Here is a 46,090-nt window from a genome sequence, read left to right as displayed (position 1 = left end):
CTGTGCGCCGCGCGCCGCGCGGGCCCGTCTCAGGCGCGCCACCGGGCCGCCGAGGTTCAGCCCTGCGGCGGCTGCCGTACGACGTCGTTGTCCCGCCGGGGCTCGTCCTGGAGCTGGACCCGGGCCTCGGTGCGGTGGCCGCGTGCGATGTAGTCCCGTACGACGGCCTCCACGGCGTCCTGGGGAGAACCCACTCCGGCGAGGACCATCACCTCCACCACGAGCTCGGCGTCGAGGCTGATGCTGATCTTGGCTCGGCCTGTCACGGGACCCCCTCCATCCGTCGTGGGAGGGACTCTAGCGGGGCCGGCCGGACCCCGTCCCGGCTTGCCTCGGGCCGTCACACGACGGAGGGCGCGCCCTCGAACACCGGGGGCGCGCCCTCACGCGGCGGGGCATCCCGTCGGTGTCACGCGTTGGGGCGCAGCGTCCAGACGACGGTCCTTTGGGTCCTGGGATCTTGCTCCGCAGGTCGTGACCTGCGACTTCCCCTCTGACCTGCGAACTTCCGTCCCTGAGTGGCCCGATGCGTCCCTGGGTTTCCCGCCCGCATGTGACCAGGTGGTGCTCAGAGCGCAGGGGGGCGAACCCATGCCGCCGTGATGAGGCCACGGCGGCCCTTGCACATGCGAAAAGCCCCCACGCTTGCGACAGCGTGAGGGCCTTCCATGAGGCGGGGTTCCGCTGGACCGAAGTCCAGTCCGTGACCGGTTAGGAGCGCCAACTCCGCCCCGGTCGAGTCCTTTCGAACCAAGGACCCCGGTACCCCCGAATGCCTCAGCAGCTTCAGGGGCCCGCCGCCGAGAGGTACCCCAACCGTCCCGGCGCGAACGCCCCAAGTATTGCAGGTCCCACCGACACCCCGCAGTGCGGGAGGGACGCCCAACGACTTCTTTCGGCCAACCTCACGGCACCCGCATACCTCCCGCAGCCCCGGATTCCCGGCGACACCTGCGGGGACGCCCCGGGACGCTCAGGGACGCATCGTGACGCAAACGACGTACCTCCGGCGCGTCGCCAGGCTGACGCCGAGTTCGCCCAGGCCGACGCCCGCGAGCACTCCCGCGCCCGCTACCTCGTGCAGCGCGGCCGGGTCCTGCTCCGCCCCGAACTCGCCGACTGTGAGGACGCCGTCCGCCTGGCGGCCGACACCGGCGAGCACCGCGCGGCCGTTGAGCACGTCTACGCCACCGCCCGCGCCGACGGCCTCGCTGCCCGCCGTGCCGTCTTCATGGCCCTGTACGGGCTTGCCCACATCGACGGATGCGTACTGCGGGCCACTCACGCCCAGATCGCCGAGCGCGCCGCGATGATCGCCGCGCGATCCATCTCGCCGGCCTCGGTGGAGAAGTACCTCCGCGAGTTCCGCGCGAAGAACCTGCTGCTCACCCTCGAAGGCGGACTCTCCCCCGAGGCGAACGCCAAACTCGGCGGTGAAGGTCCCCGGGTACCGCTGTACGCCCTCGTGGTCCCCGTCGCCCTGGACGATGCCCTCCCTGCGCGGACCCCGCTTCAGAAGGGCCGCGACGCCCGCGCCCGTGAGGCCGCTCTCGGTCGCCGGGTCCGTAAGGCTCTGGGCATCCCGGAGCCTGTGGAGGAACTTTCCGACCTCACCCGACCTGCGGTTTTCCCCGGAAATGACTCCTCGTCGGCCTCCGTCGAGAACTGCATGCCTGTGGATGAACTTTCCGACCCAAACCACTCCCGTAGGGAGTTGGTTGTATTCCCCCGTCCGCGTTCGCGTCGTGGCGCTGCGGGCCCTGGTCGTACGCCGCGTTCGCGGCGAGGGGAGACCAGTCCCACCAGGAAGACCTCCCCCGCCCACCTGGTCGCCGAGAAGCTGACCGGCCACGTGGTGCTCCGCAAGATCAGCAGCGAGCGCCGGGTCCGGCTGGTCCGCCCCTTCGCCAACGCCGGATGGTCCGCCGCCGACGTCCTGTTCGCCCTGGAGCAGCAGCCCGACGGAACCCGCCACATCAGCACCCAGGCCGTACGCCACCCCCTCAGCTGGGCCGCCTACCGGCTCGGGCTGTGGCTGGACGAGGCAGGCATCCCGGTGCCGTCGCGGTTCCAACAGCTCGCCCAGGCTGCGGGCCGCCCCGACGCACCCCGGCCCGTCGCCGACCCCACCGAGCCGACGTGGGACAACGAGCGCGCCCAGCAACTGGAGCCCGAGCCCGCCAACAACCGCTTCAAGTCCGCCCGCGCCGCCCTGGCCCAGGCCCAGGAGATCCGCCGCGCCCTCAAGGCCGCGCAGGAGACCCAGGCCCGCCGCGCCACCGAGGCGCAGCAGGCCCGCATGCCGCTGCTGGACCGGATCGACGCCGCGTTCGAAGCCCGCCGCGCCAGCGACGACCACCAGGCCGTGGACGCCTACGTCCACCGCCACGTACGACAGGAGCGCCGACCGTGACCGGAACGACGAAGACCCTCGCCGCGGTGACCCCGGAGCCGTGCGCGAGCGATGCGTGCGCGGAGGCCGACCCGCTGAGCCCGTGTGTGTGCCGCTGTGGCGGCTGGGGTCATGCCTCGAAGGTGCAGCCCGGCCTGTTCAACCGCGAGGCAGTCCGCGGGGACATAGCGAAGCCCCGGCCTCCGCCGAACCGGTAGCCGGGGCCGGGGGAGAACTTTTGCTACTCGGTGGCCGGCTGCGGCGGTTCGCCCAAGCGGGATTCCTCGCCGAGGGCGCGGCAGGCGCGTTCATACCACTCCACGTCCACCACCACGGCCTGCGCCTGCTTGTAGCGCATCACCCGGATGTGCTCGCCGCCGTACGCGACACGGGCGCCCAAGACCTGGACGATCTCCGCCCGGAAGTCGGCCGCGCTCATGCGCTGGGTCTCGGGCAACTCGCTGCTCTCGCTCGACATGCGGACATCGTACGGGAGTACCTTCTTGCGCAAAATAGCAATGTTGCGCAAGACTCGTTCCAACGTCCCGCCGCCTAGCGGGAGTTGGAAAACACGCAAAGCGCCCGGAAACGGCTCACAAGGTCGCGAAAGGAAGCGTTCGTTCCTTGAGAACTCAACATCGTCTGTATCGCCACGTCCCACCGCCCCGAGAAGGAGGTGAGGGGTATCGACCCCGCGCAGAGATGCAGCGGCCGGGACGGTTGGCGCGCGTAGGAACTACTCGCTCATCGCTTGGATCTTCTTGGCCCGGTTGTATCCATTGCTGCTTTCTCGGCTGCACGCTCGGCATCCGCGGCGACCACGCTTCAACGGAGCCGTGTTCGCCTCGTCGTACAGGTGCCCCTGCGGGCAGTGCGTCACGAGGGCATGCTTCGCAGCCGGTGAGACTCCGCGCAGAACGTTGATCTGGCGAGTCACCGCCTCCAGGTGCTCCGGGTTGAAGCAAGCCCTCCGGCGGCACAGGTGATCAAGCTCCAGCCCCTCCGGAACCGGGCCCCTCACCAGCTCGTACATGACGCGGTGGACTTTGGCATTCCTGCCGTTCCGGGAGACGACCCCATACCCGTGCCCGTCAGATCCCCACGGCCAGATCATGCACTTCGTCATGTACCAGGGCGGCGGAGCCGTGAGGTTCATATTCACGGTCGGCCCGATCTGAAAGCTCATGAACTGATCTTCATCCGGCCGAGCTTGCGCTGCCAGCAGCCGGCCGGGTGACGCACCGCGCACCACAACGAAGAACGCCCCCGGCCGCTGCGCTAACAGCGGGATCGGGGGCTCCGACAGACACCCCTGCCACACAGGAGCACGTCGTGAAGAGGAACCTACAGCCCCCCGTACCCCCGATCGACCGACGGGACCCCCGCACCCGCGCCGCCGCCGAGCGCATCGTGCGGGGGTGGACCCGATGAGCCGCCGGTCCCGTGTCCGCGGCGTGATCGGTCAGCTGGAGATCGGCCTGGAGCACATTCCGCAGGCCCTCCCGCGCGACATCACCCCGGCCCAGAAGCAGCACACCGCGCAGCTCAAGGAAGCGCGAGAGCGGCAGCGCGCCGCCGGGCGGCTGCACCACGACATCACCGTCCAGTTCTTCCGGGGGGAGTCGTGAACCCCGACGACAAGGCCGGCTGCGGCTCGGTCCTCGTAAATCTCGCCGTCGTCCTCTTCGTGGTCTGGCTGGCCCTGCACGTTGGGACCGGCTCGTGAACGACCACCAGCGCCTCACCGACGCCATCCGCCTGACGGTCATCCGGCGCCGAATCCAGCAGCTCCGCCAGCACCACCAGATCCACGGCCGCCTACGACTTGGCGGCCCCAGCACCACCGAAAGGAAGGTCCGGTGACGGTCCGTCCAGAAATGACGAGGGCCCAACAGGTTCTCGTGGGCGTCGTCGCCGTCGGCGCCGTCGCCATCGCCGGTATCGGCTTCGCGGGCTCGTACGGGGCAGTCCGCGCACTCGCGGTGAAGAAGGGCTTCGGGACCTTCGCGCTGTTCTTCCCGATCGGGATCGACGCGGGGATCGTCGTCCTCCTGGCGCTCGATTTGCTGTTGGCCTGGATTCGAATCCCGTTCCCGCTGCTCCGTCAGGCAGCGTGGATGCTGACCGCGGCCACAATCGCGTTCAACGGGGCCGCGGCCTGGCCCGACCCGCTCGGTGTCGGCATGCACGCGGTGATCCCGCTCCTCTTCGTGGTCACCGTCGAAGCAGCCCGGCACGCCATAGGCCGGATCGCCGATGTCACCGAGGGCAAGGACATCGACAGCGTGCGCATTACACGCTGGCTGCTGTCCCCGGTCCCCACATTCAAGCTGTGGCGCCGGATGAAGCTGTGGGAGCTTCGGCGCTACGAACAGGCCCTCGGCATGGAACAGGACCGCTTGATCTACCAGGCCCGCCTACAGGCCCGTTACGGGCGTTCCTGGCGGCGTAAGGCCCCGGTGGAAGCTCTGCTGCCCCTGCGGCTGGCCAAGCTCGGTGTCGCGCTGACCCCGGAGGCTGCTGTCGCCGGCCTCGCCGCTGCGGGAATCGAAATCGAGTGGCGGCCGGTCCATGCGCCGTCGGTAGCAAGTAACAGCGCCCATCGGCCCGTACCCCTTACCGCTTTCACGGCGAAGGAAGCCCCGCCGAAGCCGGTCGAAGTCACCCTGCGAGTCCCGCAGCTGCCCGAGGAGGGATTGGAGGAGTGCGAGGACGAGCCGGGAAACCTGCGCGAGAACCTGCACGACGGGGCCGGCGCCCAATTGGGTGAGTCTGCCGATGAATCGACAATTCCCGAGGAAAACCCGCAGGTCGCTTCGGCCCCTCCCGGCCCCGCACAGCAGCCCCGCGAGGACAACCGCACCACGACCCCGCTGACCTTCGGCAACGACCGGCGGTCCGCCTACGCCGAACACGGGCGCCGCGAACTGGCTTCGGCCTGGCGGCAGTCCCGGGCGGTGCTGCCGAAGGTGACGGAAACGGCGTTCGCGGCGCAACACGGCTCAACCGTGGCCAAGGTACGAAAAGCCGCAAAGGAGTTCCCCGCCCCGTCCACCACGACCACCTGACCGACGCTCATGGTCCCGCTCGATACGGCAACGCCACCCACCGGGAAGCGCACCGGATCGAGCGGGAGCCACGGGCCGCCGGCCCGGATCCAAAAAGGATCGGCCGGACTCGGTAAATCGCTTCGCAGGCATCCGAGTCCGGCCGCAGTACCTCCCGAGGGAGACACGACCATGATGTCCGATATACGGCGCCGCGGCGTACGCATCACCGCAACGGGCTACCTGCTGGCCCTACTGCCCGCGTGCTTCGTTGACGCGCCGCAGGCCCCGGAACCGGTCGCCGGTCCGGTCCACACCGCCGTCCCCGACCACGAAGAACTTGCTGTGCGTTCCGCCCTGCTGCGCCTGGGCGTGGCCCCGTGAGCGACAAGACCGTCCCCGCCGCAGAGGGCCCTACGGACACCAGGAAGGCGCGGGGGGAGAAGAAGCGTCGCATCCTCTGGTACAGCCTCGCCAAGAACGACGACCAGGCGGACGAGTCCCCCGAGATCCCCGCGAAGACCGACACGGAGCAGATGCTCGACGTCTTGACCCGGATCGCTGAACAGACCGCCCCTGCACCGCCCCCGGTGACGAAGAAGAAGCTCCCCCACTCGCGGGAGGACGTCTACGAGTGGTGGGCGAAGCTCCCGAGGAAGACGAAGTTCCTGTTGTGGCACGGGTCCGCTGCTGCCCTTGGTGCCTGGTCGTACGGCCTGCTCGAAGGCGATTTCTCGGTCGGGCTGCCGCAGACGTTCGGGGCGTGGATGCAGGCCGCCGCAGCTTCCTCCACCAGCCCCTACACCGGTCTCGCCCTGGGCGGCTTCGTCGTCCTGGGCGTCGCGGTCATCGGCGGCCGGGTGATGGGCATTGCGGCCCGCTGGCTGGCGTTCTCGCCGGTCCTGCTAGGGGCCGCGCGGTACGTGCTGGCCGTCCCCATGTCCTCGGCAGTCTTCGCCGTCCTGATCCACACCACGACCACGACGGTCTAGGGGGAGTCATGCACAACGCAACAACGCTGGCCGGGGCTGAGACCGCGCTGGGCAGTGTCGGCGCGGGCGGTATGGCCGCGATCTTCCTGACGGTGCTGATCCTCGGCATCAAGGGCAAGGGGAAGAAGCGGCTGGCCGCCGTGCCCGCCGTGGTGGTCGGGATCTTCGCCGGGGTGGAATTCGACCGGGCCGGCGACCCCTGGAACACGATCTCCCAGTCCCTGCGCGACATGGTGACCGAGGTCAGCAGCACGGGGGAGCTGGGCGCCATGGGCCCCGGCTTCGCCGCCCTGTTCCTCCTCGCGCTGTTCTTCTATCTCAAGCTCTCACCGGCGATCGGCGCGATCCTCGGCCTGCTCATGGCGTCCGCCTGGGCCGCCGCCCCCGATTCGCTGTGGCGGGTCCCGCTCAAGCTGGTGGGGACGGCCCTCGGCATCGTGGGGGGCTGACGTGTCCGACGTGAAGATCCCGACCCCGCGCGAGTTCGGACGGGCCGTGTGGTGGCTGGTCCGCTACGGCTGCCACGTCGTCTTCGTCGAAGGCGGCGAAGTGAAGAGCGCCAAGGGCAAGGTGATCGAGGAAGGGACCCGCTCAACCAGGGTGGGCGTCGCCGCCTTCATCGTCTTCCTCGTGGTCATCTTCGGAAAGCGGTACCCGGATCTGTGGTGGTACGCCGCGGGAGCGCTGACCCTCGCGTGCTTCGGCCTCGCCGCCACCGGCGACTTCACCGACGAGGAGGAAGGGCCCGAAGACGAAGACGATGCGGGGGAGGAGGAAACCACGCCGCCACCGGCGCCGGCCGAGACGAAGCCGGTGGGGGAGAAGGACCTCTCCCCCGAAGAGGCCCAGATCCTCCTCTACGACCGGCTCCGCGAGGCCATCGGAACCGGCAACGGAATCCACCTGGAGGCACTCCTCCCCCGGGCCAAGAAGGAGGGGTGGGCAGGGGAGGACTGGGACACCACCCTCCTGCGCTCCCACCTCCTGGCCCGCGGTGTGGAGGTCAAGAACCAGCTGAAGGTGAGGGGGGTCAACCTGCCCGGAGTGCCCCACTCCACCATCCCCGCCGACCACACCCCGCTCCCCTCCCCCGGAACCTCCCATGTACGTCTACTCAGGAAGGTAGAAGGAGGGTAGAAAGCCTCTGACCTGCGGAAATGTAAATCGCGGGTAGAGGTCCGGTAGAGGCCTGAACACCCCTTCCGGCCGGTAGCGTGAGCACTCAACACGACCACGACGAGGGGGAGTTCGATGGCCTGGCGCTACCGCTGCGGCACCTGTGACACCACCTGGGGGTGGATGGGGAAGGCCAACGCATCCGCCCTCAGAACCCGGCACCGCGACCAGTGCCACGGCGGAGGAGTCCCCGGCGGCGAAGTCCTGGAGAACGATCACCAGAGCGCCACCGACGACCCGACAGCCCTCCTCGTATTCGGCGCTCTCCTCGCCTTCGGCGCCGTCGCGTGGCTCTGGCAACAGATCACCGGCACCTGACCCGGCACCACCCCGCAGGGCCCCGTCTTCCACTCCGGAGGGCGGGGCCCTTCCACATCCCCGACCCGACCGGAGACGCCCATGCCTGTGCTCATAGCTCCCGCCGCCCAGCGGGCCCTGGACAAGATCCGACGTCGCGACCCGCCCGCCGCCCAGACCCTCCACCGCATGATCAACGCGCTCGCCGAAGACCCCCACCCCCGAGGCGCCAAACGCATGGGAGGGGGGTCCCGCGCCTGCCGTCTCGCCGCCGGAGACCTCCGGGTGGTCTATCTCCCCGAGCCCCGCACCGTCGTAGCCGTCGGCTGGCGTCGCGACGTGTACGGCCGCTGCCACTCCAACTAGCCCGAACGGATTAACCACATGCCCACGGAGAAATCCCCCGCCGAACTGGCCGGCGCCGCCGCCGAGGCGGTACGCCAGCTCAACCGGCTGACCCTGAACACCAAGACGTTGTCCGCCCCCGAGATCAGCAACGCGGTGCAGTCCCTCCTCCAGCTCGTGGACCGTCTCCCCCAGGCCCTGGACCAGCTCGGCGACCACCTCGTACGGGAACAACGCGCGGGCCGGGTGCGGATGGAAGACGGCCGCGACTCCTCGATGCCCGCCCTGAAGGCGGAGAGCCACCTGTCCGACGCGGGCTCCGAGCTGGACGACGTCCACGGCCACCTCCGCAAAGCCGGGGCACTCCTCGCCGCCATGGGCACCCCGCTGCCCACCGACAACAAGGAGACGACCGAATGACCGACATCGACACCACCCGGACCACGCCGGCCCCGGCGACACCCGACCTTGACGACCTGCTGTGCGAGACCTGCGGCTGGACCCTGCGCATGCTTTGTCCTGAGTGCTCGAAGGGCTGCGGCTGCTCCACCGGGTGCTCCGGCTGGCGCCACGGCGAGTACCGGCAGGACGAGGACGACGAGCCCGGCGACTGCGGCAACGACGAGTGCGAGGGCTGCGAAGACTGCTCGCCCTATGGCCTGGCGTACGGAGAGAAGGGCTGGTGAGTCTCCGCCCCCGCCCCGGAGTGATCCGGACCCGACGGGGGCTTCGTCGTTCCGGGACCAGCGGCCAGCCCTCCGCATACGACCCGGAACCGTGTCCTCCACCCGGCCGCCCTGCTTAGCCTGTCTCCTCGGGTGCGCGGAACAGAGGAGGTACGTGTGGGAACGCCAGAGGAAATCATCAGCCAAGGTGTGGCAGGCGCGGCACAGGGCGTGGCCGAGGGATTCGTCGCTCCCGCGGGGGACCGCATCCGCGCACGCGGTGCGGAGAAAGACCGTCGCAGGGCCGATGCCTACGACCGGCAGATGAAGGACCACGACGAGCGACGCCGGGAGATCGCTGAACGCCGGGAAGCGTTCAACGCAGTCATCCGAGCCGCCCGCGGCGCGTACTCCCTGTGGTGCGAACGCGACACCCGGGAGAGCCAGGTCGACACCGACCCGTTCTTCGTTCCGGAAGAGATCATGTTCGACCCGGAGGAGCAGTCGATCCAGAATGCTCGTTACGCCTACGGCGAGTACCGGGGTGCACTGAAGAAGCTGGATGAAGCCCTCGACGCCCTGGTGAACTGGTACACCGTGCTCTCTCACCCCGCCGAGCCGACACGTCAGGATCTGGAGACGCTGATCCGCAGCACGGAGCAGGTCCGGGACCAGGGCTGATCCCCCAGCACGTAGCCCCCGCCCCCCGGCAGCAGTCCGGACCAGGCGGGGGCTTCGTCGTTTCGGAGAGCGCCCCCAGACCCTGGCTGGTTCGAACCCTTGACGCTCCCGCAGCTCTCGACCAACCTCACCCGCAAATACGCGCAATCCACTGGACAAGGGAGATCGCCATGCCCCTACGGTTCGTCGGGATAGACCCCAGCACCGGCGATGACGAGAGCCCGATGGTGTGGGTGGACGACGAAGAGAAGGAGCTGGTGGTCCAGGGCTGGAAGCCCGGCGAGGCGCTGCTGACGAAGATCGGCAGCACCGAGTGGGTCCCCGGCCACACCGTCGGCATCCCCAACCACGAGAACGTGACCCGTATCCCGCTCCGGATGGCGGGAATCATCAGGAAGGCGCTAGACGATGCAGAACGTGCCGGGCTTCTCTGAACTGCTGGCCGGTGCTCAGCACTCCGCGGTACACCTGGAGATGCGCGACTCCTACGGAGTCGACAAGGAGAAAGGCCCCTTCGCGGCGTGGCGGGACGGTGTCCGGCTCGACCCCGACGACCGTGCGACGTGGTGGCGGCCCTGGCTCGACCTCATCTCTCAAGCCGTCGCCCGGGGTGTGGTGATCCGCCGCGCGCGCATCGTCTCCGAACCGGTCACCGAGTACATCCGCTTCGAGCACTCGGGCACGTTCACCAACATCGCGGCAGGCGAACAGGTCCGCTGGCTGCCCCGCCGTCAAGCGTCGGACATCGCGCTCCCCGGAAACGACTTCTGGCTGTTCGACGGCAAGATCGTCCGCTTCAACCACTTCACCGGTGACGGTGCGTCCGCCGGGCCGGAGATGCGCGAGGAGCCGGCCGTGGCCAAGTTGTGCGCGGACGCGTTCGAAGCTGTCTGGGAGCGCGGCATCCCGCACAAGCAGTACATCGTCTGATCCACACGCTCCGTGCCCGCCTCCCCGTCCTCCAGCGCCCAGACAGCCCGTCTCGCGGTCGCCGCACGCCTGCGCGAAATCATGCTGGACGCCGGCCTCCAAGGGCAGGAGCTGGCGGCCTTGTGCGGGTGGAACGGCGCCAAGACCTCCCGCATCATCAACGCCAAGACCGCGCCGTCCGACAAGGACATCCGGGCGTGGTGCACCGCGTGCGGCGCGGACGGCCAGGCCGAGGACCTGATCGCCGCAAGCCGCGCGGTCGACTCCATGTACGTCGAGTGGCGCAGGCTCACCCGTACGGGCCTGCGCCGACTGCAAGAGTCCGCGGTCCCCCTCTACGAGCGCACCCGCCATTTCAGGGCCTACTCCTCCCGCGTCGTACCCGGCGTCTTGCAGACCGAGGCGTACGCAACCGCCTTGCTCGCCACCGTCGCCGACTTCCGCCGCACGCCCGACGACGTCGCCGAAGCCGTGACGGCCCGCCTGGCCCGCTCCCGCATCATCCGCACCGGGAACCACCGTTTCGCGATCCTGGTGGAGGAGGGGGTCCTGTACTACCGCCTCGGCAGCGCCGAAACGATGGCCGAGCAGCTGACACACCTTCTCTCGGCCATGTCGCTACCCGCCGTCTCCCTCGGCGTCATCCCGTTCACCGCCGAGCGCAGCATGTGGCCGACCGAGACGTTCAACGTCTTCGATGACGTGCAGGCAAACGTGGAACTCCTGTCTGCTCAGGTGACCGTCACGTCGCCCAGCGAACTCGCCCTGTACGTGCAGGCATTCGACAGGTTCAAGGATCTGGCGGTGCACGGAGCACGGGCGCGGGCCCTGATCTCCAGGGCAATCGACTCCCTGAGCTGAAATTCTGCAATCGCGTGCAAACGCGTTGTTGGCGCTTGGCGCTGCTCCCTACCGTGAGACCACGCCGCCCCCGCAGGGCGGCCCCCCCTGGCCCCGCCGCTGTCGACCCCGTTCGTGGCGGGGCCGGGCACCACCTCATCAAAGGAGCACACCGAGATGAGCACCATGCCCACCCCCGCACAGGCCGCCGACCGCGCGAAGGAGATCCTGGCCGCGATCGTGGCCGACGAGGAGTTCGGCGCATTCGAGGCCGCGACGCTGGAGTACAGCAGCGACTGGCAGTGCTTCACGGGCTTCCCCGTCATCGAGCGGTGGAACCTCGACTCCGACAAGGCCCCGCTGTTCACCGAGGGGCTGCGCGCCCTCGCTCTGAAGGCCGCGGTCTTCGGGCTGACCGGTGACGAGCTGCTCGCGGAGATCCCGGTCGCTGTTCCGGTGGACGAGATGACGCACGCGATGATCGCCCAGCCGCAGCTGCTGGCCCGCATCGCGGGCCGTACGGGCTTCCACCTGATCCACCAGACCGACCAGGAGCACACCGACTACGACGGCGGGGACTTCACGCACCTCGCCTACCGCCTCGCCTGGGGCGAGCCCCCGGCCCGGTACTGGCTGGCGAAGGGCGAGGTGGACCGGCGGGTGCAGATCCTCACGGCGCGGTACGCCTCCATCGGCATGGACCGCGCCGGCCGCGAGCACGACATCGAGTTCACCGCCGCCTGAACCAGCGCCGCCTAGGTTCCGGCTCCGGTGCGAGTCGAGATTCCAAGGGCTCCGGCGGCGGGGCGATGTGCTCCGGGGTCAGACCGATCTTCCCCGGGTGGACACACACCGGAGTTCCGTCCGGCATGTACCGGTAGCCGTCAGCCCCGTTGAACGGCCAGCACCGCGACGGCCGGTCGGCAACGGCGAAACCTGCCCGAGGAAATCTCAGGGCCGGACAGACCGCGCACACCGGCCGGTCGTCGTCATCTTCCGTCGCATACGGGGCGCTCATGGCTCCGCACCCTACCCACCCCTCCGCCGACAGGAGCGTGCCATGACCCAGCCCCTCCCTCGCCGTTCGCCCGCCCGACAGATAGAGGGACATCCCGAGTGCGCCCCCAGGGGCGGCGCCTTCGAGCTCGAGCTCGAAGCCTCCCCCGACCCGTCCCCCGCCCTCCGGGAACGCGCCGAGTCCGGCCTGGAGAAGTTCTTCGACAGCCTGGCCGGCGAACAGGACGGGACGCCCGGATGAGCACGATGTGGATGCAGGTGCGGACCATCGACCCGGACACCGGGGAGACGATCACCGAGATCGCAAAGGTGATCGTCGAGGTGGCACCCGGCACGGACCTGGAGCCCGCACCCCTGAAGCTCTCATCGTGCAAATGCCCCCGCTGTACGTAGCCCACAGACCCCCGGCCCCGCCGATCTCGCAGGCGTCGGCGTCGCCGGTGCACCACCGACATGCACCACTCGAACGATCGAGAGGAGCACCACCCATGACCATCACCACCGAGCGCGAGACCATCACCACCACCAGGTCCCGCGACCCGCGAGAACTACTCAACGCGGTCGAGCCGCACATTCAGCACCTCACCATCAACATCCTGGACTCCGGGATGACGATCTGGGACCGCGAGGTCGCGCTGCTGCTGCGGGACGAGGTCGACACCCGCGAGACCGCGGAACGCATCCTCGGCAACGCGGTGATGTACATGCTCGCGTCGATCGAACACCCCGACGTCCACATCGGCGTCGGCAAGATCGTCGACAAGGGCGTCCACCAGATCTACCTGGACACCCCCGTCGCGTTCGCGTTCTTCAAGCTCTACAACAACGGCGTCTACAAGCACCACGCGCCGTTCATCCAGCGCCGCAACGACGGCATCGTCCTCGACACCGCCGAGTTCATCGCATCCATCGGCTTCGCCCCGGACACCGAGCTGTGGGCCAAGGACGGCGCCGACTGCTCGCCCTGCGACAGCAAGGTCCCCGACTCCCACTAGCAGGTGAGCCGCTGCCCGATACGGCCGCCGGACTGCCCGCCCAGCCCTAAAATCTGGGGCCTCGCCAGGACCAACGGCGGGGCCCCACCCGCATTCCCCGGAGGGACAACGCCATGACCGCCGCCCCGCACAACTACGAACACGAGACCGCGCTGTGGGACGCCTTCGCGACCAGCGCGGGGAAGGACGCCTCCAACGGCGACCCCGTGTTCCGCTGGACCCAGTACACCGACCACCCCGCCGCCCCCGGCCCCGAGCTGCTTGGCGACGCGGCGACCGCGCTGGAGATCGGCTTCGGTACCGGCCGCGCGCTCGCCCACCTCGCCTCCCAGGGCGTGAAGATGACCGGCGTCGACCTGTCCCCCGTCGCGGTTGAGCAGGCCAACGAACGGTTCGGTCACCTGGGCGCCGAGTTCGTGTGCGCGGAGATCCTCGCCCACCTCTCCGGAGGGGAATCCACATTCGACGCCGTGTACTCGATCTTCGGCGCCGCCTGGTTCACCGCGCCGGAGAAGCTCTTCCCGCTCGTGGCCGGCTCCCTCAACCCCGGCGGGCGCTTCGTCTTCTCGCAACCGCCCGCCATCCCCGGCGCCTACGGCCCCCAGGGCATGTACAAGGGCGGGTTCGCGGGCCCGGCGATGTTCACCTATCGCTACAGCTACACGCCCGAGACGTGGGGGCACTTCCTCCGCGAGGCGGGGTTCGAACAGGTGCAGGCCCTCGAACTCGATGCACCGCAGCCCGGCCACATCGGGACCCTCATCGTGCAGGGCACCCGGCCATGACCTTCTGCCACGGCCACTGGCACCGCGGCACCCTGCCGTCCCTCGCCTGATCACCGCTCCAGCACACCCGGGCCCCGCCCCATCAGCATCGGGAGCGGGGCGCGGTGCAGCCTGGTTTCGGTAGGGTGCTGACCCTGTTCCTGGGAGGTACGACGTGGAAGACGAACCGCTCGACCGGTGGGCCGCACGACGCCAAGGCCGCCTGCGCAAGCCCGGTGAGAAGAAAGCCATCACTCTCGGGGCCGGCCCCCAGCGAGCCGCCCATCTTGATCCGGACGCCCCGCGTCTGATCTTGGAGTGGGACGGCTTCGCCTGGCAGGCGCTGACGATGGTGGAGAACTACGCGGCGGCCTGCCGCGCCCTCAACCCGTCCCCCGAAGCCGCTCCCGCCGACCAGACCGAGACCACCGGCCCCATCACCGGACGCAACCCGCTGGCACCGGGTACCGGGCGCCACCGCAAGCCCCGAGCGTGACCAGCACTGACCCGCGCCTCCGGCTCATCACAGACACTTGCGGCCTCGGCCCCTTCCGTAACGACCTCGCAGAAACCTACTGGCGTTGGGAGCAGGACCCCGCCGGGGCATCAGGTGACATACGCGCCGTCTGACCAGGACCTGAGCGCAAGAACGCGCAGCTGGCCGGCGCCTCAGCGCTGGCGCCAACGGCCGCGCGGTACCAGCGACGCATCAGCCCTCAGTTGCTTGACGAGAACCTTGTCCGCCTCGTCCGCAACGCTCTTCGCCTGCTCCAGCTTCTCCCACGCGGCTGCCTTTGCGGCTGCCTGCTCCGCGGCCTGCTCCGGCGTCGGAGGGGCAGTGGGCAGGGTGTCGCCGATATCTGCAATCGCCCAGTGCCACACCGCCCTGACCCATTCGCCATACGTCTTGACGGAGGCGTCATTGGCGGCAAGCAGTTCAGGCGACGCGTACAGCGCGAGTTTCGTCGACAGCAGGCGCGCCTGATCTTCCTGAACGGCGGTGTCCCGGACCGCCGAACGCTTCCCCGTACTGGACAGCTCCTGCCGGTCCCGCTGTCGCGCCAGCGTGACACGATGTGTCTCCTCCAGCGCATCGGCCCTGCGCTCCCAGACCTTGTGGTCACGCTCTCGGGACCGTGTGGCCTTCTGGGTGACCCATTGACCGCCGATCGTGGCCAGGGCACCAAGAGTCATGCCGAGCAGCGTGGCTATCGGCGGTGTGATCATCATGGCGACACAGCGTAGAGGTAAGGCCCTGCCAGCGGAGGTCCGCGACGCTTTGTGAGGCCGATCCCGTTACCGGGGTCGGGTAGCACGTGCGCAAGATGCATACCTGCGACGACCCGGTGAGCCAGCCCGGCGAGATCCCAAGGTAACGGCCTAGGCGGGCGCGGTCGTGCCCTCCAGGACACTGCTGGGGCTGCTCTCGCCCGCCGTCGACACCGCGCGGACGGTGAGCTTGTACGGGCTGCTGGGCTGGTAGCCGCCTACCGTCGCCGACGTCGCAGGGGCCTGCACCGCCATCTTGAACGTGCCCGACTCGTACAGCCGGAACTCCCGGACCGGCGGTGACACCGGGGAATCCATGTTCCAGGTGACGGGCACCGAGTTGGCCGTCACCGAGGAGGAGAGGCGAAGGCTGGTCGGCTGCGCGGGCGCCGACGTCCGCGGCAGCACGGTCATCAGCGAGGCGAACGCCGAGTAGGAGTTCCCGCCCAGCTGCTCCGGCCGCACCGCCCGCACCTTCAACTCGACACGGTCGCCCGCCCGGAACGGCGAATCGAACGACACCCTCACCGGGGCCTGCGAGTCCACGGCGGCCGGTTGTGGCGCAGTTCCGAGCAGCTGATCCCCTTCGAGTAGGCCGGGCGTTGCCGACATGCCCGGCCGGGGATTTGCGTTGCCGTAAATCTGATACGAGGCAGCTCCGTGCGTCGCGTTGAACTCCAGGTGCCACGTACCCGGGTTGCCCGACGCCGGGTTCGGGGTGGGGCGCCCCTGCTGGAACGAGAGTGGCCCCGGCGTCGACAGCGGCGCGAGCTGCCTGTACGCGGCCGACGGCAGGACGCTCGGGGTCTGGATCTGGAGGACAGCGGACTTGAGCCCCACCGTGCCGTCCAGGTTGATCGGCTCCACAACAATCGCGTACGCCGTCGACGGCTTGATCGACGTCCAGATATCCTGCGGGGCCCGCGGGGTGGGCGGCGGGGGCGGCGGAGCCGGTACGTAGTAGCCGCCGATCACGGTTTCCATGTCGGGCGTGGTCAGGGTCAGGGACGGGATGGCCGGCGGGACGGGAACCGGTACAGGCTGCCCTTCCGCGGGCATGGGCAGTGCTCCGATGTAGATGTTCCAGCCGCGGACGCGGGGCAGCTCGACGCCCTTCGATCCCATCCCGCCCGGGGTCGGCGTCACCGCGAGCGCACCCGCCAGCAGCTGCCAACACAGCTGGATCTCCTTGCCCTTCACGAAGCCACCCGCAACCGGATCGCCCTTAAGGATCTTGCGCTTCGGCGCAAGGGTGTCGGCTCCGTCCGCTGATGCCTTGTACCAAACCGGCGGGGTGGGAGCGTAAGGGGGAGTGGGAGGAGACGGCGGGGTCTCGTCCTTGACTACCGGTTCGCCGAGTGTCGCGCGCGTCATGTTGTGCTCCTTCTGTTGGGTGATGTTCGGGGTTAGCTGTACGACCAGGGAGCCCAGCTGCATTCGGCCTCGGGCAGCTCCTCCTCGTTGGTCCGCTTCGGTGGCGCGGTCCGATTCCACGGGAGGACCCAGCCGCGGGCGGCCCGCTGTGCCGCCGTCTGGCGATTCGCCAGGGAGTTCAAAACCGTGATCCGGCGCTCGCCCACGTCCTGCACGATCGCGTCCCACTCACGGACACCCGAGGACTCCACGGGGGCTCCGGTGGTCCAGCCCAGTTGAACGCCCTGCCCGTCATAGACCGGCTCGGGTCCGCGTACGACCGGCGGCGGGGCAATACGCGGGCCCGCCCACGGCCACCTCCACCGGGCCATCAGTCGATCACGTCCGGCGCCCACCAGGGAGGCGTCCTGGGGGCAGGTGCAGGAGCGCGTACGACCGCATACGCGGGCGGAGGATCACCACTCCCGCGGTACCGGACAACCGGGGCCGGCGGGGGCGCAGGGGGGAAGCTCACCGAGGGCCGCATCGCCTGGAACTGGGCCTCCTTATCGGCGAGGGCCTGCCGGTACGCCTCCCTCTCCTCGGCCTCCACGAGCGAAATGGGCTGCTCGTGTTCGGGCTCATGACGCCGGAACCATTTACGGAAGATGTTCATGTGCGCCTCCGCGCGAACGGGCCGTCATCGAGGCCGTAGCTGCCGACGGCTTCGATGCGCTGCTCGTAGGTCTGTTGGACGTCCCGCCAGTCGACGGGCGGGACCGGATCGGGTGCCGCGGTCCGGGGGACGGCCCTGGGGGCCCCGGGGTCCGGCGGTGCCACTCCCGGCACCATCGGCTCGTAGTCGTCCTCCAGGTCCGCGGGCAGGGGCGTGGGAGGGCGTCCTACCCGGCGCGGCCCGGACTGCTCCGGCTGGGCCGGCGGTGGTTCCGTGAGGATGCCCAAGGCCTCGGCGAGGGCGGTGATGGCGTGCGGCATGCGCCGTCCGAGTTCGGCGCCGTAGATGGTGGCCGTGGGCACGCCGGAGGCCTGGGACAGACTGCGGACGCTCAGTCCCTTGGCCAGGCGGGCCGATCGCAGCTTCTTGCCCCGGGGTAGACCGCCCGACGCGTTCAAGGCGCACCTGCCGCGTTTGCACAACGGCCGCAGAGGATTCGCGCAACACCCTTTTCGCGGCCCCGACTACGTGCAACACCTGCACCCCACCGACCACGCCGGACCGCAGCGAGGGAGCCACTACACGACCTCGCGCAAACCATGCCGCGGAAGGAATATCGCGGCATGGTTTGCACGCACCCAGCCCCCTTTGCGGACCGCAGCAACTCACGAACAAACTCACTGGTCATGGGATACCCCCGGCGGCTCCCATTCCGCACCGTCGCCCTCGTCCGCGACTCCCGCCACGATGTATTCCCACCCCGGAACAGCGGACCCACCGGGGATGGCCTGCCACGGTGCACGGCCATACCGCCGCAGGATGTAGGGGCGCCATCCAGGCCCCGCGGACTCGACGGCCCCGGCAATACCAGCGCCGGAAATCCACACATTCGCCACATAGCGCCAGGAGCCATAGAGCGTGTGGTCCACGATCAGAAGATCGGCGAACGTGCACGTGGAGATCCGTTTGCCGTTGTGGCGGTCGGCGACGAGGTGGTAGTCGATGATGACGGGCCCTACCGCGGGCGTCCAGAATTCTTCACCGCCCGCCCAATGACAGCCCTTCTGCGGCTGGGGGTGGATGCGCTGGAAGGGCTTTTCCTGCGCGCCCCGGAGTCCTCCGCGAACAGGTGGCTCGTACTCGTATTCGTCACCCTCTACGGCAGCAGCAGCCCTTGCGAGAGGAGTAGCGGAAAGCGTCGCATCCTCATCAGCCCACCGCTCAAGCAGACGCCGGCGCCGCTGCTCGGCGGTGGCTCCGGGATTCCGCGGGATACGCACCGATACCATTCCCCGCCCCTTAAACCACGTCAGAATATGCGCGCATGGGACGGTCCGCGGGGTCGAGGCTGTCGAAAAGTCCCTGCCCGTGACCGCTACGGCCCATTCCGGCAAGCATTCCGGCGGGGTCGGTGATGCGATCCTTGGCGAAGTACGACGCGACGGCACGGCCGAAGGTGGCCTCCCGGGAGGCGGCGACGTTGAAGCCGCCGCCAATCGCCTCATCACTGAAGCGGCGGACGCGGATGGTCTCCGTGTCCCGCGGCTCGCCACGGAGGGCGGAGCTGACGGTGCCGTGCTGGGATTCGTACATGGTGCGCTCCAAAAGGTCGAGATCAGATGCCCGCCATTCTGCGCGGTGAATTTATGCAACAGGTATTGGGGGCGGATACTGAGGCTACGCAGTCCGAAAACGCAAGGGAGAAACAAATGCGCTGGAGACTAGACACAAAAATTGGCGCGCAGAAGGAGACGCGGCGGGTAGAAGCCGAGGAACCCCGCCACACGGTGAATCTCGACTATTTCCACACAGGGGAACTCCACGAGATCCCGGGACACCGCCCCGGCCAGTTCTTCAGCGACCCTCAGATCAACCCCGCCCTCCAGCGGGTACCCCGCGAGCTGAGCGGACGGCCCCACAACGAGGAGGACCAGTTCGAGCACGGATACGAGCAGACCCTGCGTCCCGCGGGAACGTTCAGCCCCAGCAGCCGCCACAGTGAGGCGAGCCTCCAGGATTCCCAGGGCATGCCGGCGGGTTACGGGGACTACTACCGCTAGCCCCTCGGGACAAAAGGCAGGGCGCCCGTTGGCCAACGAAGCCGGGCGCCCTTACGTACGGCGTAGACAGGAACGGCATGCCGCACGTTGCTTTTGGTGGCGGCTATACGGCCGCGGGGATGCGAGGCCGATGGACTTCCACATACCAGACCGGGCCGCAGCCGGTCACTTTATGGTACAGCCCCTTTTGTGATCCCGAGCACAGGAGGCAACCCCTCCCCGCTTTGCCTCGTCTTTACCGCCGCTCCCCCCACCAAAGGAACACATCATGCGCAAAACCCTTGCGACCACCCTGGTAGCTGCGGCCGCTACTCTCGGGCTCACCGCGTGCGGCGAAGAGCCTGTGAAGGTGAGTGCGGCCAATCAGGCCCATTTCATATCGGCACTCCATGACCACACCGGCGAGCTCGGCAAATGGTCGCGCACACAGGGTGACTCGGAACTCATCTATTTGGGCGAGGTCGCCCGCGACGGCGTGAACCTTCGCGCCGACAGTCGTCAGCGCGATTACCTGCGCGCGGTGAAGCTCCTGAAGGAGAATGCCAAGAGCGCCAATGTCACCGTGCTCACGGACGACATGAACGCCCGCTACTTCATGACCATGGTCAGGAGCTTCCTTACTTCAGGGGCCCAGGGGGAGTCGAGAGGGTAACCGCCTTCAGGTCGGCCACGAACGCCCCGGATGCGCCCCCTCCGCAGTAGTTAGAGGCTGGCTCCATGGATCCACGCATCGTCATCCACCAACCTGACGCCGACGGCGGCCGTCGCGTGCACGTCGACTCCACCATCCTCGGCCTGGCGTACAGCGAGATGGACCTGCGGGAGTTCCTGCGCCGGGCCGGCCTGCCCGACTGGGACAGTATCGATGTCACCGATACGGGGATGTTCCGGTGGGAGGGCGGCGGCCCGGAAACTTGGCCGGGCTAAAAATTCGGCGGGGCCGGAGGCGCCTGGATCACAACCACAGTATTGGATGGGGCGAACAGGGAGTAGATCAGGAGTAGCCGGTCGAAGAGGACCGGGGGTATCACTCCGAGGAGCATGAGCCCTAAGAGGATCGAAACGAGTAGCAGCTGAATTAACTGTGTTTTAGACAAAGCTGTCCCTTAGTAGGTAACGGGCATTTAAGGGGAGCGCGTCCGCAGTAAGCCTCCTCGCAGCAACAGGCCGCTGGACGCTTCCTGACCCTACCTGGGCTGGTGGTGATTGAAACCCCTAGATCACAAAGACCGCAGGGCCGTGATCTGCACCGCGCACTCCCTCACGCCAAGGAAATACCCACCCATCAAACTCGGGAAGCGGCCGGTTGTAAGGTCGAACTGTTCAATACCTGTCAGGGCTCGCGCGACTTGCCGTTCGGGACCACACCCGCTAGGTAGACACGCTCTACAGCGGGCAGGGCGTGGAGCTCCAGGGCAACATCCAGTAGTGATGAGCGGAGGCTCTAGCAGGTAGGGGCAGCGCCGGTCGATTCTGGGTCCGCGGCAGTGTCCTCGCGTCAAGGAATTCCACTGTGCCGTGATTCTTTTTTAAATGCGCAGCAGCAGCCGCGCCCGGCCGGCTCTGCTGCCTTCGCGGGGCAGTGGCGGCGACCAAAAGGGTGCCTCCTACCCCTCAAGGGTGAGGGGGACCCGTACGACGGGCAGGCCTGGGGTGGTTCGCGTCATCAAGCGTGGACCGCACCCAGTCGAAAGGATTCAGGATGCGAAAGAACATCGCTATCCGCCATACCCTGATCGCCGCGCTACTCACGGGCTGCGCGCTGGCCTCCCCCGCGGCCTACGCCGCTCAGCGAGGCGACGCCGACCAAATCGCCATGCTCAAGAGGAGTGTCACTGAGTGGAACCAGTGGCGCCAGGACAACCCGAGCATCATGCCCGACCTGTCCGACGCCGACCTCGCGGGCACCAATCTCGCTGGCGCCAACCTCGGGTTCACCAAGCTCGTGAAGGCCAACCTCAAGGGTGCCGATCTCACCGGCGCGACTCTCGACAACGCCGACGCTCAGGAAGCCGACCTCACCGACGCTAAGATGGAGAACGCACAGCTCATCGGTGTCGTTTTCCAGAAGGCCACTCTCCCCGGGGCCAACCTGAACGGCGCCAACCTCCAAACCGCCACTTTCACGTTCGCCGACGTGAGCCGCGCAACCCTCATCCGGGCTGACCTGACGGGCGCGGACCTGAGCGCTGCCGATTTCGTCAGCGTCAATCTGTCCAACGGGAACCTCTCCCACGCCAACCTTGACGAGACCGACTTCCAAGACGCGACCCTGGAAGGCGTCAATACGGAAGGCGCCACCCTCACCTGTCTCAACCACCCCATCTGTACGCCCGCCCCCGCCCCTGCCGCCGGCACCGCTGCCGCCGTCCGGACCGTCGCCTCGCTGCGAGGCAACGCCGACCAGATCGCCCTCCTGAAGAGGAGCGTGGCCGACTGGAACCAGTGGCGTACGGACAACCCCAACGTCACGCCTGACCTCACCGCGGCTGACCTCTCCGGAACGAACCTCCTGGGGGCCAACCTCTCCAGCGCGGACCTCACCGACGCCACCCTGACGGACACGAACCTCACCGAGGTGAACCTCACCGACGCCAAGCTCAGAGGCGTGCAGGCGACGGGCTCCCTCCTCTTCAGCGCCGTCCTCGACAACGCCGACGCCCGGGGTGCCCACTTCGAGGGCTCCAACCTCTCCAACATCAAGGGCCGTCACACCATCTTCGCCAGCGCCGATCTCAGGCGCGCGAACCTCTCCGAGGCCGACCTAGCGGAGGCCGACCTGACCGGCGCGAACCTCGAAGGCGCCAACATGAGCTGCATCAACCACCCTCAGTGCACGTCCGCCCCTGCCGGGTGACGGCGGAACGGATGCGGCGCCGCGAGTGACAGGCGCCGGAAGGGGCCCTCCCAGCGCACGACCGGGAGGGCCCCTTCGTCGTGCGCTGCCCGTATGCCCATTGTTGTTGCCGAGAGCGTTTCTAGTGTTTCTAGGGGCTTTTTCAATGAACTGGCAACGACAAAGTGGGCCCCCTTCACGGACAGAAGGGGGCCGCTCGTGATTTTCTGGGGAGTGCCGGCTGGTTTTTCTGGGCTAGGTGAACTGCGGTTCCACGGTGACCCCGTGGGCCGCGCATGCTCCGCAGATGCCGGAGGCGGTAAGGGCCCTGGCTTCGCCGCAGCCCGCGCATTCCCGCTTGCGGGTGGTCTGCTGCGGAATGTGGACCACCGCGGGCTCCGGCTCCTCAGGGGTCGCGATGGTGCCTGCCAGGAGGAGCGAGGGGTGGCGCTCGTACTGTCCCCGGCGCCGGTTGTACTTCTGGGTGGTGCGGGGGCTGCGGTGGCCTGCCGCGTCCTGGACGTCTTCGAGCTTGGCGCCCAGGGCGAGGGAGTCGGTGATGCCGCCGTGCCGGAGGGCGTGGGGCTTGATGGTGTCCTTCTGGGGGAGGTCTGCGACACGGGCGAGGGACCGCAGGAGTTTCCAGATTTCGCTCTCACCCATGCGCCGGCCGGTGCGCGTCGCGAACATCGGGCCCGTGGTGCGTCCGTCCAGCATCACGTTGATGGCGTGCAGGAGTACAGGCTGGAGGGGGACCTTTTCCTTTTTCCCGCCCTTTCGGGTCAGGGGGACCGTCCAATGCCCCTTGTCGTACTGCATATCCTCGACATCGAGGCCGAGCATTTCAGAGACGCGCGGAAACAGCAGATAGAGAAAGAGCACGATGGCGTGCGCGCGGGTGCTGCGCTTGCGGGCTGCCTCGGTGAGCTTGGCCTGCTCCGCGGGCAGCAGCCCCATGGTGCTGGACTCGTCAGGGCTGATCGCGGGGCGGTCCACGCCGTCGAAGGGGTTCCGCAGGTTGTCTTCGTAGCGCCGCTTTACCGCGTAGACGTGGAAGCTGGAGCCCTGGGCAAGGAAGTTCGCGCGGCTGGCCGGCGACAGCGGCTTGCCCTTGTTCGGCCCCCGCGTCACCAGGGTCTGCTCCAGGTGCCGGGCGTACGCCTCGGCGAGGGGGAGCTGTGCCTGGAGCGGGTGCGTGCGGGTAGAGCGGGCGTACGCCTCCCACCTCTTGAGCCCGGCCGCCCTGGACTCCTGGGTCTTCTTCGACGGCTTGGCCGCGGCCCACGCTCCGGCGAGGTTGGGGAGCGGGTCCGTCTCGCCGTAGATGTCGGCGAGGTAGTCGCGGAGTTCGCGGGCCGTCTCGGGCCAATCGGTCCTCGGGTCGTGCCGGTCGGTGGAGACCTCCCCGGACGCACGCAACTCCAACTCGGTCATCTAGTGCCATCTCCATCTCTAACTGCCTGATTCAGGCAGGCTCCTGACGCCCCGTCGCAGAGTGCAGACTAACTTTAATTAGTCACCATCCGCAGGCCTGTTCCGGATCTTGGGCAGACCGGCGCCCGATGCACCCCATCTGATCCCTGAATGATCTGAACATCCGTTTCGTACCTCGACCCGGAGTCCGTTGAGCGGCGAATACTTCAGCCGCGAAAACTTCAGCCTCGAATCCTTGGCTCGACGTCGGCCAGCCTCTGCTCACCGTCGGGGCCACCCCGCTCCGACCGCAGCCGGCCAACCCCGATTCGGCTCCCGGATCCCGAACCTGATTTCGCGTCCGCGAGGCAGTGCGGTTTCCACAGCGTCCGCGCTCCCGCGGCCGGCCCGCCCCGCCGGGAAGAACTTCTCCCGCTGCGCGCCCGGCCTCCCCCGCTTGCTCGTCCTCCCCTCGGAGGCTGCTCCCGCGGCGGCGTCCCCCGCGACCGGCCGGAGCGGTGCACTCGCCCCGGCCAGTCCCCCGCGTCACACCCTGGGCGCCACCACCTCAGCCACGCTCGCGCCGAGCATCGTCACCAGGGCTGTGGATGCCGCCAGGCTCATCAGGTCTCGCCGCAGCCTCACGGGGACCCCCGTCCTGATGGGGACCGGCACCACCTCCGGACCGGCAACCTCCGCGCGCTCCAGCCTGATCTCCGCCATGACCTCCTCGAAGGTCCGCACAGACGGGGCCGCGGCGCCCAACACCTCCCGCTCCGCGTCCAGCAGGGCCCACAGCTCATCCAGACCGGCGGACACCTCAGCCCACGTCAGGCCCGGGGCGTCCTGGTCCACCTGGTGCTCCTGGTGCTCCTCGACGTCGGCGACGACGGCCGCGGCACGGTTCGCAGCAGAGATCGCGGCGTAGTCAGGGCCTTCCTCCTCGACCAGCGGGGCAGGTGTCACCTTGGCCGCGAACCAGTCGCGCGGGGCGGGCTCCATGACGAACACCCGGGCAGGCTGCTGGTAGGGCAGGGCGATCGGGGTACGGCCGTCACCGGTGACGCGGACCAGGCGGGCCCGGTCCATGCGGTGCGTCAGTTCGGGGGCGTCGTCGTAGCGGACGCGGACGAATCCGAAGTCGGACGAGCTCACGGTGGCTGGACGTTCGCCGTCCACCAGGACCGATTCCCCGTTCTCGTAGACACCCGGGATGGTCCGGTGCGGCGTCGGCAGCGGCTCCCCCACCGTCAGCTCGGCGAGGACGGGCGCGGCCACTACGGCGGGCTGCTCCACGAGGGAGACGAACCCCGCCCCGCGGTTGAGACTGACGGAGATGTCGCACGCGTCCAGCCGGGTCACGGTCACGGCCGGAGAGGGCTCCCCCGCCGCGAGCCGCCACGCTGCCGCCCGCTGCTGCCGGGTTAGGGGTGCAAGGCCCTGTACGACTGCCTGCGGCTCCTCCTCGACCTCATCGAACACGGGGTCAGCCGTGGCCTCCAACGGCCTCCAGTCCGGCCCCACGTGCTTCTCCAGGAGCGCCGCCATGTGGCCCGGCGTCGCCTTCGGCTGGGCCTCCAGTTCAGCTCTCAGCCGCTCGGAAACGGTGACCCTCCGCGCAGGGTCCGCGGCCACCGCAACCGGCTTGGCGTGGTCCCACTCGACGGGGCAGCGCTTCATGGTGTCGGAGACCACTACCCACGGCCCCTTCGTGGTGTAGCTGTTGCGGGAGGCGACGCCCAAGGCGGACGCCTTCGAGGCGTCCCGGATGCCCAGGGGCTTCCGCTGCGTGCCCTGGTTCATGGACGGCCCGCTCCGGCCGAAGTTGCCGAGCTTCTCCCCCGTGCAGGCGCACGTCAGATAGCTGCGCAGGATGCGGGCGACGCCCTCGGCCTCGACGCACAGCCACACGTACCGGTGACCGCCCTTGCGGCAGGCGTCGGCGTCCTCGCCCTGGCGCTCCTCGACCTGGAGTACGGGGGCGTACAGGCCCGGCGTCGGCTGCGCCTTGACCGGGATTTCGGCTGTGTCGGCAAGCGCAGAGTCCGGGCCCGACTCGCCGGCCGGAACCTGGAGGATTTTCTCTCCGATTTCCTCGGCGTCCGCGGCCTGGTGCTCGGCGACTTCGGCCAGGATTCGGCGTTCCTGATCGGCCCGCAGGGCTGCCAGTACGGCGGCCCTGTCCCCACTGCGGATGACCTTCTCACCCGTGGCCAGGTGGATGACGTTCCACACGGGCGCGCCCTTCGCCGTGCGGTCTTTCGCCTGGTAGGTGTGCCCGTAGGCGAGGGTCACGTCACTCGCGTACGACCCGTTGGCGTCGACGACGTGCCCGAGGTGCTCGCCGTCGCGCAGCTCGCCCCCCATGCCCTCCGCCTCGAAGTGCTCCAGCCACCACGCGATGTAGGTAAGCCGCTCCAGCCGCTCCCATGCACGCTGCGCGCGGCGCACCTCTCCCCCGGCGTTCACGAACTCCTTCCACTCACGCCCTTCGTACTCGCACGCGAGGGCCTCGAAGTCGCGGCCGTCCTGCTCCACCACGTCGGTGTACCGGCCGAGGCACCACCGGTCTGCCTGGTACGGCGCGCCCTCGCACTCGACCTCGACGAGGAAGCCGAAGCCGCGCCCGCAAAGGTCGCAGTCCCCGCCCTCGTTGGCGCCCGTGACGATGACCCCGTGAACCTTGTTGGCGTCGCCGCCCTCCTGGCGCATGGCCTCCCAGGAGACTGCCTTCCGCTCGGGCCGTCGCGCTTCGATCACGCGCACGGCCTCGGCAACGACGGGTGACATGGGGCGCTCCCCCACCTCCTTGTGCTGACGCGGTGCGCCCTCCACGTGAGACCACGCGTAGTCGACGGCCGCCTCGCGGTCCCGCAGCCCAGACGTGATGGTGACCAACGGCGAGTGATGGTGCTTGCAGGTGATGGCCCAGCCGTCGGCCCGCTCCTCGACCCGGACGCCCTTGGGCAAGACCGAGGCGGGCTCCGCTTGCTCCTCGGCAGCCTCCCGCTCCAGGGCCAGCCGCAGCGGACGGGGCAGGCTCGACGGCGCGGCCTCCACCGGCTCCGGCTGCCCCTTGGCCGGGGGCTCCACCTGCTGCTCCTCGACGGCCTCGCCGCGGGCCACAGCGTCGGCCAGGATGGCGCGCTTGACTGCGGGCAGGTTGGGGAACGAGTCCCCGCCGGTCCGGCACCGGTTCTTCGGGTCCTCCCCCTCGAAGATCAGCCGCGCCCCGTCCGAGTGCTCATGCTGGGCGCTGAACGTCCCAGCGAGCTTCCGCAGCACGTAGGAGTGCCCCATGATCTTGGCGATGCACGGGAACGTGTTCTTGGAGCTGAACTCAATGTCGCCGACCTTGACCGCCGACACCTTGCGCGGCGCCTTCGAGCCCCTGCCCATGACGCTGCTCTCCCCCGTGCTGGTGCTCTTCTTCGCCCTCTTGGGACCGTGCTCCGCCATCTCCGCCGCGTAGTCCTCCGGGTGCTCCCGCAGGCCCGTTTCCAGGCGCCCGAAGGCGTCTTCGAGGGTCGCCCCTACCTGCAAGGCGTGCTTGAAGTACCTGATGACGAACTGGTGCTTCTCCCACTTCGCGGTGAAGGTGTGGCCGTCGATTTCGCGCGTGGTCGTCCCTCGCTTGGACTCGGCCAGCGCCCGACGCTCCGCCGCCGTCGGAGGCTTCTCCCCCGTCCCTCCGACCCACGCGGCGTAGTCGGCGCGAGCCTGCTTCTCCTGGTCCACCGTCTTGAAGTCGTCCGTGTACTCCTTCGGGACCAGGTTCAGCAGACCGCCGTGGAAATTACCGGCGCACACCGCGACGTCGAAGCGTTCGGCCACACGAACCTTGAGCTTCTGGGACTCGCCCCGCCCCCACGCCCAGCCGCTTTCGCACATCTCGCAACGGGTCTTGGTCTCATCCCACAGACCGACAAGTTCCAGGTTCTCGTCACGGGATTCGCAAAACGACATGGACGCGAAGGAACCGCAGCGGATCACGGTCTCCAGAGCATGTGACCGGGTGATATCGCAGGCATGACGGAACTTCATCTCCTGGTCCACCGGGTGAACTTCCACCACGCGCCCCTTGGCGTTGCTGTGCATCCGCCATTCCTGGCCCCACTGGATCACCCGCTCGTAACCGGGCTCCAGAACTGTGATCTCCTGCTCCGGGGAGAGCGGCAGCGGGCCCACCAGCGGCGGGTACGTGGTCAGCAGCGGGTCACCCTGGGTCGGCTCAGGCGCAGACTCGACAACCGGCACGTCTTCCCCCAGGGCAATTTGATCAGCGCACTCGTGGCGCACGGTAGTTTCGGTGATGCCGGAGCGGCGCGCACGGCCGGACGCGACCGCGTCAGCGTCGACAACCGGGCCGCCCATATCGGCGAGCACTGCGGAGATGTCCTCACGACAGACGCAGTCGAAACCGCCGTCGCAGCGGTTGCATATGACTTCGTGCGTGACCTCCCCGGACCATGCCTGGAGCACGTCCGCCGGAGTCCTGTCCTGCTTCGGAGCCTTTCGCGGCTTGAGCTTCACGTGGCCCTTGCCGAATGACTTCCACTCGGGCTTTCCCTTGTCGCGCTTGGCCACGGCCTTTTCGAAAGCCGCAACCTTTTCGGCGCGCTCCCCCAAGAGGACTTCCGACGTGCAGTCATCGGGCAGGCGGAAGAGCTGGAAAGAGAGTCCCCCATCGGCGGACGTGAATGCCTCACGTACGTCGGTCGACTCGAAAGGCACTTGGCGCGGCTGGTGACCCTGCTCCCCCGCTACCGCCTTTCCCACCGCGCGCTGCAAGCCGTTCCACTGCGCGGCAGTCTTCTCCGGCACCGTCGCGACCGGGGTCTCGACGACGGGTTCGACCGGCGCAGGGTTGGGCACGGCAACCGGCACCGGAACGGGGAGACCTTCCAGAGCGCATCGTCCCGCTTCCGTCACGCGGACCGAACTGGCCCGAGGGGGACGGGCGAGTATGCCCTCACGGATGAGCTTTTCCACGGAGTCCATGCGCACTCCGCCGCGCCGCTCCCCCTTTATGCCCGTGATGCGGACATCAACTTCGCGTGAGTAGTACCGGACGACGTCCGGGGCCCACGTTTCGTACGAGACGCGTAGCAAGCCCCACGCTGCGCGCTGCACAATGGCGCGCTGTGCCGGTGTCAGGGCATAGCTGCCCCCTGGACCTTGAGCCATTTTCGAGAAACCCCTATCGCGAGACGTCGTATCCGGTCGGCCCGGTCCTACGCGGGCATGACCCCATTCTCGCAATTTCTCGGCCCTAATACCAGGGCGGGGGCACCCTTAAGCCGTTTTTTTCGGGATTTCTCTACCTGGAGTCTCAAATAGAAATTCAGAATTCAATTCAAGGCCGTGGCCTCAAAGCAGTATCAATTCCGCTGACAGTGCCCTCAGGCAGTGACACCGCCGCGGCGCTGCTGGTAGTGTCGGGATCGATCGCGAGTCGTATCCGGGATCACCAAGAGCGCCGGGTCCTAACCCCTCCTTCGGGAGGCGGCCGGCGCTCTTTCTCGTGCCCGGGGCTGGCCGCCTCCGCCGCTATCCGGGCGGGGCGTCGCCGTGCCGCCCTCGCCGGCCTAGCCGATGACGAGAAGGTTGTCGACCGGGGCCCAGGTGAAGGCGGTTACGCGGAGCCGGAAGAGTCGGCCCTGACGCAGCCTTAGAGTCACCGCCATGGCGATAACTCTGTACCACTTCACCAAGCCCGAGCACTGGCCCGCGATCGACGCATCTGGCTGCCTGGAACCCCGCTGGGGCGCCGCGGGAGGGGACGTACCGAAGACCGTGCACCTCAGCGACTCGCAGGATCGCGAACTCCTTCCGTGGGCGTTCCGGGCGGACTACCCCATCCGCTTCCAGGTGCAGATCCCGGAGGCGGACGCGCACGAGTGGCACCCCTGGGGAAAGAAGCACGTTCCGAGCAACGCCCACCAGTCACTCGGCATCCCTGTACGACGCCCTGACGGATGGCACCTGTCCCAGTGGAACCAGGGCAGTGCCCACTGGCGTGTGGTCGAGCGCCTCATTCCGCGGTTGGAGTGGATCGAGGTCGTTGACCTGGAGCACAACACCGTCTTGTGGAAGGCCTGAACGTTTCTTGAGTGGCCGGCCGCGGAGCCGAGGGGCTGCTGACCGGTCGGCGCACCCCTCCGACAAGGCGGACTCCCTGCCGCACCACCGGTGAGTTCCGGACGAGCTGTTCTCGGAAGCCCTCGGACGGCCTCACCGGAACTCACCAGAACTCACCTGTTCCGGCTGGCTGATATGACCCCAAGCGACGTGAGGCTGCACTGGAGACATGCCAGACTCCCGCCATGACCGCATCAAACCGGCCAACTTACGCTCCGACTACCTAGAGGTTCTTAGAGGCCTTTAGAGGCTGTTAGAGGCCACTCCCCTAAAACAGCTGGTGGACACCGTTCGCCCCCTGGTGGCCACGAGGAGACACGGTTCCTGGCGGGATTCGCCGCGGATAGTCGCCAGCCTCGTCCGCCGCTCCTAACCTCCAGTCAGCCCCGGGTGCCGGGAAATACAGACCCTCAACGCACATGCACCGAAGGAGACTTCGCCATGTCCAAAAGCACCTCATCGGCCGAGAAATCCGGCCTCTTTCGCCAGCTCCTGCGCGACGCCGCTCCCTACGCACTGCGCGGAGCCGCGTTCAAGCTCGGCGCCGCAGCAGTGACGCTGCTGATCCTCTGGATACAGGCGATGTAGCTGCGGACAGCCCTTGTGGAAGACGCCAGGTCCATGAACTGCGCCGGCTGGGCGACGCGATCGTCTGCCCAGCTGGGCACGAGACGATGTGTCGGCCAATCCAGCAGACCTTGGGCCGCCGGCTCTGCCGGGTGCGCTCCGGCAGGGTCTCCGCACCCATCGTGCCGGAATACCCGTCCTCGTGGCGTCCGAGCAGCCGCGGAGACCGTTTTCATGCTTCAGCGGCTCCCCGACGCGTCCGCGGGGGAAGTCCCCTGCGGGTACTGACGGAAGCGCCAGATCTTCAGGACGTGATCCCTCCGGTCCCAGTAGTCATCCGGGACCAGCTTGGCAAGAAGCGCTGGCTCGGGCTCCTCTCGCAGCGCCCCGTGGGCCATGTGTGGGCCACAGGCACGGGCTGCACTCCCGATCTGGACGTCAGCGCAGGTCAGCGCGATGTGGCGTCCTGAAGCACGGCGGTCCAGGTCTTAGCCGTTCAGCCCGTCGGAGTCGACTTAAAACCCGCGCAGGGATGGAGGCATCGGTGGCACGAGACGTCACGGCCGTTGGGATTCCCTCCCAAGGTGCGGGCTAGAAGGCCAGGATTGAGTTCGAGTTTTGAAATGCGGGCCAGCGGGTCTCTGGGCCTGCGCACCAAAGTCACTTCATGGATTCTAAATTCATCCATCACTGGGTGTGGGTAAACCCGTGCAATTTCACCATCGCCATGCAAGCAATTAGGGCGCCCGCAGGCACTACATGTCCCATCGGGGCTACGCTCGACCCGAACTTCATAAAGAGTGTCGAGTAGGTGCGGGCATAGGTCAATATCTTCTCTACACAGGGAGCATCGCCGCGCCGCTGTGAATCCGGCAGACATTCCCACCCTTTTATGCATCAGCGAGAGCCGACAGGTGTCCCAATAGCTACCTTCGCTATACTCGATGCGGCATCCGAAGATTCCGCACACCAGCGCTGCCACCCCATGGGCATGCTGATGAGCCAGTTCGGACAGGTCTGTATCCTCCAGGAAATTGAATGCATCGACAGCCCGCACGAGGGACTCCCGCGCCGTTCTTTCCAAGGCCTGCCAAGGATCAACGTGCCCCTGTTCGCGTGCATTCAAATCGAGCCCTTCCGCCATCACTTCGTAATGTCGGACGTCAAATTTTTTGGCGCGCAGGGCGGGGAGTTCAATATTGAGCGGAGAGGTATTTGCCCGCCTGCTAATTTCACGGCGAAGCTGCTTTCGTGCAGGCGACCACACCTTGACGAGGAATTGCTTTTGAGATTCCATCGATCGTAAGCCATTGCGCTGAATTGACTTGGTAGTGGCTTCCCACGAAGGAAGCTTCGAATGCCCCACCCCCCATGTTTGCGTCACGCTACGGCAGCATTCCCCATACAGGCGCGCGGACTCCCGTAGCGCCTCCACGCCGTCCTGGCGCAGCATCGCCATGCGTGCCGGACCTGATGCCGGAGGAAGGGGAACGCCGGTGCGAACTATGTAACCCGAAAACCTCATTCGGGTGCGTCTTCCGAAGGGGCAGAGCTCGGGCTTCCAGAAGATAGTTCTGTCGGATGGCGGTCAGAAAGTGCGCCGCGCAGGAGACTTTCAATGTCTGCCACAGGGCTGGTGATCTCCAGGCCGCGAATTACAGTCTCTTGATCACTCCTTACGATCTCCGCGATCCTGACTGTCACATACGCGGACTCGACTTCCTCTCCAGGAGAAGCGGACCCAATCGCGGAACGCGCACGTTGCCATGCTGTCCGAGCAATACTCTTGATGACATCGCCAGTGTAGTTCCCTGCCACTGCAAGCGCGATCACCGCCACCACCTCACCGGCGGCGCCGTATTCACTGAGGTACCGCCGGTCTTCCCTGACCGAGGCGAAATCAATATCCACGCCGTTGTGCCTCAGTGTTTTTACGAGGCCGGCCACATCGTCCCGATAGATTCCAACCCCATCGATCGTCTTGTCGGGCAACAGGAACAAGCGGCCGTCCATCGCTGCGGTCAAGACTTGCTTGGGAAGGTTCTCTTGAGGAACATCCCAACGCGTCACAAGTTTCTGTGAGGGGTTAGCATCCGTCATCGCCGAACCCACCTCCATTTAAGCGGCCAGCAGTACCTTCGAAGACTAGCGCCAAGCGTGCGGTCGCAGTCAGTTTCGGGGCTTTTGGTCCTGTGAGGCCGCCCGCGTGAGCAGCCCTCGGTCCAAGGCGACCGACAGTCGTCTCCCCCTGCATCTGCCGTTAGTACCTGAAGGCGTAAATCTGTCCGAGCTGGCTCATCGTCATGCCCGCAGGGTCGCAGCGTTGGTGTGCGGCATCGACAGAACAGTGGCGCCGCCAGCTTCTCGCATCGTGGCCCATGCGTGGACACGAGCAGCCTCATCGCGTTCTGTGTCTTCGTCGCGGTGCTGCACCCGGACTCGAAGCGGGCAGGGCGAGCCGTTGGGGTGCTGCGCGAGCTGCTGCGCTTCCTCAAGCTGTTCTCGCGCATCTAAGGGCCGTCACCCGCACCGGTCTGTTCGCGCGATTCGAGGTGACGTTCGCGAGCGGGCCGGAGCACGCAGTCAGGTCGTCGTTCCAAGGATGTGCTGAGGAACGTGGTCGCAGGCGTCCACCTTGGCTGTGCGGGCGTCGCGAACGCGGTTCTTGACGGTGCCGATCGAGACCTTGAAGTCCGCGGCAATCTCCTCGTACGCCTCCCCGTCAAGCGCACGCTTGACGATCGCGGCGTCCTGCTGCGGAGTGGTGGACGGCTTCCGGCCGCCGGTGCCGGGGGCGGGGCCCTTACGCTTCGTCGGCTCCGGCTGATTCGTCGGCGCCTCCGCCGGCGGCACCGGCTCGGAGTTTTCCGGGGACTCGGGTGCCGCGGCGCGGAGTTCGGCGGCGTGCTCCCGGAGGCAGCGCGCACACACCTCGTGTTGCGTGTTGAGCGCGAGACCGTCCTGGTGGCACCGTCCGCAGGTTCCAGGCGCCCACAAGCCGGGCGCGTGCTTGGCTGCCCAGTCATCGACCACGTCGGCCGCCATCAGCAGCTTGTCGGGGGAGGTGCTGGCGAGGGTGGGCATGCCGTCTCGGGGAGCCCACGGGGTGGCAGTGTCAGTTTCGGATGCCGGATTCCGCTGGTTTTGCGAAGAGGGCGCCGAAGGGGGCGAACCCCTGTGACCCGCACTCTTCGCTCCCTTCGCCTCCTTCGCTCCCTTCGTGGGGTTCTTCTTGTCGTCTCCACCGTCAGCCGGGGGGCGGTCGTCGGCCTGCGGCTCGACGAAGTACCAGACCCAGCCGCCTTCAAAGGCGCCCTGCGCCTTGCCGGACTTAATCCCGGCTTTCCGCTTGGCGCGCTTGAGCTGGTCGCTCGACACTCCGATCGCCTTGGCGATCGACGGGATCTCGCTGGCCGGGATCTCACGGAACTCGCCGGCCCCGTGCTCCATGAAGTATTCGCGCAGGACACCGGCCAGGTCGGTGGCCTCCTCGCGCTGCTCCGCGTTCTGGCGAGGGGCTGTCAGCGCGTCGTCAGCTGATACGTCCGACTCGCCGTCGATGACGATCAGGCCCACGCTGACCGGCAGGCCGTCCTCGGCGAGCACCGCGGCCGAGTCGAAGTGGTAGGCGAGATCGGGCATCTTCTCCGGCGCGTAGCTGTTCTTCTTCTGGCTGACGACGTAGGTGTTCTCCTCCACCTCGGCGAAGACGAACCCGACGCGGGCGCAGTCGCTGTACGAGTGGGCGCCGGACATGCGGGCGGTCGAGTCCTCGCCGTGCTTGCGGTTGAGGTGCATGACGCTGATCAGCGTGGCTGCGGTGGACTCGCAGACGGGTTGGAAGGCGTCGAAGACGCGGCGGATCGACTGGGGGTCGTTGTGCTTGACGTCGGCGCCGAGGCAGGACATGACGGGGTCGAGCAGGATGAACGCGATGTCGTTCGCGCGGATGAATGCCTCTAGCGACTCGGCGTCGTAGGGGAACTGGGGCACCATGTCGTCGCGCTCCGGCGTGCGTGCGGCGATCTTGAAGACTCGTTCGAGGTCGGCGCGGGCGGCTTCAAGGCGGGGCTTGACGATGTGTTCGTAGGAGTCCTCCGCGCAGAAGACGGCGACGTTGCGCGGCTCGCCGTAGTAGATGCCGGGAAGTGTGCCGAGCGTCAGCGGCGCGGCGATCTGCTGCTGGATGAGGGTGGACTTCCCTAGGCCGCCCGGACCGGCGACGTACCCGGCCTCACCCGTGGGGATGATCTTGTGGGTGGACGTCTCCCACAGCCAGTCCTTGCGCAGGGTGCGCAAGGTGCTGAACTTGACGCCGTAGATCTCGCGGAGGACGGAAGGCTTCTTCGGTTCTTGTTGATCCCGTGAAGGGAGCGAAGAGGGCGAAGGGAGCGAAGAGGGCAGCACACGGGGGTCTGCTCCCTTCGGTGCTCCCTTCCCGGAATCGGCAGTCTTCGCTCCCAGGGTGGGTTGTGAGACGGCAGAATCGTTTCCTTCGCCGAGCAGTCCGCGGCTTTCAAGCAGCTGCTTGACCTCGGGAACGTGGACGCGGTGGGTGGCGTCCGCATCCTTCACCGCACGATCGAACGCGGCCCATGTGGTGTCGGTGCTCACGCCGCCACCCCCCGGGCAACGGTACGGATGGCGCGGGCGAGGGCGTTGCGGGCCTCCCAGGCGGTGAGGCCGACCTGCTCGGCGCAGGTGGCGAGGACGTCGCCGACGGCATCCTCGTCGACCCCGTCCAGTACAGCCTCGGCGCAGCGGCAGGCAGCCCACCACAACAGGTTGTTGCGGTTGCCCTCGCCCTGGTCGAGCAGCTTGGCGAGGACGCCGACCAAGTCCGAGGCCTCCACCCGGCCACCTCCACGGGCGCGGCGGGGCGTGTGAGAGGCGGCGCGGAGCAGGGACTCGATCCAGCCGGGCAGCGGGATGATCTCGGCGTCCCAGTCGAGCGTCGTGTAGACGGCGCTGGTCTCGTGGCGGGAGCCGGGGGCAATGACGTAGCCGCCATGCATTGAGGTGGCAGTGACGCCGCCGCGGACGTCGAAGCCGCGGCCGGCGAGGGCGCCCAGCCCGTTGCCTAGCACATCTTGGGGCTGGCGGAAGTAGAAGTGCTGACGGCCGGCCCGGGTGGCGACCGTGAACGTCTGGGGCATGTCGCGATCATGGTCGGCGCACAGGTCGGCGAGGGCGGTTCCGGTGTCGTCGTCCAGGACCAGGAGTCCGGAGGGCGCGCAGGCGATCCCGATGTTGCGCAGCCCGGCGCCGTACCAACGCGCCGCCGCCGACGGGTCGTTCGACGCCGTGGCCGACCACTTCACGGACGGGTGCTTGCCGCGCGGGTGGGCGGTGCCCTTTGCACGCTCGGTGCGGATCTGGTCGGGGTGGTGCATGCGCAGGCACGCAGGTTCAGTCAGGTACGGGTGGTCGGCGGGGAACAGATGCAAGCCCATTCGGTGCAAGCGCTCTGCGGCGTCGCCCAGTCGGGCGCATTCCGAAGTGCGCGTTTGCTTAGGATTTTGACGCATGGAAGAATCTCCTTAGGTTAAGTAAAGGTTCAGCAGGTCAAGCTTTGCGAGGCTCCCGTGCGTGGTGGCGCGGGGGCCTTCGTCATGCGGCGGTACGCACCCGCGGGCGCGGCCCGACCCGATGCGGCAGCGCCTGCCACTGGGCCCCATGCCGGGCCATCCGCGCGAAGCGGCCCACCGTCCACTCGCCGCGGCGCAGGCCGCCGAGCTGGCGCAGCAGGTGGACGTGGTGCACCCGCCGCAGACCGTCTTCGACCACCTCGCCCTCGTCGGTCAGGTGGCGGACCCGGAGGTCGAGACGTGGTCGGCGATCGGACGGCGCGAAGCCGAGCACTTGGAGGCCCACCAGCGGGCCCACGAAGGCCGCGGGCAGCATCAGTGAGACATTGGTGCCGCCGGGCCGCGGCAGGACGCCGGGGCGGCGCGTGAGGGCGGCTACGGCCTGCGCGGCGGTCATGTCGCCCAGGCCGCGCGGATTCACCGGCTCGGCGGATTCCGGCTCGGGGCGCGGCTGCTGAAGAGTCGTGGGTGACAAGGGATTTACTCCGATCTGCTGCGCCCGGCCTGGCCCGGCTGGGGGCAGTGGCGTGGGGGTTCAGGCAGGGATGGGGGTGCGAGCAGGGGGCCGGCGCTGTACCGACAGGCCAAGGTCGGGCATCTCCTGGGTGAGCCAGGGCTCGCCGTCGAAGTCGTGGATGGCGCGGAGAACCGGGTCCTCGGGATCGGGCTCGTAGAAGTCGGCTACGCCGAGGCCGAGGGCTTGGGCAAGGAGGCCGACCACGTAGTCCGGCGGGTTCACTCGGCCCACCTCGTAGGTGTAGATGGCGTTGCCCGACTTGCCGATGCGCTGGCCGAGTTGGGGCTGGGTCAGACCGCGCAGGGTGCGGGCGGCGGTCAGCCGGCTGGGGACGAACGTGGGCATGGAGCGGCCTCCGATTCAGGCATTTCGGATGAATCGGAAGGACTCAATCATGAGTGAATTTTGAGCAGTTAATAAGTCACACCTATGGACTATCCGACCCGCATCCATGGCTGGAGGGGTCGACCGGAACGAGCACGGACGGGATAGTCACGCAGCCCAGCACCATCGACTGGTCTCGCTGGCAAAGGGGTGAACGGCGCTTGGGCGCGGCGCTCGAAGCTGGCTTCCTGTTGCACAGCTCCGGATGTCCCGGGGCGACCTCTTGAGTCCCGGTCCAGAGGAGGTCTGTGTCCGAAAACAGGAGGCCGGGATGCCCCGCTCTGATCAGCTGTGGAGTAGCGCCGAGGCCGCCACTTTCCTGCGGATCGCGCCGAAAACCCTGCGCAACTGGCGCTCCACCGGCCGAGGCCCCGCCTACGTGAAGCGCGACGGCTGCCGCGAAGTGTTCTACCGGCCGGCCGACGTACAGCGGTGGCAGAAGGCGCACACCCAAGTAATCGACCCCGAGGCGCGGCTGCGCGCCGCGAGGAGGAGCATCTGATGGCGACGCTGGCCTGGTACGACCATCGGTGGCACCTGAACCGCCCCAAGCCGGGGATGGTGCCCTGCAACTGCGGGACGGCCAGGAACCCGCTGTATCCGTCATCCGAGCACGGCGTCGAGATGAAGAAACCACACCGCATTCGCTTCCGCCACGAGGGACGCATTGTCCCAAGGTGCTTCGCCACGAAGGGCGAGGCCGACGCGTTCAAGAGCGAGATCGAGCACAAGCTGCGGTCGGGTACGTACCTGCGGCCGGAGGCGAAGGGGACCACGCTGGAGCAGTACGGCACCGCGTGGCTGGACCGGAACGGCAACCTCGCCACGCTGGCGGCGTACGAGCGGCACCTCCGCCTGTACGTGTACCCGATCCTCGGAGATCGAGTGGTGGCCTCATTGACCGTGAAGCACATCCGGGATTTCGTGAAGTGCCTGGATGCCAGCTCGGCCTATGCAGAGTCGATCTTCTCTACCTTGTCGACGCTGCTGACGGCGGCCGTGGACGACGGGCTGCTGGCCGCGAACCCGTGCAAGGCCGAGTCGGTGGTCGCGGTGAAGCCGCGACGACGCCGTTCGTCTCCAGTGTCGCGGCGCGTGCACGTCTGGGCGGACGAGATCACGTCGGGTGTGATCCGGGGACTTCCCTCGCGGTTCCGGGGCACGGGGCTGCTTGGCGTCGGCGCGGCGTTGCGGCCGGGTGAGCTAGTCGGCTTCTCACCCGATGACGTCGACTTTGTGAACGGCTGGGTGGACATCCGGCGCCAGGTACAGGAGGTCAAGGGGCACGGGTGGTGCTTCAAGCTGCCGAAGTACGAGAAGGTGCGTCGCGCCCCGCTCTCCGGCGGCTTGGCGGAGGTGCTGCGCCTGCACATGCAGGAGTTTCCACCCGTTGAGGTGGCATTGCCCTGGTACGACCCGGATGCCAAGCCAAACAAGCAGTTCCGTCCGCGCGTGGTCCGGCTCATGTTCACCAACGAGCGGATGCAGGTGATCCATCTGAAGAGATTCCGTGAGCGTCCGTGGAAGGCGGCATGCGTGCAGGCCGGCGTCATGCCCGACTCCCCCGGGCCGGGTGGCACCCCTTACGCCGCCTCGCTGGAGAACGGGATCAAGATGCTCCGGCATATCTGCGCAACACGGTGGATCGAGGCCGGGGAGTCCCCGGTGGACGTAGCGGACTGGCTGGGGCACGAGAACCCGGAGATCACCTTCGAGCGGTACGTCCACGGCCGGATCGCTGCGGGTGATCGCGGTTCGACGGCCGTGGACGCGTTCCTCTCCGCTACGCTACGTGTGCCAACTCCGCGTAACGGGAAGGGAAGTGACCAGCATGTGCTCAGAGTCTGAGCAGAACGTCATTTCCCCTGGTCATTCGGCCGGAGCGTCCAGACGACGGTCATCTCGCCGGTCACGGCCTCGTCCTCGCGCTGGATGGCGATGGTGACGGGGAACTCGGGGCGGCCGCCCGCGTCGAGTTCGGCGACGACCTCGGCGGCCGGGCGGCCGAGGGTGGCGGTGGCCGTCACGACGCCCTTGGCGAGCTTCTTGTAGCCGATCTCGGCCTTCACCGCGAGGGGCACGGCGCGCGAGAGCTGGTCGCCGAAGGCGGCCAGGACGATCGCGCCGCTCGCGGACTCGGCGAGGGTGAACATGGCGCCGGCGTGCGGGCCGCCGAGGTGGTTGTGGAAGTCCGGCTGGTCCGGGAGCCGGACGACCGCGCGCTCGGGCGTGGTCTCCAGGAACTGGAGGTTCAGGGTCTTGGCCATCGGCACGGTGGCGGCGAGGAGTTCGCCCACGTTCATCTGTTCAGCGCTCATGGAGAGCGATGTTACCCGCGAGTAAGCGGCATTGGCCATACCTGTACGGGGGCGGCCGTGGCTCCCGGTCTCCCCTCCCACTATCGTTACCGGCCATGTGGCCAGGACAGCAGCAGCCGCCCGGGGGAGAACAGAACCCTCAGGACGCGCATCAGAACCCGTACCAGCAGCAGCCGGGAACGCCGAACCCGTACCAGCAGCAGCCGACCGCGGCGCAGGGCGAGCAGCAGCCCGGGCCCGCCTACGGGTACCCGCAGCAGCAGCCCGCCCCCCAGCAGTGGGGCCAGCAGCCGCCGACCGTTCCCGTACCGCAGTGGGGAGGCACGCCGCCGCCCGGCGCACCGCAGCCGCCCCGGAGCGGGAGCCCGTTCTCGACCAAGACCGTGGCCATCGTCGCGGCCTCCGCCGTCGTCGTGGCGGCGGCGGCCACCGGGGCGTTCGTCCTCACCCGGGACGACAAGACCAGCGACCGGGCGGACGACAAGCCGAGCAACTCCCCCTCCGCCCCGGCCTCTTCGGGCGCACCCGCCCCGGCGAGCCCGAGCGCCAACCCGCGCGGCGGCGCCGACGCCAAGCCCGTCATCCCGGGCTGGAAGGTCGTCATCAACCCGAAGTACGGGACGGCCTTCGACGTCCCGCCGGAATGGAACGTCCTGTCCTCGGGCATGTCGACCGGCTTCAGCGACGACTCCAAGAACGACGGCAGCCCCCTCGTCATGATGTCGGCACCCGCCTCCCTCAAGGAGGACTGGTGCAAGGTCGACTCCAACAAGGACGGCAAGGAGGAATCGACCTCGCTGGCGGGCACCGGCACCAAGGGCGGCATGGGCGCCAAGGACACCGCCGAGGCCGCGCGCAACGAAGCCGGCAACTGGGTGTTCGCCGCGTACGCGCAGAAGGCGCCGAAGGGCACCGTCCAGGTCTCCGAGGCGAAGGAGTACACCACCACCTCCGGCCTCAAGGGCCACATGGCGACCGCGACCGTGTCCGGTCTGCCGAAGGAGAACAAGTGCTCCTCCGACGGCAAGTCCATCGCCTTCAGCTTCACGACCGCCAAGGGTGACCTCTCCAGCTGGATCCTCTACGGCGCCGCCGGCGTCGAGGGCGAAGTCAGCAAGGAGACCTACGAAAAGATCCTCAGCAGCGTCCGCCTCAACACCGGCTGACCTTTCGCGCCGTACCGTCCGGGCCGGTAATCCGTTTGGATTCCCGGCCCCGGACGGGGATAGTCCGGGGGTGAGCTCTCCCCCCGCCCGTCCCTCCGACACCCTCCGTCCGGTGAAGGCATCGCGCCGCCCGGCCTGGGCCGGCCGCAACTACAGCCTGCTGACGGCGGCGGCGGTCGTCACCAACCTCGGGAGCCACGGAGCGCTCATCGCGGCCTCCTTCGCCGTCATCGAGGCCGGCGGTTCCGTCGGAGACGTCGGCCTGGTGGCCGCCGCCCGGACGCTGCCGCTCGTCCTCTTCCTGCTCATCGGCGGAGCCATCGCCGACCGGATACCCCGCCACCACGTCATGGTCGCGGCCAACGCCCTCAACTGCCTCTCGCAGGCCGCCTTCGCCGTCCTCGTCCTGACCGGCGAGCCCCGGCTGTGGCAGATGATGCTCCTCACCGCGCTGTGCGGCACCGGTACGGCCTTCTTCAACCCGGCCGCCGAGGGCATGCTCCTGTCCAGCGTCTCCGGCGAGCACTCCAACCGCGCCTTCGCCCTCTTCCGGATGGCCATGAACGGCGCCGGCATCGGCGGAGCGGCCCTCGGCGGAGCCATGATCGCCGCGGTGGGCCCCGGCTGGGTCCTCGCCGTGGACGCGGCCGCCTTCGCCGTCGCCGGAGCCCTGCGGGCCTTCCTCGACGTGAGCCACGTCGCCGACCGGGCGCCCGGCGGCGGCCTGCTGGCCGATCTGCGCGAGGGCTGGGTGGAGTTCAGGACCCGGCCCTGGCTGTGGAGCATCGTGCTCCAGTTCTCCGTCGTCGTGGCCGTCGTCGGCGCCGCCGAGGCGGTGTACGGGCCCCTGGTCGCCCGGGACCGGCTGGGCGGGGCGGCTCCGTGGGGCCTGGCCCTGGCCTTCTTCGGCCTCGGCACCATCGGCGGGGCCGTCCTGATGATGGTGTGGAAACCGCGCCGGCTGCTGCTGGTCGGAACCCTGTGCGTGTTCCCGCTCGCGCTCCCCTCGGCGGGGCTGGCGGTGCCGCTGCCTGTGTGGGGCCTGTGCGCGGTGATGTTCGTGAGCGGCACGGCCATCGAGGTGTTCGGCGTGAGCTGGATGACGACGATGCACCAGGAGATCCCCGAGGAGAAGTTCTCCCGGGTCTCCGCCTACGACTGGTTCGGCTCGGTCTCGATGCTCCCCCTGGCCACGGCGGTCGCCGGCCCGGTGGAATCCGCCATCGGCCGCACCTCGGCCCTCTGGTCCTGCGCGGCCCTGGTCATCACGGTCACCGCAGCCGTCCTCCTGGTCCCGGACGTCCGCCACATGACCCGCAAACCCCCGAAACCCACCCCGCCCGAGTCCAGCCCGACTCTTTCCAGCCCCGCCGGCGTGTGAGGCGATCCTTTCGCGTCCGGGCGGAGCCCGGGGAACGGGGGAAGGGCGGGTAGGGGACGCGCCCCGCAGGGCCGACCGTGTGCCGCCGCCCGGGCGGACCTGCCTCAGGCCAGCGTGAACCCGGCAAGCGCGGGATGCCCTTCGCACCATGCCACCCGCTCCCGCTCCACCACGTCCCGAGCCGCCGCGTTCTGCCCTCCGGGCGGCGGCACGCCGTCCATCGCCCGCTCGGCCGCGGCCATCGCGTCGACGAACACCCGCCCCGCGGAAGTGAGTTCCGCACACCCCGAGAGCACCGGCAGCACCGCCGCCACCTGCGCCCGGATCCGGGCGTGCTGCGCCCACGCCCCCCTGGCCCCGTAGAGCGCGGCGCGCTGCCAGTAGCCCGCCAGTGCCAGATGTGCGTACGCGCCCCGCAGGAGCCCCTCCAGGGGCCGTGGATCGCCGCGCCAGGGGGCCCAGTAGCGCGCGGAGCGGTCGGCGGTGTGCAGGGCGACGGCCTGCGCCAGTGCGGCCAGCTTCCCGTGCTGCACCTCGTGGACGAGGGTGGCGGCCAGCGCGGGCGGCGCCTGCGCCCGCACCAGTACGCAGCCGGCCGCCTCGGGCAGGGTCCGGCCGGTGGCCCGGGAGCTGCCGGACAGCGGGACGAGGGAGCGCAGCAGCCGGCCGGCCTCCTCCGCGCGGGCGGTGTCGTAGCGCCGCAGCAGGGTGAGGGCGCCGGACCACTGGGTGTCCCAGCGCTTGTGGCCCTTGGGCGTGAGCCGGCGGGCCGCGTGCGCGGCTCCGGGGGCGCGGTAGGGGTCGAGGTCGTCGAGGGCGGTCCGCCCGCCGGGGAGCGCGTGCAGGGGCAGCGCGGCGGGGTCAGCGGGGTCCCAGGAGCCCTCGGTGACGACGAGCGGGCCGGGGCGCTGCGGGCGCAGCAGTCCGAGGGTGGGCAGTACGAGGCGTCCGTGCGCGGGCCGCAGGGTGGCCTTGAACCCGATCCCGGCCCGCAGGGCCGCGGCGGCGGCGAGCGCCCCGAGGTGTCCGGTGTCGGGCGGCGGCCCGTGCGGTGTGCGCAGCCGCCGCAGCGTCTCCTCGGCCCAGACTCCGGTGGCCGGATAGTGCAGTACGTCGCCGGCCGCGCCGGGATCGCGCCGCCCGGCCTCCTCCAGCAGGGCCCAGTGTTCGGCCGCCTGCGCGCCGGGGACGGCCTCGGCCACCTCGCGCAGCACCTCGCGCAGCAGCCCCAGCCGCCGGGCCCGCCGTACGCCGCGGACCAGCGCGGTGCCCTCGGCGGACGGCTCCGTCGAGCCGAGCGCCCGCAGCACGCCATCGCCGGGCTCCGGATGGTCCATCGCCTGCCTCCCGCCGGGGACCCTCCATCCCTGCCCCGGGGGCGGTGTCCCCGAACGGCGGAAAGCGGTCAAGTCCGGCGGCCCGGTCCGGGCGGATTATCCTGGCGGGAAACACCCCACCACCGCACGGAGCCCGACTTGTACTTCACCGATCGCGGCATCGAGGAGCTGGAGAAGCGGCGCGGCGAGGAGGAGGTCACCTTCGAGTGGCTCGCCGAGCAGCTGCGCACCTTCGTCGACCTGAACCCGGACTTCGAGGTCCCGGTGGAACGCCTCGCCACGTGGCTGGCCCGCCTGGACGACGAGGACGAGGACGAGGACGCGTAAGTCCCGGTGCACGTCCCGCAACGGCGCCCGGAACACCGGCGCACGTCCCGGAACGGACGAAGGGGCCCGGCCGCTGACGCGGTCGGGCCCCTTCGTCATCGTCCCGGAGGACAGGGCCGATCAGGGCGCGCTCAGGCGGCCTTGGTCTCCCAGAAGATGCGGTCGATCTCGGCGATGAGCTCCAGCGCCTTGGCGCCGGTCGCCGGGTCGTTCGACGCCTTGGCGGCCGAGAGGGCCTTCAGGGTGTCGTTGACCAGGGTGTGCAGCTGCGGGTACTTCTCGAAGTGCGGCGGCTTGAAGTAGTCGCTCCACAGCACCGAAACGTGGTGCTTCGCGAGCTCGGCGCGCTGCTCCTTGATGGTGATGGCGCGCGCGCGGAAGTCGGCGTCTTCGTTGGCCTGGTACTTCTCCTGCACGGCCTTGACGGACTCGGCCTCGATGCGGGCCTGGGCAGGGTCGTACACGCCGCACGGAAGATCGCAGTGGGCGGAGACCTTCGCCTTGGGGGCGAAGAGGCGGGAAAGCATGGAGTTTGTCCTCCTCGTGATCGTCTTCTCAAGGGGGAGATTACTCCGTGGGAAGCCCCTTTTCGCGGGCGCCCCCGTGTGCTTGGGACAAAAGTCCAGACCCGCGCCCGGGCCGGTGCGCGAATGTACGGAAGAGTGCGGCAGCATGCGCAGTGGGACGACGACCCGGGCGAGTCCGGGTGAGCCCGGGTGAGGAGGCCACGGATGGCGGAGAGCGCGGGCTCGCGCGGGCGGACGCGGGAGTGGACGTCGCCGTTGCGGCGGATCGGAATCCTGGAGGTGACGGGCCCCTCGATGGCTCCGACGCTGCTGCACGGGGACCAGTTGCTGGTCCGTTACGGGGCTCCGGTGCGGCCGGGCAACGTCGTGGTGCTGCGCCACCCCTTCCAGCAGGACCTGCTGGTCGTCAAACGCGCGGCGCAGCGGCGGCCGGGCGGGTGGTGGGTGCTGGGCGACAACCCGTTCAACAAGACGGGCGACAGCGAGGACTACGGGGCGGTGCCGGACGAGCTGGTCCTGGCGACCGCGATCGCGCGCTTCAGGCCGCGTCCGCGGCCCGAGCACGCGGCGGAGGATCAGCGCTCGCTGAGGGCGCGGCTCTCCTGGGCCTCCTCGGCGCTGCGGCCGCTGCGCGCGGACTCCTCGGCCTCCAGGCGCTTGCGGGCGCGGTAGGCGGCCACGTTGGCGCGGGTGGCGCACCGGTCGGAGCAGTAGCGCCGGGAGCGGTTGGTGGAGGTGTCGAGGTAGGCGTTGCGGCAGGGCGCGGCCTGGCAGAGGCCCAGCCGGCCGGGGCCGTGCTCGGTGAGGTGGAAGGCCAGCCCGAAGGACGCGATCGCGGCGTAGCCCGCGGAGGCGTTGGAGGGGTGGTCGGCGAGGTGGATGTGCCAGTCGGGGCCGCCGTCCTCGCCGATCGTCTCGTGCCCGGAGACCTGGGGGCTGACGGGGAACTCCATGAGCAGGGAGTTCAGCAGGTCGACGGCGAGGACGTGGTCCCCCGCGTCGGCGGCTTCGAAGACCGAGCGCAGCCGGCCGCGGACGTTGCGGAAGCGGGTGACGTCGCCGTCCGTGACCCGGCGGGCCATCTGCACGCTGACTCCGAACAGCGCCCGGACGGCGTCCACGGAGGTCAGCGAATCCTTGTTGCGGGCCGGCTCCTCGGTGTTGACCAGGCGCACGGCGTAGTCCGAGTAATGGGCCAGTTCCACTTGTAGTCCTTACGGCTGCGGATTATCGTCTCGGGTAACGGCTGATACATATTCGAGGGTATTACGCATGGAGGATTCCCGTGGCGGATACGGCGCGCACTGAGACGACACGGCCCGACTGGCAGGCGTGGCAGGACAGCTGGGACCGCCAGCAGGAGTGGTACATGCCGGACCGCGAGGAGCGGTTCCGGGTGATGCTGGACATGGTGGAGGCCCTGGTGGGCACCGCCCCCCGGGTGCTGGACCTCGCATGCGGTACGGGAAGTATCACGGACCGCGTCCTCAAGAGGTTCCCGGAATCCACCAGTACGGGGGTCGATCTCGACCCGGCGCTGTTGACCATCGCCCGGGGGCACTTCGCGGGCGACGCGCGCGTCACCTTCGTGACCGCCGACCTCAAGGACCCCGACTGGCGCTCGGCCCTCCCCCACACCTCCTACGACGCCGTCCTGACGGCCACCGCCCTGCACTGGCTGCCCAGCAAGGACCTCACCGTCCTGTACGGGCAGCTCGCGCCCCTGGTGCGCACCGGCGGGGTGTTCATGAACGCCGACCACATGCCCGACCCCGCCACCCCGCGGATCAACGCCGCCGAGCGCGCCCACCGGCACGCGGGCATGGACCGGGCCAAGGCCGCCGGGGCGCTCGACTGGCGGGAGTGGTGGGCCCTCGCGGCCGCCGACCCGGAGCTCGCCGAGCCGACGAAGGCCCGCTTCGAGATCTACGGGGAGCACGCGGACGGCGACACCCCGCCCGAGTCCTGGCACGCGCGGACGCTGCTCGACGCCGGGTTCGCGGAGGCCCGTACGGTCTGGCGCTCGCCGTCGGACGGGCTGGTCCTCGGCGTGAAGTAGCCCGGGCACGCGCCAGGGGCGGTACGGGAG

57 protein-coding genes are annotated in these 46,090 nt (G+C 68.6%); 36 read left to right on the top strand and 21 right to left on the bottom strand.

What is annotated here, in order from left to right; genetic code table 11:
• Window positions 1–56 precede the first annotated feature (56 nt).
• A complete protein-coding gene (locus tag ACWGDE_RS07730) occupies window positions 57–209 on the bottom strand; it encodes a DUF2191 domain-containing protein (protein WP_453388087.1) in 153 nt (50 codons plus the stop codon).
• An 869-nt stretch (window positions 210–1,078) separates the two neighbouring features.
• On the opposite strand from ACWGDE_RS07730, the gene ACWGDE_RS07725 reads away from it, so the two are divergent.
• Window positions 1,079–2,413 (top strand): hypothetical protein, encoded by a 1,335-nt coding sequence (locus ACWGDE_RS07725; RefSeq protein WP_453388084.1) that lies wholly within the window; start codon window positions 1,079–1,081, stop codon window positions 2,411–2,413.
• Window positions 2,414–2,633: 220 nt separating this feature from the next.
• On the opposite strand, the gene ACWGDE_RS07720 is transcribed toward ACWGDE_RS07725, so the two are convergent.
• Both ACWGDE_RS07720 and ACWGDE_RS07715 read right to left on the bottom strand, forming a co-directional pair.
• Window positions 2,634–2,870, bottom strand: a complete 237-nt coding sequence (locus tag ACWGDE_RS07720) for a hypothetical protein (protein WP_453388083.1) — start codon at window positions 2,868–2,870, stop codon at window positions 2,634–2,636.
• 258 nt (window positions 2,871–3,128) lie between these two features.
• On the bottom strand, window positions 3,129–3,578 hold the full coding sequence (locus ACWGDE_RS07715) for an HNH endonuclease signature motif containing protein (RefSeq protein ID WP_453388082.1): 450 nt from the start codon (window positions 3,576–3,578) through the stop codon (window positions 3,129–3,131).
• Between the two features lie 241 nt (window positions 3,579–3,819).
• Between ACWGDE_RS07715 and ACWGDE_RS07710 the strand changes: the two genes are divergently transcribed.
• The 21 genes from ACWGDE_RS07710 to ACWGDE_RS07610 all read left to right on the top strand — a co-directional run bounded on the left by ACWGDE_RS07710 (window position 3,820) and on the right by ACWGDE_RS07610 (window position 14,637).
• Window positions 3,820–4,020 (top strand): hypothetical protein, encoded by a 201-nt coding sequence (locus tag ACWGDE_RS07710; RefSeq protein WP_453388081.1) that lies wholly within the window; start codon window positions 3,820–3,822, stop codon window positions 4,018–4,020.
• Between the two features lie 94 nt (window positions 4,021–4,114).
• The gene (locus tag ACWGDE_RS07705; RefSeq protein WP_453388080.1) at window positions 4,115–4,255 is read left to right on the top strand and encodes a hypothetical protein; all 141 of its coding nucleotides are present in this window, start codon (window positions 4,115–4,117) and stop codon (window positions 4,253–4,255) included.
• Window positions 4,256–4,269: 14 nt separating this feature from the next.
• A complete protein-coding gene (locus tag ACWGDE_RS07700; protein ID WP_453388086.1) occupies window positions 4,270–5,460 on the top strand; it encodes a DUF2637 domain-containing protein in 1,191 nt (396 codons plus the stop codon).
• 171 nt (window positions 5,461–5,631) lie between these two features.
• Window positions 5,632–5,823, top strand: a complete 192-nt coding sequence (locus ACWGDE_RS07695) for a hypothetical protein (RefSeq protein WP_453388079.1) — start codon at window positions 5,632–5,634, stop codon at window positions 5,821–5,823.
• Entirely contained in the window at window positions 5,820–6,431 is a 612-nt protein-coding gene (locus tag ACWGDE_RS07690; protein ID WP_453388078.1) for a hypothetical protein, read from the top strand. Before ACWGDE_RS07695 ends, ACWGDE_RS07690 begins: the two co-directional genes overlap by 4 nt.
• Before the next feature lie 8 nt (window positions 6,432–6,439).
• Window positions 6,440–6,880, top strand: a complete 441-nt coding sequence (locus ACWGDE_RS07685) for a hypothetical protein (RefSeq protein ID WP_453388077.1) — start codon at window positions 6,440–6,442, stop codon at window positions 6,878–6,880.
• Window position 6,881: 1 nt separating this feature from the next.
• Window positions 6,882–7,568: a hypothetical protein gene (locus tag ACWGDE_RS07680; protein WP_453388076.1), complete on the top strand. Its 687-nt coding sequence runs from the start codon at window positions 6,882–6,884 to the stop codon at window positions 7,566–7,568.
• A 114-nt stretch (window positions 7,569–7,682) separates the two neighbouring features.
• A complete protein-coding gene (locus tag ACWGDE_RS07675) occupies window positions 7,683–7,925 on the top strand; it encodes a hypothetical protein (RefSeq protein WP_453388075.1) in 243 nt (80 codons plus the stop codon).
• 81 nt (window positions 7,926–8,006) lie between these two features.
• Window positions 8,007–8,270: a type II toxin-antitoxin system RelE family toxin gene (locus tag ACWGDE_RS07670; RefSeq protein ID WP_453388074.1), complete on the top strand. Its 264-nt coding sequence runs from the start codon at window positions 8,007–8,009 to the stop codon at window positions 8,268–8,270.
• 18 nt (window positions 8,271–8,288) lie between these two features.
• Window positions 8,289–8,669: a hypothetical protein gene (locus ACWGDE_RS07665; protein ID WP_453388073.1), complete on the top strand. Its 381-nt coding sequence runs from the start codon at window positions 8,289–8,291 to the stop codon at window positions 8,667–8,669.
• On the top strand, window positions 8,666–8,935 hold the full coding sequence (locus ACWGDE_RS07660; RefSeq protein WP_453388072.1) for a hypothetical protein: 270 nt from the start codon (window positions 8,666–8,668) through the stop codon (window positions 8,933–8,935). The genes ACWGDE_RS07665 and ACWGDE_RS07660 overlap by 4 nt, the downstream gene beginning before the upstream one ends.
• 156 nt (window positions 8,936–9,091) lie before the next feature.
• Entirely contained in the window at window positions 9,092–9,595 is a 504-nt protein-coding gene (locus tag ACWGDE_RS07655; RefSeq protein WP_453388071.1) for a hypothetical protein, read from the top strand.
• A 170-nt stretch (window positions 9,596–9,765) separates the two neighbouring features.
• Window positions 9,766–10,029, top strand: a complete 264-nt coding sequence (locus ACWGDE_RS07650) for a hypothetical protein (protein ID WP_453388070.1) — start codon at window positions 9,766–9,768, stop codon at window positions 10,027–10,029.
• Window positions 10,004–10,525 carry a DUF6879 family protein gene (locus ACWGDE_RS07645; RefSeq protein WP_453388069.1) on the top strand — a complete coding sequence of 174 codons (522 nt, stop codon included), beginning with the start codon at window positions 10,004–10,006 and terminating at the stop codon, window positions 10,523–10,525. The genes ACWGDE_RS07650 and ACWGDE_RS07645 overlap by 26 nt, the downstream gene beginning before the upstream one ends.
• Window positions 10,526–10,537: 12 nt before the next feature.
• Window positions 10,538–11,386 (top strand): helix-turn-helix domain-containing protein, encoded by an 849-nt coding sequence (locus tag ACWGDE_RS07640; RefSeq protein WP_453388068.1) that lies wholly within the window; start codon window positions 10,538–10,540, stop codon window positions 11,384–11,386.
• A gap of 156 nt (window positions 11,387–11,542) precedes the next feature.
• Window positions 11,543–12,109 carry a hypothetical protein gene (locus tag ACWGDE_RS07635; RefSeq protein WP_453388067.1) on the top strand — a complete coding sequence of 189 codons (567 nt, stop codon included), beginning with the start codon at window positions 11,543–11,545 and terminating at the stop codon, window positions 12,107–12,109.
• Window positions 12,110–12,425: 316 nt separating this feature from the next.
• A complete protein-coding gene (locus tag ACWGDE_RS07630; protein WP_453388066.1) occupies window positions 12,426–12,623 on the top strand; it encodes a hypothetical protein in 198 nt (65 codons plus the stop codon).
• On the top strand, window positions 12,620–12,775 hold the full coding sequence (locus tag ACWGDE_RS07625) for a hypothetical protein (protein WP_453388065.1): 156 nt from the start codon (window positions 12,620–12,622) through the stop codon (window positions 12,773–12,775). Before ACWGDE_RS07630 ends, ACWGDE_RS07625 begins: the two co-directional genes overlap by 4 nt.
• Before the next feature lie 95 nt (window positions 12,776–12,870).
• On the top strand, window positions 12,871–13,377 hold the full coding sequence (locus tag ACWGDE_RS07620) for a hypothetical protein (RefSeq protein ID WP_453388064.1): 507 nt from the start codon (window positions 12,871–12,873) through the stop codon (window positions 13,375–13,377).
• A gap of 113 nt (window positions 13,378–13,490) precedes the next feature.
• Complete coding sequence (locus tag ACWGDE_RS07615; protein WP_453388063.1) at window positions 13,491–14,162, top strand: class I SAM-dependent methyltransferase; 672 nt, start codon at window positions 13,491–13,493, stop codon at window positions 14,160–14,162.
• A 154-nt stretch (window positions 14,163–14,316) separates the two neighbouring features.
• A complete protein-coding gene (locus tag ACWGDE_RS07610; protein ID WP_453388062.1) occupies window positions 14,317–14,637 on the top strand; it encodes a DUF6087 family protein in 321 nt (106 codons plus the stop codon).
• Between the two features lie 173 nt (window positions 14,638–14,810).
• On the opposite strand, the gene ACWGDE_RS07605 is transcribed toward ACWGDE_RS07610, so the two are convergent.
• The 6 genes from ACWGDE_RS07605 to ACWGDE_RS07580 form a co-directional block, all read right to left on the bottom strand.
• A complete protein-coding gene (locus ACWGDE_RS07605; RefSeq protein ID WP_453388061.1) occupies window positions 14,811–15,371 on the bottom strand; it encodes a hypothetical protein in 561 nt (186 codons plus the stop codon).
• A 150-nt stretch (window positions 15,372–15,521) separates the two neighbouring features.
• Window positions 15,522–16,847, bottom strand: a complete 1,326-nt coding sequence (locus tag ACWGDE_RS07600) for a fibronectin type III domain-containing protein (protein ID WP_453388060.1) — start codon at window positions 16,845–16,847, stop codon at window positions 15,522–15,524.
• Window positions 16,817–17,035: a hypothetical protein gene (locus ACWGDE_RS07595; protein WP_453388059.1), complete on the bottom strand. Its 219-nt coding sequence runs from the start codon at window positions 17,033–17,035 to the stop codon at window positions 16,817–16,819. Before ACWGDE_RS07595 ends, ACWGDE_RS07600 begins: the two co-directional genes overlap by 31 nt.
• A 400-nt stretch (window positions 17,036–17,435) precedes the next feature.
• Entirely contained in the window at window positions 17,436–17,897 is a 462-nt protein-coding gene (locus tag ACWGDE_RS07590) for a helix-turn-helix domain-containing protein (RefSeq protein WP_453388058.1), read from the bottom strand.
• 219 nt (window positions 17,898–18,116) lie between these two features.
• Complete coding sequence (locus ACWGDE_RS07585) at window positions 18,117–18,728, bottom strand: hypothetical protein (RefSeq protein WP_453388057.1); 612 nt, start codon at window positions 18,726–18,728, stop codon at window positions 18,117–18,119.
• A gap of 10 nt (window positions 18,729–18,738) precedes the next feature.
• Window positions 18,739–19,032, bottom strand: a complete 294-nt coding sequence (locus ACWGDE_RS07580; protein WP_453388056.1) for a hypothetical protein — start codon at window positions 19,030–19,032, stop codon at window positions 18,739–18,741.
• Between the two features lie 116 nt (window positions 19,033–19,148).
• On the opposite strand from ACWGDE_RS07580, the gene ACWGDE_RS07575 reads away from it, so the two are divergent.
• The 4 genes from ACWGDE_RS07575 (at window position 19,149) to ACWGDE_RS07560 (ending at window position 22,356) form a co-directional block, all read left to right on the top strand.
• A complete protein-coding gene (locus ACWGDE_RS07575; protein ID WP_453388055.1) occupies window positions 19,149–19,499 on the top strand; it encodes a hypothetical protein in 351 nt (116 codons plus the stop codon).
• Window positions 19,500–19,767: 268 nt separating this feature from the next.
• Complete coding sequence (locus ACWGDE_RS07570) at window positions 19,768–20,151, top strand: hypothetical protein (protein ID WP_453388054.1); 384 nt, start codon at window positions 19,768–19,770, stop codon at window positions 20,149–20,151.
• 65 nt (window positions 20,152–20,216) lie between these two features.
• Window positions 20,217–20,426 carry a hypothetical protein gene (locus ACWGDE_RS07565; RefSeq protein WP_453388053.1) on the top strand — a complete coding sequence of 70 codons (210 nt, stop codon included), beginning with the start codon at window positions 20,217–20,219 and terminating at the stop codon, window positions 20,424–20,426.
• A gap of 775 nt (window positions 20,427–21,201) precedes the next feature.
• A complete protein-coding gene (locus tag ACWGDE_RS07560) occupies window positions 21,202–22,356 on the top strand; it encodes a pentapeptide repeat-containing protein (protein ID WP_453388052.1) in 1,155 nt (384 codons plus the stop codon).
• Window positions 22,357–22,590: 234 nt separating this feature from the next.
• Here the strand turns inward: ACWGDE_RS07560 and ACWGDE_RS07555 are convergent, their stop codons facing one another.
• Both ACWGDE_RS07555 and ACWGDE_RS07550 read right to left on the bottom strand, forming a co-directional pair.
• A complete protein-coding gene (locus ACWGDE_RS07555) occupies window positions 22,591–23,769 on the bottom strand; it encodes a tyrosine-type recombinase/integrase (RefSeq protein ID WP_453388051.1) in 1,179 nt (392 codons plus the stop codon).
• 525 nt (window positions 23,770–24,294) lie between these two features.
• Window positions 24,295–28,335, bottom strand: a complete 4,041-nt coding sequence (locus tag ACWGDE_RS07550) for a hypothetical protein (RefSeq protein ID WP_453388050.1) — start codon at window positions 28,333–28,335, stop codon at window positions 24,295–24,297.
• A gap of 1,098 nt (window positions 28,336–29,433) precedes the next feature.
• Between ACWGDE_RS07550 and ACWGDE_RS07545 the strand changes: the two genes are divergently transcribed.
• Window positions 29,434–29,850: a hypothetical protein gene (locus ACWGDE_RS07545; protein ID WP_453388049.1), complete on the top strand. Its 417-nt coding sequence runs from the start codon at window positions 29,434–29,436 to the stop codon at window positions 29,848–29,850.
• 480 nt (window positions 29,851–30,330) lie between these two features.
• A complete protein-coding gene (locus tag ACWGDE_RS07540) occupies window positions 30,331–30,477 on the top strand; it encodes a hypothetical protein (RefSeq protein WP_453388048.1) in 147 nt (48 codons plus the stop codon).
• A gap of 475 nt (window positions 30,478–30,952) precedes the next feature.
• On the opposite strand, the gene ACWGDE_RS07535 is transcribed toward ACWGDE_RS07540, so the two are convergent.
• Window positions 30,953–31,915 (bottom strand): hypothetical protein, encoded by a 963-nt coding sequence (locus tag ACWGDE_RS07535; protein ID WP_453388047.1) that lies wholly within the window; start codon window positions 31,913–31,915, stop codon window positions 30,953–30,955.
• A 62-nt stretch (window positions 31,916–31,977) separates the two neighbouring features.
• A complete protein-coding gene (locus tag ACWGDE_RS07530) occupies window positions 31,978–32,556 on the bottom strand; it encodes a hypothetical protein (protein ID WP_453388046.1) in 579 nt (192 codons plus the stop codon).
• A 282-nt stretch (window positions 32,557–32,838) separates the two neighbouring features.
• On the opposite strand from ACWGDE_RS07530, the gene ACWGDE_RS07525 reads away from it, so the two are divergent.
• Window positions 32,839–32,970 (top strand): hypothetical protein, encoded by a 132-nt coding sequence (locus ACWGDE_RS07525; RefSeq protein ID WP_453388045.1) that lies wholly within the window; start codon window positions 32,839–32,841, stop codon window positions 32,968–32,970.
• Between the two features lie 69 nt (window positions 32,971–33,039).
• On the opposite strand, the gene ACWGDE_RS07520 is transcribed toward ACWGDE_RS07525, so the two are convergent.
• From ACWGDE_RS07520 to ACWGDE_RS07505, 4 genes are all read right to left on the bottom strand, one after another.
• Complete coding sequence (locus ACWGDE_RS07520) at window positions 33,040–35,070, bottom strand: AAA family ATPase (RefSeq protein ID WP_453388044.1); 2,031 nt, start codon at window positions 35,068–35,070, stop codon at window positions 33,040–33,042.
• Complete coding sequence (locus ACWGDE_RS07515) at window positions 35,067–35,909, bottom strand: bifunctional DNA primase/polymerase (protein WP_453388043.1); 843 nt, start codon at window positions 35,907–35,909, stop codon at window positions 35,067–35,069. Before ACWGDE_RS07515 ends, ACWGDE_RS07520 begins: the two co-directional genes overlap by 4 nt.
• 157 nt (window positions 35,910–36,066) lie before the next feature.
• Window positions 36,067–36,519, bottom strand: a complete 453-nt coding sequence (locus tag ACWGDE_RS07510; protein ID WP_453388042.1) for a hypothetical protein — start codon at window positions 36,517–36,519, stop codon at window positions 36,067–36,069.
• 60 nt (window positions 36,520–36,579) lie between these two features.
• Window positions 36,580–36,906, bottom strand: a complete 327-nt coding sequence (locus tag ACWGDE_RS07505; protein WP_453388041.1) for a helix-turn-helix transcriptional regulator — start codon at window positions 36,904–36,906, stop codon at window positions 36,580–36,582.
• Between the two features lie 310 nt (window positions 36,907–37,216).
• Between ACWGDE_RS07505 and ACWGDE_RS07500 the strand changes: the two genes are divergently transcribed.
• The gene (locus ACWGDE_RS07500) at window positions 37,217–37,447 is read left to right on the top strand and encodes a helix-turn-helix transcriptional regulator (RefSeq protein ID WP_453388040.1); all 231 of its coding nucleotides are present in this window, start codon (window positions 37,217–37,219) and stop codon (window positions 37,445–37,447) included.
• Window positions 37,447–38,793: a site-specific integrase gene (locus ACWGDE_RS07495; protein WP_453388039.1), complete on the top strand. Its 1,347-nt coding sequence runs from the start codon at window positions 37,447–37,449 to the stop codon at window positions 38,791–38,793. Before ACWGDE_RS07500 ends, ACWGDE_RS07495 begins: the two co-directional genes overlap by 1 nt.
• An 8-nt stretch (window positions 38,794–38,801) precedes the next feature.
• Here ACWGDE_RS07495 and ACWGDE_RS07490 read toward each other — a convergent pair whose 3' ends face one another.
• Window positions 38,802–39,263 (bottom strand): DUF4442 domain-containing protein, encoded by a 462-nt coding sequence (locus ACWGDE_RS07490; RefSeq protein ID WP_453388038.1) that lies wholly within the window; start codon window positions 39,261–39,263, stop codon window positions 38,802–38,804.
• Between the two features lie 95 nt (window positions 39,264–39,358).
• On the opposite strand from ACWGDE_RS07490, the gene ACWGDE_RS07485 reads away from it, so the two are divergent.
• Window positions 39,359–40,429: a hypothetical protein gene (locus tag ACWGDE_RS07485; protein WP_453388037.1), complete on the top strand. Its 1,071-nt coding sequence runs from the start codon at window positions 39,359–39,361 to the stop codon at window positions 40,427–40,429.
• 70 nt (window positions 40,430–40,499) lie between these two features.
• Entirely contained in the window at window positions 40,500–41,810 is a 1,311-nt protein-coding gene (locus ACWGDE_RS07480; protein WP_453388036.1) for an MFS transporter, read from the top strand.
• A 104-nt stretch (window positions 41,811–41,914) separates the two neighbouring features.
• On the opposite strand, the gene ACWGDE_RS07475 is transcribed toward ACWGDE_RS07480, so the two are convergent.
• The gene (locus ACWGDE_RS07475; RefSeq protein ID WP_453388035.1) at window positions 41,915–43,147 is read right to left on the bottom strand and encodes an aKG-HExxH-type peptide beta-hydroxylase; all 1,233 of its coding nucleotides are present in this window, start codon (window positions 43,145–43,147) and stop codon (window positions 41,915–41,917) included.
• Window positions 43,148–43,285: 138 nt separating this feature from the next.
• Here ACWGDE_RS07475 and ACWGDE_RS07470 point away from each other — a divergent pair, with 138 nt between their 5' ends.
• Window positions 43,286–43,474, top strand: a complete 189-nt coding sequence (locus ACWGDE_RS07470; protein WP_052873789.1) for a DUF6104 family protein — start codon at window positions 43,286–43,288, stop codon at window positions 43,472–43,474.
• A gap of 131 nt (window positions 43,475–43,605) precedes the next feature.
• On the opposite strand, the gene sodN is transcribed toward ACWGDE_RS07470, so the two are convergent.
• Window positions 43,606–44,001 carry a superoxide dismutase, Ni gene (gene sodN, locus ACWGDE_RS07465; RefSeq protein WP_030009413.1) on the bottom strand — a complete coding sequence of 132 codons (396 nt, stop codon included), beginning with the start codon at window positions 43,999–44,001 and terminating at the stop codon, window positions 43,606–43,608.
• Between the two features lie 204 nt (window positions 44,002–44,205).
• Between sodN and sodX the strand changes: the two genes are divergently transcribed.
• Window positions 44,206–44,673, top strand: coding sequence for a nickel-type superoxide dismutase maturation protease (sodX, locus tag ACWGDE_RS07460; RefSeq protein ID WP_453388034.1), 468 nt, complete (start codon window positions 44,206–44,208; stop codon window positions 44,671–44,673).
• On the opposite strand, the gene ACWGDE_RS07455 is transcribed toward sodX, so the two are convergent.
• Window positions 44,577–45,206, bottom strand: a complete 630-nt coding sequence (locus ACWGDE_RS07455; protein WP_453388033.1) for a CGNR zinc finger domain-containing protein — start codon at window positions 45,204–45,206, stop codon at window positions 44,577–44,579. The genes sodX and ACWGDE_RS07455 overlap by 97 nt on opposite strands.
• 164 nt (window positions 45,207–45,370) lie before the next feature.
• On the opposite strand from ACWGDE_RS07455, the gene ACWGDE_RS07450 reads away from it, so the two are divergent.
• Window positions 45,371–46,060: a class I SAM-dependent methyltransferase gene (locus ACWGDE_RS07450; RefSeq protein WP_453388085.1), complete on the top strand. Its 690-nt coding sequence runs from the start codon at window positions 45,371–45,373 to the stop codon at window positions 46,058–46,060.
• Window positions 46,061–46,090 lie beyond the last annotated feature (30 nt).

It is taken from the genome of Streptomyces sp. NPDC054956, assembly GCF_053609185.1.
This window is presented reverse-complemented; position numbering and strand designations above follow the sequence as displayed.

Bases quoted from the DNA above. Each gene is read 5' to 3' on its own strand.
- ACWGDE_RS07715 (WP_453388082.1), bottom strand. From the start codon at position 3,578: ATGAGCTTTCAGATCGGGCCGACCGTGAATATGAACCTCACGGCTCCG.
- ACWGDE_RS07485 (WP_453388037.1), top strand. From the start codon at position 39,359: ATGTGGCCAGGACAGCAGCAGCCGCCCGGGGGAGAACAGAACCCTCAG.
- ACWGDE_RS07500 (WP_453388040.1), top strand. From the start codon at position 37,217: ATGCCCCGCTCTGATCAGCTGTGGAGTAGCGCCGAGGCCGCCACTTTC.
- ACWGDE_RS07625 (WP_453388065.1), top strand. From the start codon at position 12,620: ATGAGCACGATGTGGATGCAGGTGCGGACCATCGACCCGGACACCGGG.
- ACWGDE_RS07730 (WP_453388087.1), bottom strand. From the start codon at position 209: ATGGTCCTCGCCGGAGTGGGTTCTCCCCAGGACGCCGTGGAGGCCGTC.
- ACWGDE_RS07545 (WP_453388049.1), top strand. From the start codon at position 29,434: ATGGCGATAACTCTGTACCACTTCACCAAGCCCGAGCACTGGCCCGCG.
- ACWGDE_RS07540 (WP_453388048.1), top strand. From the start codon at position 30,331: ATGTCCAAAAGCACCTCATCGGCCGAGAAATCCGGCCTCTTTCGCCAG.
- ACWGDE_RS07535 (WP_453388047.1), bottom strand. From the start codon at position 31,915: ATGGCGATGCTGCGCCAGGACGGCGTGGAGGCGCTACGGGAGTCCGCG.
- ACWGDE_RS07685 (WP_453388077.1), top strand. From the start codon at position 6,440: ATGCACAACGCAACAACGCTGGCCGGGGCTGAGACCGCGCTGGGCAGT.
- ACWGDE_RS07565 (WP_453388053.1), top strand. From the start codon at position 20,217: ATGGATCCACGCATCGTCATCCACCAACCTGACGCCGACGGCGGCCGT.
- ACWGDE_RS07585 (WP_453388057.1), bottom strand. From the start codon at position 18,728: ATGGTATCGGTGCGTATCCCGCGGAATCCCGGAGCCACCGCCGAGCAG.
- ACWGDE_RS07630 (WP_453388066.1), top strand. From the start codon at position 12,426: ATGACCCAGCCCCTCCCTCGCCGTTCGCCCGCCCGACAGATAGAGGGA.
- ACWGDE_RS07530 (WP_453388046.1), bottom strand. From the start codon at position 32,556: ATGACGGATGCTAACCCCTCACAGAAACTTGTGACGCGTTGGGATGTT.
- ACWGDE_RS07675 (WP_453388075.1), top strand. From the start codon at position 7,683: ATGGCCTGGCGCTACCGCTGCGGCACCTGTGACACCACCTGGGGGTGG.
- ACWGDE_RS07475 (WP_453388035.1), bottom strand. From the start codon at position 43,147: ATGGACCATCCGGAGCCCGGCGATGGCGTGCTGCGGGCGCTCGGCTCG.
- ACWGDE_RS07505 (WP_453388041.1), bottom strand. From the start codon at position 36,906: ATGCCCACGTTCGTCCCCAGCCGGCTGACCGCCGCCCGCACCCTGCGC.
- sodX (WP_453388034.1), top strand. From the start codon at position 44,206: ATGGCGGAGAGCGCGGGCTCGCGCGGGCGGACGCGGGAGTGGACGTCG.
- ACWGDE_RS07600 (WP_453388060.1), bottom strand. From the start codon at position 16,847: ATGCAGCTGGGCTCCCTGGTCGTACAGCTAACCCCGAACATCACCCAA.
- ACWGDE_RS07670 (WP_453388074.1), top strand. From the start codon at position 8,007: ATGCCTGTGCTCATAGCTCCCGCCGCCCAGCGGGCCCTGGACAAGATC.
- ACWGDE_RS07575 (WP_453388055.1), top strand. From the start codon at position 19,149: ATGCGCTGGAGACTAGACACAAAAATTGGCGCGCAGAAGGAGACGCGG.
- ACWGDE_RS07720 (WP_453388083.1), bottom strand. From the start codon at position 2,870: ATGTCGAGCGAGAGCAGCGAGTTGCCCGAGACCCAGCGCATGAGCGCG.
- ACWGDE_RS07515 (WP_453388043.1), bottom strand. From the start codon at position 35,909: ATGGGCTTGCATCTGTTCCCCGCCGACCACCCGTACCTGACTGAACCT.
- ACWGDE_RS07710 (WP_453388081.1), top strand. From the start codon at position 3,820: ATGAGCCGCCGGTCCCGTGTCCGCGGCGTGATCGGTCAGCTGGAGATC.
- ACWGDE_RS07645 (WP_453388069.1), top strand. From the start codon at position 10,004: ATGCAGAACGTGCCGGGCTTCTCTGAACTGCTGGCCGGTGCTCAGCAC.
- sodN (WP_030009413.1), bottom strand. From the start codon at position 44,001: ATGCTTTCCCGCCTCTTCGCCCCCAAGGCGAAGGTCTCCGCCCACTGC.
- ACWGDE_RS07615 (WP_453388063.1), top strand. From the start codon at position 13,491: ATGACCGCCGCCCCGCACAACTACGAACACGAGACCGCGCTGTGGGAC.
- ACWGDE_RS07580 (WP_453388056.1), bottom strand. From the start codon at position 19,032: ATGTACGAATCCCAGCACGGCACCGTCAGCTCCGCCCTCCGTGGCGAG.
- ACWGDE_RS07700 (WP_453388086.1), top strand. From the start codon at position 4,270: ATGACGAGGGCCCAACAGGTTCTCGTGGGCGTCGTCGCCGTCGGCGCC.
- ACWGDE_RS07660 (WP_453388072.1), top strand. From the start codon at position 8,666: ATGACCGACATCGACACCACCCGGACCACGCCGGCCCCGGCGACACCC.
- ACWGDE_RS07560 (WP_453388052.1), top strand. From the start codon at position 21,202: ATGCGAAAGAACATCGCTATCCGCCATACCCTGATCGCCGCGCTACTC.
- ACWGDE_RS07650 (WP_453388070.1), top strand. From the start codon at position 9,766: ATGCCCCTACGGTTCGTCGGGATAGACCCCAGCACCGGCGATGACGAG.
- ACWGDE_RS07450 (WP_453388085.1), top strand. From the start codon at position 45,371: ATGCCGGACCGCGAGGAGCGGTTCCGGGTGATGCTGGACATGGTGGAG.
- ACWGDE_RS07665 (WP_453388073.1), top strand. From the start codon at position 8,289: ATGCCCACGGAGAAATCCCCCGCCGAACTGGCCGGCGCCGCCGCCGAG.
- ACWGDE_RS07695 (WP_453388079.1), top strand. From the start codon at position 5,632: ATGATGTCCGATATACGGCGCCGCGGCGTACGCATCACCGCAACGGGC.
- ACWGDE_RS07555 (WP_453388051.1), bottom strand. From the start codon at position 23,769: ATGACCGAGTTGGAGTTGCGTGCGTCCGGGGAGGTCTCCACCGACCGG.
- ACWGDE_RS07605 (WP_453388061.1), bottom strand. From the start codon at position 15,371: ATGATGATCACACCGCCGATAGCCACGCTGCTCGGCATGACTCTTGGT.
- ACWGDE_RS07490 (WP_453388038.1), bottom strand. From the start codon at position 39,263: ATGAGCGCTGAACAGATGAACGTGGGCGAACTCCTCGCCGCCACCGTG.
- ACWGDE_RS07570 (WP_453388054.1), top strand. From the start codon at position 19,768: ATGCGCAAAACCCTTGCGACCACCCTGGTAGCTGCGGCCGCTACTCTC.
- ACWGDE_RS07620 (WP_453388064.1), top strand. From the start codon at position 12,871: ATGACCATCACCACCGAGCGCGAGACCATCACCACCACCAGGTCCCGC.
- ACWGDE_RS07635 (WP_453388067.1), top strand. From the start codon at position 11,543: ATGAGCACCATGCCCACCCCCGCACAGGCCGCCGACCGCGCGAAGGAG.
- ACWGDE_RS07495 (WP_453388039.1), top strand. From the start codon at position 37,447: ATGGCGACGCTGGCCTGGTACGACCATCGGTGGCACCTGAACCGCCCC.